At 37.0% G+C, this 57671-nt stretch carries 57 protein-coding genes, 1 tRNA gene, 1 pseudogene, 1 riboswitch and 1 other annotated feature (2 of these 61 cut by a window edge); of the genes and pseudogenes, 48 read left to right on the forward strand and 11 right to left on the reverse strand.

Annotated elements, in window-relative coordinates; translation table 11 throughout:
• The 3 genes in view from BQ2679_RS06650 to BQ2679_RS06660 are tightly spaced (at most 34 nt apart) and all read right to left on the reverse strand, a layout consistent with a single transcriptional unit that may run on beyond the window.
• A protein-coding gene (locus tag BQ2679_RS06650) for an NAD(P)H-dependent oxidoreductase (RefSeq protein ID WP_075567448.1) crosses the window boundary here: on the reverse strand, nucleotides 1-307 show its beginning. It extends 902 nt beyond the left edge of the window; 307 of the gene's 1209 nt are visible here — the first part of the coding sequence; the start codon lies at nucleotides 305-307; the stop codon falls past the left edge of the window.
• A 17-nt stretch (nucleotides 308-324) separates the two neighbouring features.
• Nucleotides 325-930 carry an NADPH-dependent FMN reductase gene (locus BQ2679_RS06655; protein WP_075567449.1) on the reverse strand — a complete coding sequence of 202 codons (606 nt, stop codon included), beginning with the start codon at nucleotides 928-930 and terminating at the stop codon, nucleotides 325-327.
• A 34-nt stretch (nucleotides 931-964) separates the two neighbouring features.
• Nucleotides 965-1885, reverse strand: a complete 921-nt coding sequence (locus BQ2679_RS06660) for an FAD:protein FMN transferase (RefSeq protein ID WP_075567450.1) — start codon at nucleotides 1883-1885, stop codon at nucleotides 965-967.
• A gap of 315 nt (nucleotides 1886-2200) precedes the next feature.
• Between BQ2679_RS06660 and nox the strand changes: the two genes are divergently transcribed.
• The gene (nox, locus tag BQ2679_RS06665) at nucleotides 2201-3580 is read left to right on the forward strand and encodes a H2O-forming NADH oxidase (RefSeq protein ID WP_075567451.1); all 1380 of its coding nucleotides are present in this window, start codon (nucleotides 2201-2203) and stop codon (nucleotides 3578-3580) included.
• A gap of 99 nt (nucleotides 3581-3679) precedes the next feature.
• On the opposite strand, the gene BQ2679_RS06670 is transcribed toward nox, so the two are convergent.
• Together BQ2679_RS06670 and BQ2679_RS06675 are read right to left on the reverse strand one after the other, a co-directional pair.
• Nucleotides 3680-4528 carry a YitT family protein gene (locus BQ2679_RS06670; RefSeq protein ID WP_075567452.1) on the reverse strand — a complete coding sequence of 283 codons (849 nt, stop codon included), beginning with the start codon at nucleotides 4526-4528 and terminating at the stop codon, nucleotides 3680-3682.
• Between the two features lie 49 nt (nucleotides 4529-4577).
• Nucleotides 4578-6233, reverse strand: a complete 1656-nt coding sequence (locus tag BQ2679_RS06675; protein ID WP_075567453.1) for an Rqc2 family fibronectin-binding protein — start codon at nucleotides 6231-6233, stop codon at nucleotides 4578-4580.
• A 104-nt stretch (nucleotides 6234-6337) separates the two neighbouring features.
• On the opposite strand from BQ2679_RS06675, the gene ybeY reads away from it, so the two are divergent.
• The 30 genes from ybeY (at nucleotide 6338) to BQ2679_RS10745 (ending at nucleotide 36201) form a co-directional block, all read left to right on the forward strand.
• The gene (ybeY, locus tag BQ2679_RS06680; protein ID WP_075567454.1) at nucleotides 6338-6835 is read left to right on the forward strand and encodes an rRNA maturation RNase YbeY; all 498 of its coding nucleotides are present in this window, start codon (nucleotides 6338-6340) and stop codon (nucleotides 6833-6835) included.
• Nucleotides 6816-7226, forward strand: a complete 411-nt coding sequence (locus BQ2679_RS06685) for a diacylglycerol kinase family protein (RefSeq protein ID WP_075567455.1) — start codon at nucleotides 6816-6818, stop codon at nucleotides 7224-7226. The genes ybeY and BQ2679_RS06685 overlap by 20 nt, the downstream gene beginning before the upstream one ends.
• Complete coding sequence (gene era, locus BQ2679_RS06690) at nucleotides 7226-8125, forward strand: GTPase Era (RefSeq protein WP_075567456.1); 900 nt, start codon at nucleotides 7226-7228, stop codon at nucleotides 8123-8125. Before BQ2679_RS06685 ends, era begins: the two co-directional genes overlap by 1 nt.
• Nucleotides 8126-8173: 48 nt before the next feature.
• Nucleotides 8174-8998 (forward strand): DNA-formamidopyrimidine glycosylase, encoded by an 825-nt coding sequence (mutM, locus tag BQ2679_RS06695; RefSeq protein ID WP_075567457.1) that lies wholly within the window; start codon nucleotides 8174-8176, stop codon nucleotides 8996-8998.
• Entirely contained in the window at nucleotides 8998-9603 is a 606-nt protein-coding gene (gene coaE, locus BQ2679_RS06700; RefSeq protein WP_075567458.1) for a dephospho-CoA kinase, read from the forward strand. The genes mutM and coaE overlap by 1 nt, the downstream gene beginning before the upstream one ends.
• The gene (locus BQ2679_RS06705; RefSeq protein ID WP_075567459.1) at nucleotides 9590-10789 is read left to right on the forward strand and encodes a multidrug efflux MFS transporter; all 1200 of its coding nucleotides are present in this window, start codon (nucleotides 9590-9592) and stop codon (nucleotides 10787-10789) included. Before coaE ends, BQ2679_RS06705 begins: the two co-directional genes overlap by 14 nt.
• Nucleotides 10789-10938: a 50S ribosomal protein L33 gene (rpmG, locus tag BQ2679_RS06710; protein ID WP_007519517.1), complete on the forward strand. Its 150-nt coding sequence runs from the start codon at nucleotides 10789-10791 to the stop codon at nucleotides 10936-10938. The genes BQ2679_RS06705 and rpmG overlap by 1 nt, the downstream gene beginning before the upstream one ends.
• Before the next feature lie 39 nt (nucleotides 10939-10977).
• The gene (secG, locus tag BQ2679_RS06715) at nucleotides 10978-11211 is read left to right on the forward strand and encodes a preprotein translocase subunit SecG (RefSeq protein WP_000282514.1); all 234 of its coding nucleotides are present in this window, start codon (nucleotides 10978-10980) and stop codon (nucleotides 11209-11211) included.
• Between the two features lie 96 nt (nucleotides 11212-11307).
• Nucleotides 11308-13650: a ribonuclease R gene (gene rnr / locus BQ2679_RS06720; RefSeq protein ID WP_075567460.1), complete on the forward strand. Its 2343-nt coding sequence runs from the start codon at nucleotides 11308-11310 to the stop codon at nucleotides 13648-13650.
• The gene (gene smpB, locus BQ2679_RS06725) at nucleotides 13613-14080 is read left to right on the forward strand and encodes an SsrA-binding protein SmpB (RefSeq protein WP_001051741.1); all 468 of its coding nucleotides are present in this window, start codon (nucleotides 13613-13615) and stop codon (nucleotides 14078-14080) included. The genes rnr and smpB overlap by 38 nt, the downstream gene beginning before the upstream one ends.
• A gap of 14 nt (nucleotides 14081-14094) precedes the next feature.
• Nucleotides 14095-14955: an SAM-dependent methyltransferase TehB gene (tehB, locus tag BQ2679_RS06730; RefSeq protein WP_075567461.1), complete on the forward strand. Its 861-nt coding sequence runs from the start codon at nucleotides 14095-14097 to the stop codon at nucleotides 14953-14955.
• Nucleotides 14956-15155: 200 nt separating this feature from the next.
• Nucleotides 15156-16298 carry a PDDEXK family nuclease gene (locus BQ2679_RS06735; protein WP_075567462.1) on the forward strand — a complete coding sequence of 381 codons (1143 nt, stop codon included), beginning with the start codon at nucleotides 15156-15158 and terminating at the stop codon, nucleotides 16296-16298.
• 102 nt (nucleotides 16299-16400) lie between these two features.
• Complete coding sequence (locus BQ2679_RS06740) at nucleotides 16401-17357, forward strand: competence protein CoiA (protein ID WP_075567463.1); 957 nt, start codon at nucleotides 16401-16403, stop codon at nucleotides 17355-17357.
• An 18-nt stretch (nucleotides 17358-17375) separates the two neighbouring features.
• Nucleotides 17376-19178, forward strand: a complete 1803-nt coding sequence (pepF, locus tag BQ2679_RS06745; protein WP_075567464.1) for an oligoendopeptidase F — start codon at nucleotides 17376-17378, stop codon at nucleotides 19176-19178.
• A 5-nt stretch (nucleotides 19179-19183) separates the two neighbouring features.
• Nucleotides 19184-19897, forward strand: coding sequence for an O-methyltransferase (locus tag BQ2679_RS06750; protein WP_075567465.1), 714 nt, complete (start codon nucleotides 19184-19186; stop codon nucleotides 19895-19897).
• A gap of 73 nt (nucleotides 19898-19970) precedes the next feature.
• Entirely contained in the window at nucleotides 19971-20915 is a 945-nt protein-coding gene (gene prsA / locus BQ2679_RS06755; RefSeq protein WP_075567466.1) for a peptidylprolyl isomerase PrsA, read from the forward strand.
• Nucleotides 20916-21122: 207 nt separating this feature from the next.
• Nucleotides 21123-22334 carry a cell division peptidoglycan polymerase FtsW gene (ftsW, locus tag BQ2679_RS06760; RefSeq protein WP_075567467.1) on the forward strand — a complete coding sequence of 404 codons (1212 nt, stop codon included), beginning with the start codon at nucleotides 21123-21125 and terminating at the stop codon, nucleotides 22332-22334.
• 28 nt (nucleotides 22335-22362) lie between these two features.
• Nucleotides 22363-25188: a phosphoenolpyruvate carboxylase gene (gene ppc / locus BQ2679_RS06765; protein WP_075567468.1), complete on the forward strand. Its 2826-nt coding sequence runs from the start codon at nucleotides 22363-22365 to the stop codon at nucleotides 25186-25188.
• A gap of 91 nt (nucleotides 25189-25279) precedes the next feature.
• Nucleotides 25280-25501, forward strand: a binding site (T-box leader).
• 136 nt (nucleotides 25502-25637) lie between these two features.
• Complete coding sequence (gene trpX / locus BQ2679_RS06770; protein WP_075567469.1) at nucleotides 25638-26636, forward strand: tryptophan ABC transporter substrate-binding protein; 999 nt, start codon at nucleotides 25638-25640, stop codon at nucleotides 26634-26636.
• Nucleotides 26637-26696: 60 nt separating this feature from the next.
• Complete coding sequence (locus BQ2679_RS06775; RefSeq protein WP_075567470.1) at nucleotides 26697-27563, forward strand: ABC transporter permease; 867 nt, start codon at nucleotides 26697-26699, stop codon at nucleotides 27561-27563.
• Entirely contained in the window at nucleotides 27560-28318 is a 759-nt protein-coding gene (locus BQ2679_RS06780) for an ABC transporter ATP-binding protein (RefSeq protein ID WP_075567471.1), read from the forward strand. Before BQ2679_RS06775 ends, BQ2679_RS06780 begins: the two co-directional genes overlap by 4 nt.
• Nucleotides 28319-28563: 245 nt before the next feature.
• The gene (dnaG, locus tag BQ2679_RS06785; RefSeq protein WP_075567472.1) at nucleotides 28564-30324 is read left to right on the forward strand and encodes a DNA primase; all 1761 of its coding nucleotides are present in this window, start codon (nucleotides 28564-28566) and stop codon (nucleotides 30322-30324) included.
• Nucleotides 30325-30326: 2 nt separating this feature from the next.
• Nucleotides 30327-31436, forward strand: coding sequence for an RNA polymerase sigma factor RpoD (rpoD, locus tag BQ2679_RS06790; RefSeq protein ID WP_075567473.1), 1110 nt, complete (start codon nucleotides 30327-30329; stop codon nucleotides 31434-31436).
• Between the two features lie 16 nt (nucleotides 31437-31452).
• Nucleotides 31453-31782: a metal-sulfur cluster assembly factor gene (locus tag BQ2679_RS06795; protein ID WP_075567474.1), complete on the forward strand. Its 330-nt coding sequence runs from the start codon at nucleotides 31453-31455 to the stop codon at nucleotides 31780-31782.
• Between the two features lie 109 nt (nucleotides 31783-31891).
• Entirely contained in the window at nucleotides 31892-32935 is a 1044-nt protein-coding gene (locus BQ2679_RS06800) for a glycosyltransferase family 4 protein (RefSeq protein WP_075567475.1), read from the forward strand.
• A gap of 8 nt (nucleotides 32936-32943) precedes the next feature.
• The gene (locus BQ2679_RS06805) at nucleotides 32944-34260 is read left to right on the forward strand and encodes a glycosyltransferase family 4 protein (RefSeq protein ID WP_075567476.1); all 1317 of its coding nucleotides are present in this window, start codon (nucleotides 32944-32946) and stop codon (nucleotides 34258-34260) included.
• A 21-nt stretch (nucleotides 34261-34281) separates the two neighbouring features.
• On the forward strand, nucleotides 34282-34473 hold the full coding sequence (locus BQ2679_RS06810) for a PspC domain-containing protein (RefSeq protein ID WP_075567477.1): 192 nt from the start codon (nucleotides 34282-34284) through the stop codon (nucleotides 34471-34473).
• A 33-nt stretch (nucleotides 34474-34506) separates the two neighbouring features.
• A complete protein-coding gene (locus BQ2679_RS06815) occupies nucleotides 34507-34641 on the forward strand; it encodes a DUF4044 domain-containing protein (RefSeq protein ID WP_075567478.1) in 135 nt (44 codons plus the stop codon).
• Between the two features lie 72 nt (nucleotides 34642-34713).
• Nucleotides 34714-36024 carry a GTPase ObgE gene (obgE, locus tag BQ2679_RS06820; protein WP_075567479.1) on the forward strand — a complete coding sequence of 437 codons (1311 nt, stop codon included), beginning with the start codon at nucleotides 34714-34716 and terminating at the stop codon, nucleotides 36022-36024.
• 9 nt (nucleotides 36025-36033) lie between these two features.
• Nucleotides 36034-36201, forward strand: coding sequence for a hypothetical protein (locus BQ2679_RS10745; RefSeq protein WP_142324054.1), 168 nt, complete (start codon nucleotides 36034-36036; stop codon nucleotides 36199-36201).
• A 79-nt stretch (nucleotides 36202-36280) separates the two neighbouring features.
• Here BQ2679_RS10745 and BQ2679_RS06825 read toward each other — a convergent pair whose 3' ends face one another.
• Nucleotides 36281-38557: a Xaa-Pro dipeptidyl-peptidase gene (locus BQ2679_RS06825; protein WP_075567480.1), complete on the reverse strand. Its 2277-nt coding sequence runs from the start codon at nucleotides 38555-38557 to the stop codon at nucleotides 36281-36283.
• Between the two features lie 112 nt (nucleotides 38558-38669).
• On the opposite strand from BQ2679_RS06825, the gene mutY reads away from it, so the two are divergent.
• From mutY to BQ2679_RS06845, 4 genes are all read left to right on the forward strand, one after another.
• A complete protein-coding gene (gene mutY / locus BQ2679_RS06830) occupies nucleotides 38670-39833 on the forward strand; it encodes an A/G-specific adenine glycosylase (protein ID WP_075567481.1) in 1164 nt (387 codons plus the stop codon).
• 64 nt (nucleotides 39834-39897) lie between these two features.
• Complete coding sequence (gene yycF / locus BQ2679_RS06835) at nucleotides 39898-40602, forward strand: response regulator YycF (protein ID WP_075567482.1); 705 nt, start codon at nucleotides 39898-39900, stop codon at nucleotides 40600-40602.
• Nucleotides 40595-41944, forward strand: a complete 1350-nt coding sequence (vicK, locus tag BQ2679_RS06840; RefSeq protein ID WP_075567483.1) for a cell wall metabolism sensor histidine kinase VicK — start codon at nucleotides 40595-40597, stop codon at nucleotides 41942-41944. Before yycF ends, vicK begins: the two co-directional genes overlap by 8 nt.
• Nucleotide 41945: 1 nt before the next feature.
• Entirely contained in the window at nucleotides 41946-42755 is an 810-nt protein-coding gene (locus BQ2679_RS06845; RefSeq protein WP_075567484.1) for an MBL fold metallo-hydrolase, read from the forward strand.
• 34 nt (nucleotides 42756-42789) lie between these two features.
• On the opposite strand, the gene BQ2679_RS06850 is transcribed toward BQ2679_RS06845, so the two are convergent.
• Nucleotides 42790-43137 (reverse strand): DUF6568 family protein, encoded by a 348-nt coding sequence (locus BQ2679_RS06850; RefSeq protein ID WP_075567485.1) that lies wholly within the window; start codon nucleotides 43135-43137, stop codon nucleotides 42790-42792.
• Between the two features lie 108 nt (nucleotides 43138-43245).
• The gene (locus BQ2679_RS06855) at nucleotides 43246-44964 is read right to left on the reverse strand and encodes a phospho-sugar mutase (RefSeq protein WP_075567486.1); all 1719 of its coding nucleotides are present in this window, start codon (nucleotides 44962-44964) and stop codon (nucleotides 43246-43248) included.
• 291 nt (nucleotides 44965-45255) lie between these two features.
• Here BQ2679_RS06855 and BQ2679_RS06860 point away from each other — a divergent pair, with 291 nt between their 5' ends.
• Nucleotides 45256-46437 (forward strand): DUF4352 domain-containing protein, encoded by a 1182-nt coding sequence (locus BQ2679_RS06860; protein ID WP_075567487.1) that lies wholly within the window; start codon nucleotides 45256-45258, stop codon nucleotides 46435-46437.
• A gap of 84 nt (nucleotides 46438-46521) precedes the next feature.
• On the forward strand, nucleotides 46522-48423 hold the full coding sequence (locus tag BQ2679_RS06865) for an ABC-F family ATP-binding cassette domain-containing protein (RefSeq protein WP_075567488.1): 1902 nt from the start codon (nucleotides 46522-46524) through the stop codon (nucleotides 48421-48423).
• A gap of 64 nt (nucleotides 48424-48487) precedes the next feature.
• Here BQ2679_RS06865 and BQ2679_RS06870 read toward each other — a convergent pair.
• From BQ2679_RS06870 to BQ2679_RS06880, 3 genes are all read right to left on the reverse strand, one after another.
• A tRNA-Arg gene (locus BQ2679_RS06870) sits at nucleotides 48488-48559 on the reverse strand.
• A 108-nt stretch (nucleotides 48560-48667) separates the two neighbouring features.
• Nucleotides 48668-49045 carry a large conductance mechanosensitive channel protein MscL gene (gene mscL, locus BQ2679_RS06875; RefSeq protein ID WP_075567489.1) on the reverse strand — a complete coding sequence of 126 codons (378 nt, stop codon included), beginning with the start codon at nucleotides 49043-49045 and terminating at the stop codon, nucleotides 48668-48670.
• 70 nt (nucleotides 49046-49115) lie between these two features.
• The gene (locus BQ2679_RS06880; RefSeq protein WP_075568069.1) at nucleotides 49116-49550 is read right to left on the reverse strand and encodes a GtrA family protein; all 435 of its coding nucleotides are present in this window, start codon (nucleotides 49548-49550) and stop codon (nucleotides 49116-49118) included.
• 28 nt (nucleotides 49551-49578) lie between these two features.
• Nucleotides 49579-49678, forward strand: a riboswitch (PreQ1 riboswitch).
• Between BQ2679_RS06880 and BQ2679_RS06885 the strand changes: the two genes are divergently transcribed.
• The 11 genes and pseudogenes from BQ2679_RS06885 to truB all read left to right on the forward strand — a co-directional run.
• Entirely contained in the window at nucleotides 49676-50185 is a 510-nt protein-coding gene (locus BQ2679_RS06885; protein ID WP_075567490.1) for a QueT transporter family protein, read from the forward strand. Its footprint overlaps the riboswitch before it by 3 nt.
• Nucleotides 50186-50360: 175 nt before the next feature.
• Nucleotides 50361-50708, forward strand: a complete 348-nt coding sequence (locus tag BQ2679_RS06890) for a hypothetical protein (protein ID WP_244491722.1) — start codon at nucleotides 50361-50363, stop codon at nucleotides 50706-50708.
• Nucleotides 50709-50748: 40 nt separating this feature from the next.
• Nucleotides 50749-51332, forward strand: a pseudogene (locus BQ2679_RS10515) (hypothetical protein).
• 141 nt (nucleotides 51333-51473) lie between these two features.
• Nucleotides 51474-52271, forward strand: a complete 798-nt coding sequence (locus BQ2679_RS06905; RefSeq protein WP_075567492.1) for a formate/nitrite transporter family protein — start codon at nucleotides 51474-51476, stop codon at nucleotides 52269-52271.
• A gap of 256 nt (nucleotides 52272-52527) precedes the next feature.
• Complete coding sequence (locus tag BQ2679_RS06910; RefSeq protein ID WP_075567493.1) at nucleotides 52528-53325, forward strand: formate/nitrite transporter family protein; 798 nt, start codon at nucleotides 52528-52530, stop codon at nucleotides 53323-53325.
• 79 nt (nucleotides 53326-53404) lie between these two features.
• Nucleotides 53405-54679: a DUF2130 domain-containing protein gene (locus BQ2679_RS06915; protein WP_075567494.1), complete on the forward strand. Its 1275-nt coding sequence runs from the start codon at nucleotides 53405-53407 to the stop codon at nucleotides 54677-54679.
• Nucleotides 54680-54704: 25 nt separating this feature from the next.
• Complete coding sequence (locus tag BQ2679_RS06920) at nucleotides 54705-55523, forward strand: hypothetical protein (protein WP_075567495.1); 819 nt, start codon at nucleotides 54705-54707, stop codon at nucleotides 55521-55523.
• A gap of 11 nt (nucleotides 55524-55534) precedes the next feature.
• On the forward strand, nucleotides 55535-56341 hold the full coding sequence (locus tag BQ2679_RS06925) for a hypothetical protein (RefSeq protein WP_075567496.1): 807 nt from the start codon (nucleotides 55535-55537) through the stop codon (nucleotides 56339-56341).
• Nucleotides 56341-56454: a DUF4176 domain-containing protein gene (locus tag BQ2679_RS11105; RefSeq protein WP_244491723.1), complete on the forward strand. Its 114-nt coding sequence runs from the start codon at nucleotides 56341-56343 to the stop codon at nucleotides 56452-56454. Before BQ2679_RS06925 ends, BQ2679_RS11105 begins: the two co-directional genes overlap by 1 nt.
• Nucleotides 56455-56498: 44 nt before the next feature.
• Complete coding sequence (locus BQ2679_RS06930; RefSeq protein WP_075567497.1) at nucleotides 56499-57260, forward strand: hypothetical protein; 762 nt, start codon at nucleotides 56499-56501, stop codon at nucleotides 57258-57260.
• Nucleotides 57261-57423: 163 nt separating this feature from the next.
• Nucleotides 57424-57671: the start of a tRNA pseudouridine(55) synthase TruB gene (gene truB / locus BQ2679_RS06935; protein WP_075567498.1), read on the forward strand. The gene runs 631 nt beyond the window's last position; only the first 248 of its 879 coding nucleotides appear in the window; it begins with the start codon at nucleotides 57424-57426; the stop codon falls past the right edge of the window.

Here is a 57671-nt window from a genome sequence, read left to right on the forward strand (position 1 = left end):
CAGGTTTGTTTTCAAATGGATGAACTTCGTATGAAAGCCATTCAAGGACTGACTTAAGTGAAGCAGAAATAGTGTGGTTGTGCTCAGGAGTGGCGATGATGACACCATCAGCACGTGTAATCTTGTTATACAAGAAACGCAATTGGAAACTTTCATCCCATTTTTCGTCTTGGTTAAACATTGGAACTTCATCGATTTCCAAAACTTCTAGTTCAAATTTAAATTTAAACTGACGGCGGATGAACTCCAAGAGTTTGCGGTTATATGATTGATCGTAGTTTGATCCAACAAGTCCAACAAATTTCATTCTTTCGATCTCCTATCTTACAAATTTTCCCAATCAAAATCCTCAGCATCTTTGCGAAGAAGCTCTTGTGCGTTACGCAATTTCTCAGTAACTTTAACAAAGATACGGAAGTCATCAAAGATGGCATCCAATTTCTTGATGACATCAAGATCTACCAAGTCACCATTTTGATCAAATGCTTGAAGAGAATGAGAAAGCAAGAATTCATCAGGGAGAACATTTGCTTTAATCTCAGGTGCATTCAAAATTTGACGAAGTTGCAATTGAGCACGTGATGAACCGAGTGTACCATATGAAGCACCTGTAATCATAATTGGTTTGTTCAAAAGTGGGAATACTCCGTAAGAAATCCAAGCTAGGGCGCTCATAAGAACAGCTGGAATTGAGTGGTCGTATTCTGGTGTACCGATGATAACACCATCAGCTGCTTCGATTTTAGCTACGATTTCCATAGCTTCAGCTGGAATTTGTTTGTCGGCTGGTTTGTTAAATACAGGTAGATCCTTAATTTCTACCAATTCGATTTCTGCTTTATCAGCAAAGTGTTTCTGCATATATTGAAGCAGTTGACGGTTTGTGGAACGTTTTGAGTTAGTTCCTACAATAGCAATAAGTTTAAGCATGGGCTTTCCTTTCTCTTTTTTCATTATTAATAATTTATCGTTGGATACCAGATGAACAAGCTAGGTGTCCATCTTTGTCAATGAGGATGGCTTCTATACCTTCAATATTTTCGACTTGCCACATAATAGAAGCGCTACGTTCGCCAAATAATCGTGTGGTCCATATCTCACCGTCAACTGAACGGTCAGATATTATGGTTAAACTCGCTAAATCCGTTTCGATCGGATAGCCAGTTTCACTATCAAAAATGTGATGATAATTCTTTCCATTAATTTCAAGGTGCCGTTCATAAATACCCGAAGTAACAACTGATTTCCCAGTAACTGATAAGGTCATCAGGTGAGTACCACGTGTATGAGTTGGATCTTGAATGCCGATTTGCCAAGGTTGACCGCTTTTTGCCTGGTTATTACCAATTGTGAGGATGTTTCCTCCAAGATTGATAAGAGCAGAAGTAACGCCATTCTCTTTCAAGAATGTGGCAACCTTATCCGCGCTATAGCCCTTTGCTAAACACCCTAAGTCAATTTTCATTCCCTTTTTTTCTAGGAAGACCGTAGAATTGACTGAATCGAGTTTAATAAAATGAGGGTCTATTAATGGTAAGGCTGAAGCAATTTCTTCAGGGCTTGCAACCTTTGCATCGGAAAAACCAATACGCCAGGTTTGAACCAAAGGCCCTATACTAATATTGAGATGACTTTTAGGTGCTAGACTGTGTTTTAGACCTAATGAAATCAGTTCAAACAAATCAGGGTGGACTTTAACAGGGGCAATACCTGCCTGATAGTTAATTTCCATTAATTCTGACTCAGTACTGTTAGCATTGAAGCGAAATTCAAGTTCCTTGAGCAAAACAAAAGCTTGACGGAGAAGATTATCGGCTTGTTCATGTACTAAGGAGATAGTAATCGTAGCTCCCATTAATCGCTCAGATGATGAACTGAGAGACAAAGAATCAACTCCCTTCAAATCACTCGGAAATAGCTACAAATCTTGAATTAATAAGAAATTTAAAATTTATAATTTATTTCCATATAAATAGAATATCATAAAGTCAGCGTTTTCACAAATTATTTTTTACAAAAAGTCAAGAAAAATGCTCAAAATAATAATTATTAAAAATTAGATAGTAAATAAGTTTTAATTATAATAGATTAATTTTTTATTTATAGTCAAAATTAAGCAATTTCAAACAAAAAAACTTGTAAACGCTAACAGAAAGTGTTATAATATCAAGGAAAAAAAAATAAAGGTAGGATTTATCTTATGAGTAAAATCGTAGTTGTGGGTGCTAACCACGCTGGAACTGCATGTATCAACACTATGTTGGACAACTTTGGAAACGAAAACGAAATCGTTGTATTTGACCAAAACTCAAATATCTCATTCCTTGGATGTGGAATGGCACTTTGGATTGGTGAGCAAATCGACGGTGCTGAAGGCTTGTTCTATTCTGATAAAGAAAAGCTTGAAGCTAAAGGTGCGAAAGTTTACATGAACTCACCTGTACTTTCAATCGACTACGATAACAAAGTTGTTACCGCAGAAGTTGAAGGAAAAGAACACAAAGAATCATACGATAAGTTGATCTTCGCTACTGGTTCTACACCAATTTTGCCTCCAATTGAAGGTGTTGAAATTGTTAAAGGAAACCGTGAATTCAAGACTACTCTTGAAAACGTACAATTTGTGAAGTTGTACCAAAATGCTGAAGAAGTTATCAACAAACTTGCTGATAAGAGCAAACACCTTGAGCGTATCGCTGTAGTTGGTGGTGGATACATCGGTGTTGAACTTGCTGAAGCTTTCGAACGTCTTGGAAAAGAAGTTGTGCTTGTTGATATCGTTGACACAGTATTGAACGGCTACTACGACAAAGACTTCACTCAAATGATGGCTAAAAACTTGGAAGACAACAACATCCGTTTGGCTCTTGGTCAAACTGTTAAAGCTATCGAAGGTGACGGTAAAGTTGAACGCTTGGTAACTGACAAAGAAACATTTGACGTTGATATGGTTGTTCTTGCAGTTGGTTTCCGTCCAAACACTGCTCTTGCTGACGGTAAGATCGAACTCTTCCGTAACGGTGCTTTCCTTGTTGACAAGAAACAAGAAACATCTATCCCAGGTGTATACGCTGTTGGTGACTGTGCAACTGTTTATGACAACGCTCGTAAAGACACTAGCTACATCGCACTTGCTTCAAACGCTGTACGTACTGGTATCGTTGGTGCTTACAACGCTTGTGGACATGAACTTGAAGGAATCGGTGTTCAAGGATCAAATGGTATCTCAATCTATGGTCTCAACATGGTTTCAACTGGTTTGACACTTGAAAAAGCTAAAGCTGCTGGTTACAATGCTACTGAAACTGGATTTAACGACCTTCAAAAACCAGAATTTATGAAACATGACAACCATGAAGTAGCTATCAAGATTGTCTTTGATAAAGACAGCCGTGAAATCCTTGGTGCTCAAATGGTATCTCGCGATTCAGCAATCGGTATGGCTATCCACATGTTCTCACTTGCTATCCAAGAACATGTTACAATTGATAAATTGGCATTGACTGACCTATTCTTCTTGCCACACTTCAACAAACCATACAACTACATCACAATGGCAGCATTGTCAGCTGAAAAATAATATCTATTAAAACAGAAGAGCATGCTCTTCTGTTTTTTTGTATATTGAAATAAAAAAGCAATCCTGTAATGGGATTGCTTTTCAGTTCAAATTGCTAGTTTACCTAGGATCAAATGTAAAACCTTCCCCTAGGATTTCATGGGCTTCAGTGATAGTAATAAAGGCCATAGGATCAATGCTGTAAATCATCTCTTTCATCTTAACCATCTCATTTCTAGCTACGATACAATAGACAATCTTTAAATCGTTTTTACTGTAGTAACCTTGACCTGAAATAAAAGTAACACCACGTCCAAGCTCGTCATTAATTTTATCAGCTAGTTCCATTGGCTTTTGAGTGATGATCATGAAGCCTTTACCAGCATAACCTCCTTCTCCAATTAAATCGATAACTCGTGATACGATAAAGTCAAATAGAAGAGTATAAGTTACTAGACGGAGGTCTTGAAAAATAATTAAAATCAACATCAGGATTAGGAAGTCTAATCCAAAGAGTAATTTACCGACTGAAATATTGGTATATTTATTAAGGATTCGAGCAACGATGTCAGTTCCACCTGTAGTTCCACCAGCGTTGAAAATAATTCCTAATCCAACCCCTAGGAGTACTCCTGATACTAAGGCTACGATAACTAAATCACCTTCAAGATTAAACTGAAGGGGAATCTTCTCAAAGATAGCTAGCCAGACGGATACTGAGATGGTTCCTAGAAGACTCGAATATAGAGTCTTTGCTCCAAAAATTTTCCAAGCGAGAATAAAGAGAGGGATGTTAATGATGATGTTCATCAATGAGATAGGGATATTAAAGAGATAGTAGGTAATCAAGGTAATCCCTGTGGCTCCACCTTCAAATAAATGATGTGGGACTACAAAATATGTAAGTCCGAAGGCAAATATAGCAGCACCTAGTATGATAGTCATGATGGACTTAATATGGTTATACATTCAGAGAAAGACCTCCTTTCTATAGTACTAAAAATTGTAGCATGGAAGCTTAGCTAAATTTCATGGATTGGATTTTATCTGGATTTGGCGTTACTCGGAGAGTTTTTTGTCCTGTATAAGTAACGAAACCAGGTTTTCCACCAGTTGGCTTATTTAGTTTTTTTACCTGAATCATATCAACTTGTACTAAATTAGATAAGCGACCTTTTGAGTAGTAAGCTGCAAGTTCAGCAGCGTCTGTCTTGACCTCGTCAGATGGGTCAAGATTTCCTGAGATGACGACATGACTTCCAGGAATGTCTTTAGCGTGGAACCAAAGTTCATCTTTTCGGGCCATTTTAAAGGTTAATTCATCATTCTGGAGGTTATTTCGACCAACATAGATGATAGTCTTGCCATCACTAGCAAGATATTTTTCAGGTTTTTTCCGCTTATGAAGTTTCTCACGTTGGCGTCTTCTGATAAAGCCTGTTTCAATCAACTCCTCACGAATTTCAGCGATTTCATCTAATCCAGCTTGATTGAGGACTGTTTCGACGCTTTCCAGATAGAGAATAGTAGCCTTGGTTTCTTCAATTAGATCAGTCAGATATTTAACAGCCTCTTTTAATTTTTGATAACGTTTGAAGTATTTTTGAGCATTTTGATTTGGTGTTAAAGCCTTATCAAGTGCTATTGTAATTGGCTGATTGGTGTAATAATTGTCTAAGACGACTTGGTTTTGGTCATTTGGAACTTGATGAAGAAAAGTCGTTAGTAACTCGCCTTTTTGTCGGAATTCCTCAGCATTTTCGGTAGCAAGCAGTTCTTTTTCTTGTTTCTTAAGCTTTTGACGATTTTTTTGCAGTTCATTTTCAACTCTGCGAATGAGTTCACTCGCCTGTTGTTTGACACGGTCGCGTTCAGCCTTGTCCTTATAATAGCTATCTAATAGCTCTGAAAGGCTATTGAAAGATTCACCCACACGATTCGAGAAAGGTACAGAGCTAAATGATATTTCCGTAAGATAGGGAGTTGTTTCTTGAGAGAAAAAGTTACGGAAGGTATTTAGTTTATCATCAAGGAGTATTTTCTCCAATTCCATAGCCGTATCACGTCCCAATCCTTGGAAAAGATGTTGAAGATTCTTTGTAGTTAATTCTTGAGTTTGGAGAATTTCAAATAGTTTTTCATTCTTGATAGTAAAAGGATTAAAGGCATCTGAGCTTGGAGGAGCGATGTAAGTAGCTCCCGGTAATAAGGTCCGATAGCTATTTTGAGAAAAACCAATATGTTTGATAACTTCGAGGATTTTTTGCTCAGTTTTGTCTACCAAGAGAATATTACTATGTTTTCCCATGATCTCAATGATAAGAGTCGCCTGGATATGATCTCCAATTTCATTTTTGTTAGAAACTGTGATTTCCACGATACGATCATTATCAATTTGTTGGATAGATTCAATGACAGCACCCTGAAGATACTTCCTTAAAACCATAATAAAGGTTGATGGCTGTGCAGGGTTTTCAAAAGTTGATTCAGTTAATTGAATACGACCAAAAACTGGATGGGCAGAAAGGAGCAAACGATGACTTTTACGATTGCTTCGAATTTGCAAGACTAATTCTTGCTCAAAAGGTTGATTAATTTTCTGGATACGACCATTTACTAATTCTGTTCGTAATTCCTCAACCATGTGGTGTAAAAAAAATCCGTCAAATGACATGGTTCTCTCCTCGTGATTGTATTACATAGTATTATATCAAAAAGGTAGAATAAAATCATAGAAATATGGTATAATAAAGCCAAGTAAAGAGAATCGAGAAACACATGTTTATTGAAATAGTAGATGAAACTGGAAAAGTTTCAAACGAAATTCTACAACAAACTCAAGAAATTTTAGAGTTTGCTGCCAAAAAGTTAGAAAAAGAAGACAAGGAGATGGCAGTTACTTTTGTGACGAATGAGCGGAGTCATGAACTCAATTTAGAGTATCGAGATACAGATCGTCCAACTGATGTCATCAGTCTTGAATACAAGCCCGAGCTAGAGATTTCTTTTGATGAAGAAGATTTAGCCAATGATCCTGACTTGGCAGATATGCTGTCAGAATTTGATGCCTATATCGGTGAACTATTCATCTCTATTGATAAAGCGCATGAGCAAGCTGAAGAATACGGTCATAGTTTTGAACGTGAGATGGGCTTCTTAGCAGTTCACGGCTTTTTACATATTAACGGTTATGATCACTACACTCCGGAAGAAGAAGCGGAGATGTTCGGTTTACAGGAAGAAATTTTGACTGCCTATGGACTCACAAGACAATAAAAGAAAATGGAAAAACCGTGACCTAATCACAAGTTTGGAATTTGCTTTTACAGGAATTTTGACCGCGATTAAGGAAGAACGAAATATGAGAAAACATGCGGCGACAGCTTTAATTGTCATTCTTGCAGGTTTTGTTTTTCGGGTATCACGAATCGAATGGCTCTTTCTTCTTTTAAGCATTTTCTTAGTAATAGCATTTGAGATTCTTAACTCAGCTATCGAAAATGTTGTGGATTTGGCTAGCCATTATCACTTCGACATGCTGGCAAAGAAGGCTAAGGACATGGCTGCAGGTGCAGTCCTTGTTGTTTCTGTTTTAGCAGCTTTGATCGGTTTACTAATTTTTATCCCTAGAATTTGGGATACACTATTTATGATAATGAGGAAATAATGACATTTAAATCAGGCTTTGTAGCTATTTTAGGACGTCCTAACGTTGGGAAGTCAACATTTTTGAATCACGTAATGGGGCAAAAAATTGCCATCATGAGTGATAAGGCGCAAACAACGCGTAATAAAATCATGGGAATTTATACCACTGATAAAGAACAAATTGTCTTTATCGATACTCCAGGGATTCACAAGCCTAAAACTGCCCTCGGAGATTTTATGGTAGAGTCAGCATATAGCACCCTTCGTGAAGTGGATACCGTGCTTTTTATGGTTCCTGCAGATGAGCCACGTGGTAAGGGTGACGATATGATTATCGAACGTCTTAAAGCTGCAAAAGTTCCCGTAATTTTAGTAGTTAATAAAATTGATAAGGTTCATCCGGATCAACTTTTGGCACAAATCGATGATTTCCGTAATCAAATGGACTTCAAAGAGATTGTACCAATCTCAGCTCTTCAGGGGAATAATGTATCACATTTAGTAGATATCTTAAGTGAGAATTTAGAAGAAGGTTTTCAATATTTCCCAGCTGATCAAATTACAGACCACCCAGAGCGCTTCTTGGTTTCAGAAATGATTCGTGAGAAAGTTCTTCACTTAACTCGTGAGGAAATCCCGCATTCTGTCGCAGTTGTGGTGGACTCTATGAAGCGTGATGAGGAGACGGACAAGGTTCATATCCGCGCAACCATCATGGTTGAACGTGACAGCCAAAAGGGTATCGTCATCGGGAAAGGTGGCGCCATGCTCAAGAAGATTGGTACGATGGCTCGTAAAGATATTGAACTCATGCTAGGAGATAAAGTCTTCTTAGAAACTTGGGTCAAGGTCAAGAAAAACTGGCGTGATAAAAAGCTAGATCTTGCTGACTTTGGCTATAATGAGAAAGAATATTAAGTAGAGGTGGGCTCATGCCTGCTTCTTGTTTTTACAGAAGGAGGATGTATGCCAGAATTACCTGAGGTCGAAACGGTTCGCCGTGGTCTAGAAAAATTGATTCTTGGAAAAAAGATATCTAGCATAGAGGTCCATTATCCAAAAATGATCAAGACCGACTTGGAAGAATTTCAAAAGGAGTTACCTGGTCAGGTTATCCAGTCGATGGGACGACGTGGAAAATATCTACTTTTCTATTTATCCGACAAAGTTCTAATCTCTCATTTGAGAATGGAAGGCAAGTATTTTTATTACCCAGACCAAGTTCCAGAACGTAAACACGCCCATGTTTTGATTCATTTTGAGGATGGCGGAACTTTAGTCTATGAGGATGTCCGTAAATTTGGTACCTTGGAACTGTTAGCACCCGAACTCTTGGATTCTTACTTTATTTCAAAAAAACTTGGTCCGGAACCGACAGAGAAGGATTTTGATTTACTAACTTTTGAAAAAGCTCTTAAGAAATCTAAAAAGCCAATTAAAACTCACTTGTTAGATCAAACTTTAGTCGTAGGTTTGGGAAATATTTATGTGGACGAGGTTCTTTGGAGAGCTAAAGTTTACCCGGCTAAATCTTCACAAACTATAACAAAAAAAGAAGCAAGAGCTATTCACGAACAAACCATAAGCGTTTTGGAGCAAGCTGTTGACAAGGGTGGCTCTACCATTAGAAGTTATACCAATGCCTTTGGTGAGAATGGTACTATGCAAGAATTACACCAAGTTTATGATAAAGCCGGCTTAGCTTGTTCACGATGTGGAACTATTATAGAAAAAATTCAACTAGGTGGACGAGGAACTCATTTTTGCCCAAGGTGTCAAAGGAGAAGTTGATGGGAAAAATTATAGGTATCACAGGAGGCATTTCTTCTGGAAAATCAACTGTAACAAATTTTTTACGTCATAGAGGATTTCAAGTGGTTGATGCTGACGCTCTAGTACATCAGCTTCAAGCTCCGGGTGGTAGACTCTATAATATTTTAGTAGAGCATTTTGGCAACCAGGTTGTTTTAAAAAATGGACAACTAAACCGTCCTCTACTAGCTAGTCTGATTTTTTCTAATCCTGAAGAACAAGAATGGTCAAAAGAAACTCAAGGTCAAGTTATTCTTGAAGAGTTGGCCGCTTTAAAAAATCAGTTAGCTCAGACTGAAGCTATCTTTTTTATGGATATTCCCCTCCTATTTGAACAAGGTTATGAATCTTGGTTTGATGAAGTATGGTTAATCTATCTCGATAGAGAAACTCAGATAGAAAGATTGATGAATAGAGACAAACTATCTCTAGAAGCTGCTGAATCTCGACTTTCTTCACAGTGGTCTTTGGACAAAAAGAAAAAACTTGCGACTCACATTATTGATAATAGTGGAAGTCTTGATCAACTATTGAGTCAAATCATTTCTCTACTAGAGAGAGGTGAGTTCCATGAAAGAAATTAATTGGAAAAAAAATCTTCGCATAGCTTGGATTGGATGTTTCTTGACAGGGGCTTGTGTATCCTTGGTTCTACCTTTTATGCCAATTTTTGTTGAAGAATTAGGAGTTGAACCAAGTCAGGTCACTTTCTATTCAGGGATAGCTATTTCAATCTCTTCAGTTTCGGCTGCTTTTATATCGCCTATTTGGGGGATTTTAGCAGATAAATATGGCCGTAAACCTATGATGATTAGAGCAGGGATAGCTATGACTATTACTATGGGAGGCTTAGCCTTTGTACCAAATATCTTTTGGCTTTTAGTCCTACGCTTTTTGAATGGAGTATTTACTGGATATGTACCAAATGCAACTGCCTTAATAGCGAGTCAAGTGCCAAAGGATAAGTCGGGTTATGCTCTGGGTACAATAACATCTGGAGTTTTGGCAGGAACACTTTCAGGCCCTTTTGTTGGAGGTTTGATTGCAGAAGTATTTGGGATTCGAAATGCCTTTTTAATGGTTGGGGCCCTGGTATTTTTGGCTGCTATCTTGACTATATTCTTTATCAAGGAAGATTTTCAGCCTGTAACCAAAGAAACTGCAATTCCAACAAAATATTTATATGCTAGTCTAAAATATCCATACCTTTTATTTAACTTATTTGCAACGAGTTTTGTCATTCAATTTGCAGCTCAATCTATCGGACCTATTCTCGCTCTCTATGTTCGAGAACTAGGGCAGAAGGAGAATCTTCTCTTTGTCTCTGGTGTAATAGTTTCTAGCATGGGTTTATCGAGTATGATGAGTGCAGGTATTATGGGACGATTGGGAGATAAAGTTGGCAATCATCGACTTCTGATCTTAGCTCAAATCTATTCAACTGTAATATACGTACTTTGTGCCAATGCTACAAGTCCAGTTGAACTGGGAGTTTACCGCTTTCTTTTCGGTCTAGGAACAGGTGCCTTAGTTCCCGGTATCAATGCTATTCTTAGTAAAATGGCTCCAAAATCTGCTATTTCGAGAGTATTTGCTTTCAACCAAGTATTTTTTTACCTAGGAGGTGTGATTGGTCCTCTAGCAGGTTCTTTAGTCGCAAATCAATTTGGTTATAACTCTGTTTTTTACGCAACAGCAGCCTGTGTTGCTCTGAGTTGTATTTTTAACCTTATCCAATTTAGAACATTATTAAAAGTGAAGGAAATCTAGTGCGTGTCAAAATTAATCTGAAATGTTCCTCTTGTGGAAGCATGAATTATCTAACTAGTAAGAACTCAAAAACTCATCCAGATAAGATTGAAGTTCTAAAATATTGTCCAAAGGAAAGAAAAGTTACTTTACATCTTGAATCTAAGTAGAAATTATGATAAAATAATAAGGATTTTAAGGAGTTTGATATGTATAACCTATTATTAACCATTTTATTAGTATTATCCGTTGTGATTGTGATTGCAATCTTCATGCAACCAACTAAGAATCAATCTAGCAATGTATTTGATGCCAGTGCAGGTGACTTATTCGAACGTAGCAAGGCTCGTGGTTTTGAAGCCGTGATGCAGCGTTTGACAGGAATCTTGGTCTTTTTCTGGCTAGCCATTGCCTTAGCATTGACGGTATTATCAAGTAGATAAGAAAATAATGGGCGAGACTAGGTCTTAGCCTATTTTTGTTTTTAAAGACATAAGGTTTTACACCAAAGGAAAAATTTATAAATCTAGAAAGAAAATATGAAAGATAAAATAAAAGAATATTTAAAAGAGAAGGGACGAGTCACAGTTAATGACCTAGCCCAAGCTCTAGGAAAGGATGGATCCAAGGATTTTCGTGAGTTGATAAAAAACTTGTCCCTCATGGAAAGAAAACACCAGATCCGTTTTGAAGAAGATGGAAGTTTGATCATCAATCAAAAGAAGAAACAGGAAATTACCCTTAAAGGAATTTTTCACGCTCATAAAAATGGCTTTGGTTTCGTTAGCCTAGACGGGGAAGAAGATGACCTTTTTGTTGGTAAAAATGATGTTAACTACGCAATTGATGGCGATACTGTTGAGATTGTGATAAAAAAGGTTGCAGATCGTCAAAAAGGAACAGCAGCTGAAGCAAAGATTATCGATATTTTAGAACACAGTTTGACAACGGTTGTTGGTCAAATTGTTCTTGATGAGGAAAAGCCTAAGTATGCGGGTTATATCCGTTCTAAAAATCAAAAGATTAGTCAACCAATCTACGTTAAGAAGCCAGCTATTCAATTAGACGGTACAGAAGTTCTCAAGGTCTTTATCGATAAGTACCCAAGTAAGAAACACGATTTCTTTGTTGCTAGTGTCCTAGATGTGGTTGGACATTCAACAGATGCGGGGATTGACGTCCTCGAGGTCTTGGAGTCAATGGACATTGTATCTGAGTTTCCAGAGGCTGTTCTTAAAGAAGCAGAAAACGTCCCTGATGCGCCATCAGAGAAGGATCTGGAAGGTCGCCTGGACTTAAGAGATGAAATTACCTTTACGATTGATGGAGCTGATGCCAAGGACTTGGATGATGCTGTTCATATCAAACCACTGAAGAATGGCAATATCGAACTAGGTGTTCACATCGCAGATGTTTCTTACTACGTAACAGAGGGATCTGCTCTTGACAAGGAAGCTCTCAATCGTGCGACCTCTGTCTACGTGACAGACCGTGTAGTTCCAATGCTACCAGAGCGCCTTTCAAACGGTATCTGTTCCCTCAATCCTCAAGTAGACCGCTTGACTCAATCTGCTATTATGGAGATTGATAAAAATGGTCGTGTTCGTAATTATACGATTACTCAGACTGTTATCAAGACAAGTTTACGTATGACCTATAGTGATGTCAATGACATCCTAGCAGGTGATGAGGATAAGAGACGAGAGTATAAGAAAATCGTCCCTAGTATCGAGTTAATGGCTAAGCTCCATGAAACTTTGGAAAGTATGCGAATTAAGCGTGGTGCTTTAAATTTTGATACCAATGAAGCTAAGATTTTGGTAGATAAAAAAGGCAAGCCAGTTGATATCGTACTTCGTCAGCGTGGTGTTGCTGAACGTATGATTGAGTCCTTTATGCTGATTGCAAACGAAACAGTTGCCGAGCACTTCAGCAAGCTGGACCTACCTTTTATCTATCGTATCCATGAGGAACCTAAAGCTGAGAAAGTTCAGAAATTTATTGATTACGCTTCAAGTTTTGGATTACGAATCTATGGGACTGCCAGTGAGATAAGTCAGGAAGCCCTCCAAGATATCATGAGTGCTGTTGAAGGAGAGCCATATGCGGATGTATTGTCCATGATGCTTCTGCGTTCGATGCAGCAGGCTCGTTATTCTGAGCATAATCACGGTCACTATGGATTAGCTGCAGACTACTACACTCACTTTACCAGCCCAATTCGTCGTTATCCTGACCTTCTTGTTCATCGGATGATTCGTGACTATGGACGTTCTAAGGATGTAGCAGATCATTTTGAACAGGTCATTCCAGAGATTGCGACTCAATCTTCAAGCCGTGAGCGCCGAGCTATCGAGGCAGAGCGTGAAGTCGAAGCCATGAAAAAAGCTGAATACATGGAAGAGTACGTTGGTGAAGAGTATGATGCAGTTGTTTCAAGTATCGTTAAATTTGGTCTTTTTATTGAATTGCCAAATACAGTTGAGGGATTGATTCACATTACCAATCTACCTGAATTTTACCATTTTAATGAACGCGATTTAACCCTCCGTGGGGAGAAATCAGGAATTACTTTCCGAGTGGGACAACAGATACGTATTCGTGTCGAAAGAGCGGATAAGATGACTGGTGAGATCGATTTCTCCTTTATTCCAAGTGAATTTGATGTCATTGAAAAAGGTTTGAAAGACTCTGGTCGTAAGGATAGAGGGCGTCGTTCAGATAAGAAAGAAGACAAGAGAAAATCTGGTCGCTTAGGTGATAAGCGCAAGCATTCTCCAAAAGACAAAAAGAAAAAAAGCAAGAAACCTTTTTACAAAGAAGTAGTAAAGAAAGGAGCCAAGCATGGCAAAGGGCGAGGGAAAGGTCGTCGCGCAAAATAAAAAGGCGCACCACGACTATACAATCGTAGATACGCTAGAAGCAGGAATGGTCCTGACAGGAACTGAGATCAAGAGTGTTCGAGCAGCCCGCATCAATCTGAAAGATGGGTTTGCCCAGGTTAAGAATGGGGAAGTTTGGCTGAGTAATGTCCATATCGCTCCTTATGAAGAGGGCAATATCTGGAACCAGGAGCCAGAACGCCGTCGTAAACTTCTCCTTCATAAAAAACAAATCCAGAAATTGGAGCAAGAAACTAAAGGGACAGGGATGACCTTGGTTCCTCTTAAAGTTTATATCAAAGATGGTTATGCCAAGTTACTTTTAGGACTTGCAAAAGGGAAACACGATTACGATAAACGTGAGTCTATCAAACGACGTGAGCAAGATCGTGATATTGCACGTGTTATGAAAGCTGTTAACCACCGATAGAAAGAGTGAAGAATATGGAAAAACTAGTTGCCTACAAACGTATGCCTGTCTGGAATAAAGACACCATGCCAGAGGCTGTTCAAAGAAAACACAATACTAAGGTCGGAACCTGGGGCAAGATTACCGTATTAAAAGGGACTCTTAAGTTTATTGAGTTGACTGAAGACGGGGAAGTTTTAGCCGAGCACTTTTTTGAAGCAGGAGCTGATAATCCTATGGCTCAACCGCAAGCTTGGCACCGAGTAGAGGTCGCAACAGACGATGTGGAATGGTACTTGGAATTTTATTGTAAAGCAGAGGATTATTTCCCTAAAAAATACAATAGCAATCCAGTTCATTCGGAAGTTTTAGAAGCCATGGATACAGTAAAACCATGTAAGGCACTAGACCTAGGATGTGGTCAAGGAAGAAATGCACTCTTTCTAGCTCAACATGGCTTTGATGTCACAGCTGTAGATCAGAATGAGCTATCTCTTGAAATCTTGCAAAGCATTGTGGAGCAAGAAGATTTAGAAATGTCTGTCGGTATCTACGATATCAATTCAGCTAGCATTGGACAAACTTATGATTTTATCGTATCAACGGTTGTTCTTATGTTTTTACAAGCAGATCGCATTCCAGCTATTATTCAAAACATGCAGGAACAAACCTTAATTGGAGGTTACAATTTGATTGTGTGTGCTATGGATACAGAAGATTATCCTTGTTCAGTTCATTTCCCATTCACTTTTAAAGAAGGAGAATTGGCGAATTACTACAAGGATTGGGAATTCATCAAATACAATGAAAATCCTGGCCATCTCCACCGTCGTGATGAAAATGGTAATCGTATCCAACTACGCTTTGCGACCATGTTGGCTAAAAAAGTAAAATAAACATTAAGCGAGTAGATAATAGATATTATCTACTCATTTTTCTTAAAGTAAAGTTTGAGGTCTTATAATCCTATTTATGTTATACTAGGTATATAGATAACGCTTTCAATTAGATAAGGCATAAATATCTCATTAAATTTCAGTAATTTTATTTTAAAAGTACCTACAATTAGTAGTATGTTCTCGTTCAGGAGGAAAAAATGTCCCGTCTCTTAGTTAAAATTTTTAACCATCACACCATTGAGAAAAATGTCTATCCATCCTTCCTAACTGAAAGTGATGCGATTCTTTTTTTATCCTTAAGTAAAATCAAGGATGAAGAGAAAATATCCTTAAAACATTTTTTGATAGAGCAGGTACCTCACATTAAACAAGTGACTTTTCGTCAAATAAGCCTTGAAAAATTTTCTGAAGAATTGAATCCTGTCTTAACAAATTATAAAGAGGTTGCCTTAGATGTTTTCGGTAACGATTCTTTACTTGCTATCAAGCTATATGAGTACGGAATGGAAAGAAAACTTTATATTCATGCCACAGATATTGAGGGAGAGAAACAATATGCCTGGGATGCTGGGAGATTAGTCGAAAGTAATTTAAACATTCCTTCTTTATCGATCCAGCAATTGATAGAATTGCGTGGTGGTAAACTCATTAAATCGAAACAACATAGGTGTAGTCAGAAACAAATTGCTGCCATCAAAAAACTAGCAAACTATGCGATTTCAAACCCAGAACAATGGTATCAAGTTACTCAATTCTTCGCTTTAGCAAAAACTGGAGATTTTCACGCTGAAACAGGTAAGATTTTGATGAATAACGGGAAACGATATCCCTATCCAGCGGCTTTGATTTCCCTATTGACCGAAGCGGGAATGCTACACATTGATGAGGATAAGACAGATAAAGTCATTTATACTTTTCCAAGTTCAGAAGCTCAATTAACTTGCCGAACAAAGGGGCATATTTTAGAATTATATCTATACCTTTTAGCAAAAGAATCAAATTTTTTTGACGAATGTATGATAGGTGCTGAAATAGACTGGAATGGTATTTTTCCTGAGATAGATAACGTACAAAATGAGATTGATGTCGTACTTCGTAAAGGAAGATCCATTATTTTTATATCTTGTAAAATGACAGACCTATCAGTTGAAGCCATCAATGAACTGGAGGTTTATGCCAACCATTTTGCAGGAGAATCTTGTCTGAAATTAATCGTGTGTTCGGGAAAAATCAATCCTGTCTATGCGAATCGTTGTCATGAGTATGGCGTCTTAGTTATAAAGAATAACCAGATTTCAAATCTCATTCCAATGCTAGAAAAGAGATTAAAAAGAAATTGAAGATAATAAGAAGTAAACCTAAAACTGTTTTATAGTTGCGTAAAGACTGGTCTTTTCAGTCTTTTTTAATTTTTTTCGAATAGAAAAATATAGGAGGACTAAATGTTTTTAGCAAGAGATGAAAGAGGGAATTTAGTGAATTCTTTAGAAGATGATTTAGTTAAACAAGATTACACTTGTCCAGCATGTGGATCCATGTTACAACTAAGAAGAGGACAGAGTAAGAGGGCACATTTTGCCCATCAATCTCTAAAGAACTGTCAGTTGTTTCATGAAAACGAAAGCCCTGAACATTTAGGAAACAAGCAGGCTCTTTTTTATTGGGCCAAAAAGGATGATGAGGTGTCTTTGGAATTTCCTATATCTCAATGTCAACAAATCGCAGACATTTTAGTAAGAGGAAACTTGGCTCTTGAAATTCAATGCAGTCCCATAAGACAAAGTATTTTGGCTGAAAGAAGTAGGGGCTACCGTAGTCATGGTTTTAAAGTACTTTGGCTATTAGGAGAAAAACTGTGGTTAAAAGAACGTTTGACGCAACTACAAAGAGGATTCCTTTACTTTAGTAATAATATGGGATTTTATGTATGGGAATTGGATCTGAAGAACGAATTACTGCGACTTAAATACTTGCTTCATCAAGACTTACGTGGGAAATTACATTATAAGACCAAAGAGTTCCCCTATGGGAAAGGTAATCTTTTAGAAATATTGCGTATCCCTTATCAGAAACAAAGACTACAGTGCTTTACTGTTGAGCAGGATAGATATATCTGTTCTTACATTCGACAGCAACTCTACTATCAAAATTCTTACTGGATGAAAAAGCAATCACAAGCATATCTAGTTGGGAAAAATTTACTTAATCTAAACTTTCAAGATTGGTACCCTCAAGTAAGTCCTATTGAAAATGGGAATTTTTATCAAGTTGACAAGGACATCAGTGATTATTATCTACATTTTAAATCTTACTATGAAAAAAATCCTCAATTGAAACATCAAAAGCTTTTTCCGCCAGCCTTTTATCAACAGTATTTTCTGAAAAATGTGGTAAAATAGAAAGGATGGAGGAAATTTATGGTATTACAAAGAAATGAAATCAATGAAAAATATACTTGGGATCTATCTACTATCTTCTCAACTGACCAAGCTTGGGAAGAAGAGTTAGAACTTCTAAGCAAAGACACGAAAGAATCTTCTAAATTTGAGGGAAGACTTTTGGAAAGTGCTGCTAGCTTATTAGAGATTACAGAACTTTATTTGGATTTAAATCGTCGTCTTGAAAAACTATATGTCTATGCTCATATGAAAAATGACCAAGATACGCGTGAAGCCAAGTACCAAGAATACTACGCCAAGGCTATGACACTATATAGTCAATTAGATCAAGTCTTTTCTTTCTATGAGCCTGAGTTTATGAAGATTACTGAAGAACAGTATCATGCTTTCTTAGAGGCAGAGCCAAAGCTTCAGATATATAAACACTTTTTTGATACATTATTGCAAAATAAGGATCATGTTCTTTCTCAACGTGAAGAAGAACTACTTGCTGGAGCTGGAGAAATTTTTGGTTCGGCTAGTGAGACTTTTGCAATCTTGGACAATGCTGATATTACCTTCCCTTATGTACTAGATGATGAAGGAAATGAAGTGCAACTATCACACGGGACCTACTCACGCTTAATGGAATCAAAAAATCGTGAGGTACGTCGTGGCGCTTATGAAGCTCTCTATTCAACTTATAAGCAGTTCCAACATACATATGCTAAAACACTTCAAACAAACGTAAAAGTACAAAACTATCGTGCTAAAGTGCGCAATTACCAAAGTGCACGTCAGGCAGCTCTTGCAGCTAACTTTGTCCCTGAAAGTGTATATGATAATCTGGTGTCAGCTGTTCGTAAGCATTTGCCACTTTTACAGCGTTATCTTGACCTTCGTTCAAAAATCTTGGGTATACCAGATCTCAAAATGTACGATGTTTACACACCACTTTCATCAGTTGAATATAGTTTTACTTATCCAGAAGCCTTGAAGAAAGCCGAAGAAGCTTTAGCTGTTCTTGGTGATGATTATTTGACCCGTGTTAAACGTGCCTTTAGCGAACGTTGGATTGATGTTTATGAAAACCAAGGCAAGCGTTCAGGTGCATACTCTGGTGGTTCCTACGATACTAATGCCTTTATGCTTCTTAACTGGCAGGATAACTTAGACAATCTCTTTACCCTTGTACATGAGACTGGTCACAGTATGCATTCAAGCTATACTCGTGAAACCCAGCCATACGTCTACGGAGACTATTCAATTTTCTTAGCAGAAATTGCTTCAACAACTAATGAGAATATCCTAACGGAAAAACTGTTAGAGGAAGTTGAAGATGATGCAACTCGATTTGCAATTCTCAATAACTTCTTGGACGGCTTCCGAGGAACGGTCTTCCGTCAAACCCAATTTGCTGAATTTGAGCACGCCATTCACCAAGCTGACCAAAATGGAGAAGTCTTGACTAGTGAGTTCTTAAATGAACTTTATGCTGACTTGAATGAAACATATTATGGTTTGAAAAAAGAAGACAACCCTGAAATTCAATATGAATGGGCTCGTATTCCTCATTTCTACTATAACTATTATGTTTATCAATATTCAACAGGTTTTGCTGCTGCTTCAGCCCTAGCTGAAAAGATTGTTCATGGTAGTCAAGAAGATCGTGACCGCTATATTGATTACCTCAAGGCTGGTAAGTCTGATTATCCACTCAATGTTATGAGAAAAGCTGGCGTTGATATGGAGAAAGAAGACTACCTCAATGATGCTTTTGCAGTCTTTGAACGTCGCTTAAATGAGTTTGAAGCACTTGTAGAAAAATTAGGATTGGCATAAGATCCATGGTAGAATCTTACAGTAAAAATGCCAATCACAACATGCGTAGACCTGTTGTCAAACAAGAAATCGTTGATTTTATGAGAAATCGTCAAATGCAGGTGACGGGGCCACTGAAAGAACTTGAGGACTTTGCTCGCAAAGAAAATATTCCAATTATTCCTCATGAAACGGTTGCTTATTTTCGTTTTTTGATGGAGACTATGCAACCTAAGAATATCTTGGAAATTGGGACTGCTATCGGTTTTTCTGCTCTCTTGATGGCTCAACACTCGCCAGAGTCTAAGATTACCACGATTGATCGTAATCCTGAAATGATTGGCTTTGCCAAGGCCAATTTTGCCAAGTTTGATAATCGCCAGCAAATCACATTGCTTGAAGGTGACGCAGTAGATGTTTTATCCACTCTTACAGAATCTTATGATTTTGTTTTTATGGATTCTGCAAAATCTAAATACATCGTATTTTTGCCAGAAATCCTGAAACATCTTGAGGTTGGTGGAGTAGTTGTCTTGGATGATATTTTCCAAGGTGGAGATATTGCTAAGGATATTATGGAAGTCCGACGCGGGCAACGAACCATTTATCGTGGTTTGCAAAGACTATTTGACGCAACTCTAAACAATCCGGGATTAACAGCTAGTCTAGTTCCTCTTGGAGATGGAATCTTGATGCTAAGTAAGAATCAAGCAGAAATAGAACTGCCTGATGTTGATTAATTTCAGATATTTTTAAGACAATTTAGTAAAATAGATAAGGTAAACATTTATCTAGTGATAAAAAGGAGTAAACATGAAGAAAAAATTATTGGCTGGTGCCATTACATTATTGTCAGTAGCTACTTTAGCTGCATGTTCAACTAGTTCTCAAGGAGCTGACTTAATCAGTATGAAAGGTGATGTAATCACTGAACATCAATTCTTTGAAGAAGTTAAGAATAATCCAACTGCTCAACAAGTCTTGCTTAACATGACGATTCAAAAGGTTTTTGAAAAACAATATGGTTCAGAAGTTAGTGATAAAGACGTTGATGATGCAGTAGCTGAAGAACAAAAAAAATATGGAGACAGTTACCAAACTGTTCTTGCTCGTGCAGGTATGACTGCTGAAAGCCGTAAACAACAAATTCGTACAAGTAAGTTGGTAGAATATGCTGTTAAAAAAGCTGCAGAAGCTGAATTGACGGATGAGAACTACAAAAAAGCATACGAAGAGTACACACCAGAAGTAACTGCGCAAATTATTAAACTTGATAGCGAAGATAAGGCTAAAGAAGTTCTTGCTAAAGCTAAAGAATCTGGAGCTGACTTCGCACAATTGGCTAAGGATAATTCAACTGACGAAAAGACAAAAGCAAATGGTGGAGAAATCACATTTGACTCTGCGTCTACAGAATTGCCAGCAGCTGTTAAGAAAGCTGCTTTTGCACTAGATGTTGATGGAGTATCAGATGTTATTACTGCTCCAGGAACCCAAGCATACACAAGCAATTTCTATATTGTTAAATTAACGAAGAAATCTGAAAAATCAGCTAACTGGGAAGACTACAAAGAAAAACTTCAGTCAATTATCTTAACTCAAAAACAGAATGACGCTACCTTTGTTCAAGGAGTAATCGGAAAAGAACTCCAAGCAGCAAATATTAAAGTTAAAGATCAAACCTTCCAGACTATCTTTACACAATATATTCAAGGTGAATCTTCAAACGAAAATAACACAACTACAACATCTAACTAATATTAGATATAACTACCTTTCGTTTTCGAAAGGTAGTTTTTTGCTGACGATATTGTTGACTACAAACAGAAATAGAATATCTGATTTATTATATTTGGTTAAATAAATGCTTTAATGGGTGAGAGTTTTTTTCTAGTCTAAAAAATGGTATAATAGTTAGCAAAACTATAAATAATAGAAATTGAATTTTCTGATAGATGGTGAAGTATGAAAATTAGTAAACGGCACCTGTTGAATTATTCCATCTTAGTCCCTTATTTACTTTTATCTGTATTGGGATTAATAGTAGTCTATTCAACAACTAGTGCATCTTTAATCCAAGAAGGGAAGAGTGCCTTTCAATTAGTTCGAAATCAAGGTTTATTTTGGATTGTTAGTTTATTCTTAATTGCCTTAATTTATAAACTAAAATTAGGATTCTTAAAGAATGAACGCTTGCTCTTTATTGTTATGTTTGTTGAGCTAGTCTTATTGGCCTTAGCTCGTTTAGTTGGGATTCCCATCAATGGAGCTTATGGTTGGATTAAGGTTGGACCGGTTACGATTCAGCCTGCTGAGTACCTAAAGATTATTATTATTTGGTATCTTGCTCAACGTTTTTCTAAACAACAAGAAGAAATTGGCGTATATGATTTCCAAGTTTTGACACAAAATCAGTGGTTTCCGAGAGCTTTTAACGATTGGCGTTTTGTTCTTTTAGTAATGATTGGTAGTTTGGCTATTTTCCCAGACCTGGGAAATGCAACCATTTTACTATTGGTATCTATACTAATGTATACAATTAGTGGTATTGCCCATCGCTGGTTTGGAACTATCATAGGTTTGCTAATAGGAGCGTCTACCCTATCATTGACGGCTATTAAGTTTATTGGTGTTGAGAAATTTTCTAAAATCCCTGTATTTGGTTATGTAGCAAAACGTTTTAGCGCCTTTTTCAATCCCTTTGATGATGTCGCTGGAGCTGGGCACCAATTAGCCAATTCCTATTATGCCATGGTTAATGGTGGATGGTTTGGTTTAGGTTTAGGAAATTCCATTGAAAAACGAGGGTATCTACCAGAAGCCCATACGGATTTCGTCTTTTCGATTGTTATCGAAGAATTTGGATTTGTTGGAGCTAGTCTCATTTTAGCCCTTGTTTTCTTCTTGATTTTGCGTATTATTTTGGTTGGTATTAGGGCCAAGGATCCCTTTAATTCGATGATGGCAATCGGTATCGGTGGAATGATTTTAGTCCAGGTATTTGTTAATATTGGTGGTATTTCAGGTTTGATACCATCTACTGGAGTTACCTTCCCCTTCCTATCTCAAGGGGGAAATAGTCTCTTAGTTCTTTCTGTGGCAATTGCTTTTGTACTGAATATTGATGCCAGTGAGAAACGTGCGGGGCTTTATAGCGAATTAGAAACACAATTCTAAGATAACATAGGTAAGAAGGAGAAAATAAATGTCTCTTCAAAAATTAGAAAATTTTAGTAATAAAACTGTTGTTCAAGAGGAAGTGCAAATTTTAACGGATTTACTTGAAGAAATCACAAAAAATATGCTTGCACCTGAGACTTTTGATAAAATTATGCAGTTGAAAGAATTATCAACGTCTGAGGATTATCAGGGTCTCGACAAGATTGTAACCACTCTTTCAAATGAGGAGATGGTCTATATTTCTCGTTATTTTTCAATTTTACCTCTACTGATTAATATCTCAGAAGATGTTGACTTGGCTTACGAAATTAACCATTTAAATAATGTTGATCAAGATTATCTAGGTAAACTTTCTACAACCATTAAAATGGTCGCTGAAAAAGAAAATGCTACAGAGATTCTTGAGCAATTAAATGTTGTGCCAGTTCTAACTGCTCATCCAACTCAGGTACAACGTAAGAGTATGTTGGACTTAACAAATCATATCCATACACTATTACGTAAATACCGTGATGTAAGAATGGGCTTAATCAACAAGGACAAATGGCATAACGATCTTCGTCGTTACATTGAAATCATCATGCAAACTGACATGATACGTGAGAAGAAACTAAAGGTAACTAATGAGATTACCAATGTAATGGAGTATTACAATAGCTCCTTCTTACAAGCTGTTCCTAATCTAATGTTAGAGTATAAACGTCTTGCAAAAGAGCAAGGAATTGATTTGAAACAGGCCAAGCCCATTACTATGGGTATGTGGATTGGTGGAGACCGAGATGGGAATCCATTTGTAACAGCTGAGACTCTTAAGCGATCAGCTACAATTCAAAGTGAAGTAATCCTAAACTACTATATTAGTAAAATTTCTACTCTCTATTTGAATTTCTCGCTATCAACTAATTTATCTAAAACGAGCAAAGCTGTTGAAGAGATGGCGGAACAATCAGGTGATACATCAGTCTTTCGTGAAAAAGAACCTTATCGTAGAGCCTTCCATTTGATTCAATCAAAATTAATTCAAACTTTATTGAATTTAAAAGAGTGGGCACTTGTCGGTTCATCAATTGATGAACGCCACTCTATTGAGACTTTTCTTAGAGCGAATAGTCACCAACAGGGTGTGATCTCTGATTATATTGGAAATCGAATTACCGGAGCTATTCAGGAATTGGCTGAAGATCGTCCTCCTTATTACAATACGGTTGAAGAATTTAAAAATGATCTATATATCATTCATGATTCCTTGATTGAGAATAAGGCAGAAGCCTTAATTACGGGTGAATTTGCAGAGCTTTTAGAAGCAGTAGAAGTCTTTGGTTTCTACTTGGCTTCTATCGATATGCGTCAAGATTCCAGTGTTCATGAAGCCTGTGTAGCTGAATTGCTTGCATCCGCTGGTATCAATGACCACTATAGCGACTTATCTGAAGATGAGAAATGTGACTTGCTCTTACATGAGCTGCTAGAGGATCCTCGCATTTTGTCTGCAACTCATGCGCAAAAATCAGAACTGCTTGAAAAAGAATTGGCTATCTTCCAAACTGCTCGTGAATTAAAAGACCGCTTAGGGGAAGATGTCATTCGTCAAACCATTATCTCTCACGCAACTAGTGTGTCTGATATGTTAGAACTTGCTATTATGCTCAAAGAAGTTGGCCTTGTGGATGCAGAAAAAGCGCGTGTTCAAATTGTTCCTCTGTTTGAGACTATTGAAGACTTGGACCATTCTGAAGAAACCATGAGAAAATACTTCTCACTCCCATTAGCTAAAAAATGGATTGCTTCAAAAAATAATTATCAGGAAATCATGCTTGGCTACTCTGACAGTAACAAAGATGGTGGTTACCTATCTTCATGTTGGACCCTTTATAAGGCTCAACAACAACTAACAGCTATCGGTGATGAATTTGGTGTTAAAGTAACCTTCTTCCATGGACGTGGTGGGACTGTTGGCCGTGGTGGTGGACCAACATACGATGCCATTGCTTCTCAACCGCTCAAGTCAATTAAAGACCGTATCCGCCTTACTGAGCAAGGTGAAGTCATTGGCAATAAATACGGTAATAAAGACGCAGCCTACTATAACTTAGAAATGTTAGTATCAGCAGCCATCAACCGGATGATTACACAGAAGAAGAGTGACACCAATACTTCAAATCGTTATGAGGCCATTATGGACCAGGTAGTTAACCGTTCTTATGATATTTACCGTGACTTGGTATTTGGAAACGAACATTTCTATGACTACTTCTTTGAGTCAAGTCCAATCAAGAATATTTCAAGCTTTAATATTGGCTCTCGTCCAGCTGCTCGTAAAACCATCACTGAAATTGGTGGATTGCGTGCTATTCCATGGGTATTTTCTTGGTCACAAAGTCGTGTTATGTTTCCAGGTTGGTATGGCGTAGGTTCTAGTTTTAAGGAATTTATTGACCAAGATCCACAAAATATCGAATACCTTCGAGATATGTATCAAAACTGGCCATTCTTCCAGTCACTACTTTCTAACGTAGACATGGTCTTATCAAAATCAAATATGAATATTGCATTTGAGTATGCTAAACTATGTGAAAGCGAAGAAGTACAAGCAATCTATTATACTATTTTGGACGAATGGCAATTAACCAAGAATGTGATTTTAGCAATTGAAGGGCATGATGAGCTCTTAGCAGAAAACCCATATTTGAAGGCCAGTCTAAACTATCGTATGCCTTACTTCAATATTTTAAACTATATTCAGCTAGAGCTAATCAAACGTCAACGTCATGGACAACTATCTTCACATGAAGAAAAATTAATCCATACGACTATTAACGGAATCGCTACAGGACTACGTAATTCAGGTTAATTTTAAGATATTTTTTTATAAAATCCGTAAGAATTTTACATATTTAAAAAAATAATTCATAAAATCACTTGACAAGCATTTTTAAAATGATATAATCGAATCATTCAGAAAGTAATCATTAAAATTTTTTAGAGAGTCTGTGGTTGGTGGAAACAGATAGATGGAGATGATGAAAATTGGGCTGAATGTTATAAAGAATTTGAAATCATAAGAATTCGGTGCGCACACCTTACAGTGCAACTCGTGAAGCGAGATTGAGAGATAGGGAGGATTCCCTATAATTGAGGTGGCACCGCGCATCGACGTCCTCACACAAGTTTTTTGTGTGAGGACTTTTTCTTTTGTTTAGGAGGTATATGATGGAATTTAAACGATGGCGACGCTTGGTAAATTTATATTGAAAGTGACATTAACATTACGAAGTTTAAGTGAAATAAGGAGAAATAAGTATGAATAAACGTTTAATTGGTATTATCGCAGCACTAGCACTTGTAGTTGGAGGAAGCTTGGTCTACTCTAACTTAACGAAACAAGAAACTAAAACTGAAACTGCTAATAAAACAGCTAAAGTTGGTGTTCTACAGTTCGTCAGTCACCCATCACTTGACTTGATTTACCAAGGTATCCAAGATGGGCTTGCTGAAGAAGGCTATAAAGGAGATCAAGTTAAAATCGACTTTATGAACTCAGAAGGTGACCAAAGTAAGGTTGCGACAATGAGTAAACAATTGGTAGCAAACGGAAACGATGTTGTTGTCGGTATTGCAACTCCAGCAGCTCAAGGGCTTGCAAGTGCAACAAAAGACCTTCCTGTTATCATGGCAGCTATTACAGACCCAGTTGGAGCTAAACTTGTACAAAACTTGGAAAAACCAGGTGGAAACATCACAGGGGTATCTGACCATAACCCTGCTGAACAACAGGTTGAATTGATTAAAACATTGACTCCTGATGTTAAAACGATCGGAGCTCTTTACTCAAGTAGCGAAGATAACTCTAAATCACAAGTTGAAGAGTTCAAGGCTTACGCTGAAAAAGCTGGTTTGAAGGTAGAAACTTTTGCAGTTCCGTCTACTAACGAAATTGCTTCTACAGTAAATGTCATGACTGGAAAAGTGGATGCAATCTGGGTTCCAATTGACAACACAATCGCATCTGCATTCTCAACTGTAGTATCAAGTAATCAAACAGCTAAAAAACCAATCTACCCAAGTGCAACTGCAATGGTAGAGGCAGGTGGTTTGGCATCAGTAGTTGTTGATCAACACGATCTTGGTGTGGCTACTGGTAAGATGATCGCTAAAGTCTTGAAGGGTGAAAAGCCAGCAGACACTCCAGTCAATGTCTTCTCAACTGGTAAATCAGTTATCAACAAAAAACTAGCTCAAGAACTTGGAATTACGATTCCTGAATCAGTCTTAAAAGAAGCTGGTCAAGTAATCGAATAAGAATAAAGGAGGAGTTGGAGACATCTCCTCTAATTTTTAAAAGAAGGAAATGAATGTAACATGATAGTATCGATTATTTCACAAGGATTTGTCTGGGCTATTCTAGGTTTGGGAATCTTTATGACCTTTCGAATCCTCAACTTTCCAGATATGACAACCGAGGGTTCCTTTCCTCTAGGTGGAGCTGTAGCAGTAACTCTTATTACACAAGGGTTTAATCCTTTTCTTGCTACATTAGTAGCTGTTGGAGCAGGTTGTCTTGCAGGTTTAGCGACTGGTCTTCTTTACACGAAAGGAAAGATTCCAACACTCTTGTCTGGTATTTTGGTGATGACTTCTTGCCATTCTATCATGCTCATGATTATGGGTCGGGCAAACCTTGGGCTCTTAGGAACTAAACAAATCCAGGACGTTCTTCCTTTCTCATCTGAGGTTAATCAATTATTTACAGGTTTAATTTTTGTGACTTTGGTTATTTTACTCATGCTTTTCTTCCTAGATACTAAATTGGGACAAGCTTATATCGCAACAGGAGATAATCCAGATATGGCTCGTAGTTTTGGTATCAATACGGCACGTATGGAACTTATGGGATTGGTATTGTCAAATGGTGTTATTGCCCTTGCTGGTGCCTTAATTTCCCAACAAGAAGGTTATGCGGATGTTTCTCGTGGTATCGGGGTTATCGTAGTTGGGCTTGCTAGTTTGATTATCGGAGAAGTACTCTTTAAGAGTTTGACCCTAGCAGAACGTTTGGTTACTATTGTCGTTGGTTCTATTAGCTACCAATTTCTAGTATGGGGAGTCATTGCTCTCGGCTTTAACACAAGCTACCTTCGACTATATAGTGCTCTTATCCTAGCAACTTGTCTAGTCATTCCAACACTTAAGGATAAATACTTGAAAGGAGTCAAGTTTAGCAAATGACAGCAATTGTAGAATTAAAAAATGCCACAAAAATTGTGAAGAATGGATTTGATGAAGAAAAAATTATCCTAAACGATGTTTCTCTTGATATTTACGAACATGACTTCATCACAATCCTGGGTGGAAATGGTGCAGGGAAATCAACTCTCTTTAATGGCATTGCGGGAACTTTACCTTTAACCAGTGGTAGTATTCGCATTATGGGGGAGGATGTCACAAATTTCAGCCCTGAAAAACGTGCCAAGTACCTTTCTCGTGTTTTTCAGGATCCTAAGATGGGAACAGCTCCACGTATGACAGTTGCAGAAAATCTCTTGATTGCTAAGTTTCGTGGTGAAAAACGTGGACTTTTTCCGAGAAGACTCTCAGCTTACAAGGAAGAATTTCAAACAACCATTGAGAAAATCGGAAATGGTCTAGAAAAACACTTGGATACACCGATTGAATTCTTGTCAGGTGGACAAAGACAGGCCTTGAGCCTCTTGATGGCAACCTTGAAACGTCCTGAACTCCTTTTGTTGGATGAACACACAGCAGCTCTTGATCCTAAAACAAGTGTGGCCTTGATGGAATTAACAGATGACTTTGTCAGAAAGGATCATCTAACAGCATTGATGATTACCCACCATATGGAAGATGCTCTCAAGTATGGAAATCGTCTCATTGTTATGAAGGAAGGACGAATCATCCAAGATTTAAACAAGGATGAAAAAGCTAAGATGAAAATTTCGGATTACTATCAACTATTTGAATAAAGGATTGATTGCTAAAAACTTAGAAGTAGGTTATCCGCTTCTAAGTTTTTTAATGGTTGAAAGTGTCAAAGAATCCTCTATTTTTGATAAATTCTAGAGATTTTAATATTTTCATGAATACTTACCTAAGAAAATACCATTTATCAATGAAATAGAAGCATGTAAGTGGTATGAAATGGTTTACTTTTTTTCTGAAATAAGCTATACTATATAAAGTAAACTGTGATAAAATGGAGGTATTGTCTATGGTTGACAAGAGAGTCATCGAAGAGATCAAAAACAATACCAATATTGTCGAAATCATAGGAGAAGTGATTTCTTTACAAAAATCTGGACGGAACTTTTTAGGGCTCTGTCCTTTTCATGGTGAAAAGACCCCTTCCTTTAACGTTGTTGAAGATAAGCAGTTTTACCACTGTTTTGGCTGTGGACGTTCTGGGGATGTTTTTAAGTTTATTGAAGAATATCAGCAAGTCTCCTTTACTGATGCTGTCAGGATTTTAGCGGAAAAACTTGGCGTACAAGTGGCAAGTCCTGTTCAGCATTCTGTCCACCACACTTCACCACACCAGAATCTCTATGACATGCATGAAAAAGCTGCGAGGTTTTACCATGCTATTCTCATGACGACTAAGATGGGTGAAGAAGCAAGAAACTATCTCTACCAGCGTGGTTTGACAGATGATGTTCTCAATCACTTTATGATTGGACTGGCTCCAGCAGAGCGTTCTTACCTTTATCAACGTTTGGAAAAGGATTATAGTGAAAAAGACCTGCTGGATTCAGGTTTATTCTACTTATCTGAGAGTAACCAATTCTTTGATACTTTCCATAATCGTATTATGTTTCCACTGTCAAATGATCAAGGTAAGGTTATTGCTTTTTCTGGTCGTGTTTGGCAAGAAGCAGATTCTCAAACAGGAAAGTATAAAAATAGTCGTGCAACGGCAATTTTTAATAAGAGTTACGAATTATACCATTTGAATAGGGTAAAAAAAGGTTCTGGAAAAGCTCCTGAAATCTACCTGATGGAAGGATTTATGGATGTTATTGCTGCATACCGTGCTGGTATTGAAAATGCAGTAGCTTCCATGGGAACTGCTCTAACAAGTGAGCATGTCAATCATCTAAAACGATTTACCAAAAAGGTTATCATTACTTATGATGGAGATAGGGCAGGTCAAGCTGCAACAGCAAAAGCTCTCGAAGAGCTTGGTGATTTACCTGTTCAGATCGTTCAGATTCCTGATGCTATGGACCCTGATGAATACTTGCAAAAGAATTCTCCAGAGGATTTGGCATATCTCTTAGCTAATACTAGAATAAGTCCGATTGAGTTTTATATTCATCATTATAAACCTAGTAATAATGAAAATCTACAAGCACAAATCGAGTTTATTGAGAAAATTGCTCCTCTTATCGTTAAAGAACCATCTATCACAGCTCAGAATACTTATATTCATTTACTGACGGATCATTTACCTTCTTTCGATTATCAGCAAGTTGAACACATTATTAATGAGAATCGTGTAAGACAAAGACAGGAAAGGGTTAAGCAGGTAACAAATCCTACGCCTATCACAATGTCAGTGACGAAACAGTTAACCGCTGTGATGCGAGCTGAGGCTCATATCCTCTATCGGATGATGGAGCACCCATTAGTTCTCAATGATTATCGACTAAGAGATGATTTTGTTTTTGAGACACCTGAGTTTCAAACCTTGTATGGACTTTTAATTGATAATGGGTCTATTTCCTCAGAAGATTTGTCACGTCAGACAAAAGAGGTTGAAAGTGCATGGTACCAAGTCTTATCTCTAGATTTGCCAGCAGAAATGTCGCCACAAGAGTTGGTGGAGGTTGAAGAATCTAGAAAACGTGCGCTAATAAATCAACAAAATTTACAAATTAAAAAGAAGGTTCAGGAAGCAAGTCATATCGGGGATACTGATACCGCTTTGGAAGAGCTTGAACGCTTAATTGCCCAAAAAAGAAGAATGGAGTAAGAATGGCAAAAAAACAAAAAGAAGTAACCACTTTTGATGTCCAAGTAGCAGAATTTATTCGTAATCATAAAAAAACGGGTACAGCTACAGATGAAGAAATTAATAATGTCCTTGTAATTCCTTTTGCCTTGGACGTAGATGGTATTGAAAATCTTTTGCAACGAATTCAAGATGCTGGGATTTCTATCACGGATAACGAAGGAAATCCAAGTGAACGTGTCTTAAGTACAGAGGAAGAACCAGAACTTAGCGATGAAGATTTAATTGGTTCAACATCTGCCAAAGTGAATGACCCTGTACGCATGTACTTGAAAGAAATTGGGGTAGTTCCACTTTTGACTAACGAAGAGGAAAAGGAATTGGCCTTGGCCGTTGAAGCAGGAGATGTTGAAGCGAAACAACGTCTAGCAGAGGCTAACCTTCGTTTGGTAGTTTCTATCGCGAAACGCTATGTTGGACGTGGTATGCAATTCCTTGACTTGATTCAAGAAGGAAATATGGGATTGATGAAGGCCGTTGATAAGTTCGACTATTCAAAAGGATTCAAATTCTCAACTTATGCAACTTGGTGGATTCGTCAGGCTATTACACGTGCTATTGCTGACCAAGCTCGTACCATCCGCATTCCAGTCCACATGGTAGAAACAATCAACAAGCTTGTTCGTGAGCAGCGTAACCTTCTTCAAGAATTGGGACAAGATCCTACTCCTGAGCAAATTGCTGAACGTATGGATATGACACCTGACAAGGTTCGTGAAATCTTGAAAATTGCTCAAGAGCCAGTTTCTCTTGAAACACCTATTGGTGAAGAGGACGATAGTCATCTTGGTGACTTTATCGAGGACGAAGTGATTGAAAATCCAGTGGACTACACCACTCGTATTGTCTTGCGTGAGCAGTTGGACGAAGTGCTAGACACCTTGACTGATCGTGAAGAAAATGTATTACGTCTTCGTTTTGGTCTTGATGATGGTAAAATGCGTACACTTGAGGATGTTGGGAAAGTCTTTAATGTTACTCGTGAGCGTATTCGTCAGATTGAAGCTAAGGCCTTGAGAAAACTTCGCCAACCTAGTCGTAGTAAACCACTTCGTGACTTTATCGAAGATTAAAATTGGAGGATTACACATGGCTTATACAGAAGAGCAAATTGAAACTATCAAAACGAAAATCTTATCTGCATTAGAAGAAGTTATCGACCCAGAATTAGGAATCGATATCGTCAACCTAGGTCTGATTTATGAGATTCGATTTGATGGTGATACCGGTGATACTGAGATTGATATGACCTTAACGACTATGGGTTGTCCATTAGCAGACCTCTTGACCGATCAAATTTATGATGCTATGACAGATGTACCAGAGGTTACCAATACTGAAGTAAAATTAGTTTGGTATCCAGCTTGGACTGTTGAAAAAATGAGTCGCTATGCTCGTATCGCATTAGGTATTAAATAGAATGATATAAAAAAAGAAATAGTATAAGTGTTAGGAAATTCCCTAGCTTTTATGCTATCTCTTTTTTAATTTGCTGATTTTCTTTCAATAAAATGATATAATGGATAGTATGGAAAAAGAGAAATTACGCATCAACATGCTAAGTTCGAGTGAAAAGGTAGCAGGACAAGGAGTTTCTGGAGCTTACCGTGAACTTGTGCAACTTTTGAAACGTGATGCGAAAGACCAACTAATTGTAACAGAAAATCTGCCTGTCGAGGCTGATGTAACTCATTTTCACACAATAGATCTTCCATACTATTTATCCACTTTCCAAAAGAAACGCTCTGGACGTCGAATTGGTTATGTTCATTTTTTGCCAGATACCTTGGAAGGTAGTTTGAAGATTCCATTTTTCTTAAAGGGAATTGTCAAACGGTATGTATTTTCTTTTTATGACCGTATGGAACATCTGGTTGTAGTCAATCCTACTTTCATCGAAGATTTGGTTGCGGCTGGGATTCCACGTGAAAAAGTGACCTATATTCCTAACTTTGTTAACAAAGAAAAATGGCACCCATTGCCAGTTGATAAAGTATCTCAGCTTCGTCAAGGTATGGGAATAGATAAGGAAGAGTTTGTAGTCGTAGGTGCTGGTCAAGTTCAGAAACGTAAAGGTATTGACGATTTTATTACCTTAGCTGAAGAATTACCACAAGTTACCTTTATTTGGGCCGGTGGTTTCTCATTTGGTGGAATTACTGATGGCTACGAACGCTATAAAAAGATTATGGACAATCCTCCAAAGAACTTGATCTTCCCAGGAATTGTTTCATCTGAGCGTATGAGAGAACTTTATGCTTTAGCAGATTTGTTCTTACTTCCTAGTTATAATGAACTATTTCCGATGACAATTTTGGAAGCAGCTAGTTGTGAAGCTCCGATTATGCTTCGTGATCTTGATCTCTACAAGGTCATTTTAGAAGGAAATTATAGACCAACAAGTGATGTTGAAGATATGAAGAAGGCTATTTTGGAGTATCGAGATCATCCAGAGACTTTAAAAGAATTAAAAGAAAAGGCCAAAGAGATTTCCAAAGAGTATTCGGAGGAGCATTTACTTGAGATCTGGTTGGAATTCTATAGAGAGCAGGCGGCTTTAGGAAAAAAATGAGGTAGTATATGCGAATTGGTTTATTTACAGATACTTATTTCCCACAGGTATCAGGTGTTGCGACTAGTATTCGAACCTTAAAAACAGAACTTGAAAAGCAAGGACATGCAGTTTTTATCTTTACTACTACAGATAAGGATGTTAATCGTTACGAGGATTGGCAGATTATCCGTATACCTAGTCTTCCTTTCTTTGCTTTTAAGGATCGTCGCCTTGCTTTTCGTGGATTTACAAAAGCTTTAGAGATTGCTAAGCAATATCAACTAGATATCATTCATACACAAACAGAATTTTCTTTAGGTTTACTTGGTATTTGGATAGCTCGTGAGCTCAAAATTCCAGTTATTCATACCTATCATACGCAGTATGAAGATTATGTCCACTATATTGCAAAGGGCTTGTTGATACGCCCTAGTATGGTCAAGTATCTTGTCAGAGGATTTCTTCATGACGTTGACGGAGTTATTTGTCCAAGTGAAATTGTCCGTGATCTTTTATCAGACTATAAGGTAAAAGTTGAAAAAAGAGTTATTCCGACTGGTATAGAACTGGCTAAATTTGATAGACCAGAGATAGGTCCTGAGCATTTACGAGACTTACGCCTTAAGCTGGGGATTAAAGAAGATGAAAAAATGCTTTTAAGTCTATCTCGCGTTTCTTATGAAAAAAATATTCAGGCTGTTCTATCTGCTTTTGCCGAAGTTTTAAAAGAGGAACAGAAAGTAAAATTAGTTGTTGCAGGTGATGGGCCATATCTGAAAAATTTAAAAGAACAAGCCCAGGAATTGCAAATTGAAGAATATGTCGTCTTCACTGGGATGATTGCTCCAAGTGAAACAGCTTTGTATTATAAAGCTGCAAACTTCTTTATCTCAGCATCTACAAGTGAAACTCAAGGTTTGACTTATTTAGAAAGCTTAGCAAGCAAGACACCTATAATCGCTCATGGAAATCCATATTTAGATAATCTAATCAATGACAAAATGTTTGGAACTCTCTATTACGAAGAGAATGATCTCTCTGGAGTTATTTTAGAAGCCTTGATTGCTACTCCTAAAATGGATGACGGACATCTTACTAACAAGCTCTATGAAATTTCAGCTGAAAACTTTGGTAAGAGAGTTCATGAGTTCTACCTAGATGCTATTATTTCGAATAACTTCGAAAAAGAATTGAACCGTGATGAACCAATCACTAAACGTTTTTTAAAGACAGTGTTTTACTTGCCACAACAAGCAGTTATTATGCCTGTAAAGGGCTCTAAACGTATGTTAAAAGCTTCTAAAAAACAATTGAACAATTTTAGGAACTTTTTGAAAGAATAAATAATTAAAGGATGATACAAAATGAAGAAGCAGTTTATGAGAAGTGGTAGAGACCAAAAAATTGGTGGAGTTTGTGCTGGTGCAGCCCAATATTTTAATATTGATCCAACACTTGTACGTGTTATTTGGGGAGTATTAGCTTTCTGTTATGGAGCAGGGGTTTTAGCCTACTTAATTTTATGGGCAGTAGCTCCAGTTTCAGAAGATTTTTAAAAAATTGAAATTTATTTAAAGAAGGAGAATAATATGGCATTTGGAGATAACGGTCAACGTAAAAAAACTTTTTTTGAAAAATTGACACTTTTCATTGTTATGATCATGTTGTTTGTTACCTTAGCAGGAATCTTTGCCACAGCACTAGGTGTATTGAGCAGATTCTAAAAGCTATATAAGGATTTATAGACTATAGTGGTGCCTGGGTTATCCCAGCCCTTTTTAAAGCGAGAAAAGAATATGAGTATGTTTTTAGATACAGCTAAGATCAAGGTCAAGGCTGGTAATGGTGGCGATGGCATGGTTGCCTTTCGTCGTGAAAAATATGTCCCTAATGGAGGACCATGGGGTGGAGACGGTGGCCGTGGTGGTAACGTTGTTTTTGTCGTAGATGAAGGCTTACGCACTCTAATGGATTTCCGTTATAATCGTCACTTTAAAGCCCAGTCTGGAGAAAAAGGGATGACTAAAGGAATGCATGGTAGAGGAGCTGAAGACTTGATTGTCCGTGTGCCTCAAGGAACAACTGTTCGTGATGCGGAAACTGGAAAAGTTATCACAGATTTGATTGAGAATGGTCAAGAGTTTATCGTTGCCCACGGTGGTCGTGGCGGTCGAGGAAATATTCGTTTTGCAACACCTAAAAATCCTGCTCCTGAAATATCTGAAAACGGGGAACCAGGTCAGGAACGTGAATTACAGTTAGAACTAAAAATACTAGCTGACGTTGGTTTAGTTGGCTTTCCTTCTGTTGGAAAATCAACTTTACTAAGTGTCATCACATCTGCAAAACCTAAAATCGGTGCTTACCACTTTACGACAATTGTACCAAATCTTGGTATGGTTCGTACCCAGTCCGGTGAATCTTTTGCCGTTGCAGACCTTCCTGGATTGATTGAAGGTGCCAGTCAAGGCGTCGGCTTGGGAACACAGTTCTTACGTCATATTGAGCGTACACGCGTGATCCTTCATATCATTGATATGTCTGCTAGTGAAGGACGTGATCCTTATGAAGATTATTTAGCTATCAATAAAGAGTTAGAATCTTATAATCTTCGTTTGATGGAGCGTCCACAGATTATTGTTGCCAATAAAATGGATATGCCTGAGAGTCAGGAAAACCTTGAAGAATTCAAGAAAAAATTGGCTGCTAATTATGATGAATTTGAAGAATTACCACCAATCTTCCCAATTTCAGGTTTGACTAAGCAAGGTCTTGCACCTTTATTAGATGCAACGGCTGAGCTTCTTGATAAAACGTCAGAATTCCTTCTTTATGATGAGTCAGAGATGGAAGAAGAAGTATACTATGGCTTTGATGAGGAAGAAAAAGCCTTTGAAATCAGTCGTGATGACGATGCTACTTGGGTACTTTCTGGTGACAAACTTATGAAACTCTTTAATATGACCAATTTTGACCGCGATGAATCAGTTATGAAGTTTGCACGTCAGTTACGTGGAATGGGGGTCGATGAGGCTCTTCGTGCTCGTGGTGCTAAAGATGGTGATCTAGTTAGAATCGGTAAGTTTGAATTTGAATTTGTGGACTAGGAGCAAATTATGGGAGATAAACCTATATCTTTCCGTGATGCTGATGGAAATTTCGTTTCTGCAGCAGACGTCTGGAATGAAAAAAAATTAGAAGAACTCTTTAATCGCCTTAATCCTAATAGAGCATTGAGACTTGCGAGAATGAAGAAAGAAACTAAAAGTAATAAATCAGAATAAATTAGAAACCCGTGATATATAAAATCACGGGTTTTCATTTATTCATAAGTTGGTCAGCTTATTGACTAATACTACAGTTTTATTGAACTGGTACTTCCATTGAAGATTGAGATAAATCGACAGTGAGTTGATAGTCAGAATTATCACGAACTGTAATTTCAAAGTCTGTTGTATATAGAACTAGTCGTAGAGTATCACCTTGTTGAAGTTTATAAATTGTTGGTTGAAGTTCAAGTTGGAATTCCATCCATTCATTTGGTGTAACTTCCTTAATATCCAATAAACCATCACGATTTTGAAGATTGAGATATCCTTTAGTGATTACTCGTTGGGCACTTTGACTATATGGTAACTCAAAGAGATTATCTAACATATGATATCGACCATTATCAAGAGTACGCACTGATAAGATTCCTGGATACGGATGAAGATATTTCTTTTCCCCAAGTTCAAGGAGTTGAGCAGAGAGGAGACCTTTATTGATACTGGACTTGAGTCGTAGGTTAAGTTTGACACGTCCATTAAGATGGATATTTTCAGTCACAGGAAGGTCGATAGTAATTTGATTGACCTTACCTTGATATAGTTCATTATTAAAGGTTGGATAGCTTTTAATAAAACGTTCAAAATCAGAATCTTGATATCGGTTTTGAATGATAGCTTCTTCAGTACCCAAAGTGAAAGTTTTATGTTCAATTTGATTTCCAAAATCTTTAAGAGCCAACCAGGTTTGCTCGGCAGTATTGTCTTGCCAGATTACTGTAGGTAGTTGATATTCTGTTTTTTGTCCTAATAATCTTTGTGTCAAAAGGGCATTCATGGATTCACGGAAGTCTATAGACTGCCAGTTGTTTATGTATACATGGGCACCATTATGATAGAAGAGGTGTTTCTTAATGCTACTTGGAAGTGCATTAAACATTTGATAGACATGGAGTGGTTTCACATTCCAATCTTGTGAACCGTGTGTAAAAACTACCTCGGCTTTGACCTTGTGGGCATTGAGCAGATAGTTGCGTTCATGCCAGAATTGATTGTAATCACCAGTTTTGCGGTCTAGATTTTTCTTAAGTTTTTCTATGGCAGTTTTATGAGCATCATTCCCACGAATATAATCACCAGCTAAGAGATTACGTGAGTAAGTCAATTCATCGAGTGAGTCCAGATCCTCACCTGGATAACCTCCAGGACTTGTGACAAGTCCATTCTCACGATAGTAGTTGTACCAAGAAGAAATTCCTGCTTCAGCAATAATGACTTCTAAACCATCAACTGCAGTAGTCGCAAGACCGTTGGACATTGTACCGAGGTATGATAGACCTGTAGTAGCAACTTTACCATTTGACCAATCAGCGTTTACTTGGCGCTCACGACTATGGTCAGTAAAAGCACGACAGCGCCCATTGAGCCAATCAATGACATTTTTATAGGCTTCGATTTGTCGGTAATCACCATTAGGCATGATTCCCTGAGAATCCTTGGTGCCAAGTCCTGATACATAAATATTAGCAAATCCTCTAGGAAGGAAGTAGTCATTTAGAGTGTAACTGCTATTGATATGAGTAAGTTTTTCTTCCGCTTCAGTGACAAGTTGAGCTTGGCCGACAGGATCAACCAAATCCAATGTAGGCTCCTCCAAGCTAATCTTGTGAGGTTCTTTAACTGTTAATTCCTTCTCCATTTTGTAGAGGGCCTTATCACTTGCCTTGTCATTAGTTCCTTGATGATAAGGACTAGCTGTCATGACTGCAGGGATTCTTCCTGAGAAAGCTGGACGGATAATATTAACCTTTACTAGGTCAGGTAAGCCATCCTTATCTGAATCAATACGGCTTTCTACATAAACAACCTCACGAATAAGATTACAAGTTGAGAAAGTAGCTAAACTCTTTCCATTGAAATAGTGGTAATGATTGTCTTCAGGAATAAATCCATCACTAACCAATTGATCGATGAGAGTATTCCCTTTTTTGGTACGTGTATTAAGAAGCTGATAGATATTATCAATCAGGTCTCCATAGACGATAGGAAAAGCTGTTTCTTCATGGAAAGCAAGAGCGTCTTCGAAGTCTGTTAGATAGCTAAATCCAAGTAATTGAAAAACTACAGTGTAGAAGATTTCAGCAGTCAACTCTAGCTCAGAGTTGAAGAAAGTGAGTAGGTCTGTTTTCTTATCCACTGCCAAAGTTGAAAGTGGATAATCCGTATTTTTGTAATTAAAAAAACAAGTTCTAACAAATGACTCAAACTGGTCTTTTTCAGAACTAGCAGCGTCAAGACTAAAACCAAGTTCAGTTAATTCTTTTAAAGCATCTTCCTTTGAGACAGGAAAGTAGCTAAATTGATTATAGCGCATAATAATCTCCTTTGAGAATGAGGTTAAAAATATTATATCAAAAAACCAAATGAATAGATAGCTTGGTTAACTAGCTTTTGAGTATCCCTTAAGGTTATGCTATACTAGATATATGTTAGATTTGGAGAAATACGGCGTGACCATGTGGGAAGAGGAGAAAATTCTCTCTTTCCGTCAAAAACTTTTAGCTTGGTATGATGAAAATAAGCGAGACCTACCTTGGAGAAGGATTAGAAATCCATACCTTATCTGGGTATCTGAAATTATGTTACAACAGACAAGAGTTGATACTGTTATTCCATATTATGAACGTTTTTTAGAATGGTTTCCGACTGTAGGAAGTTTGGCAAATGCACCTGAAGAACGCTTATTAAAGGCATGGGAAGGTCTTGGATATTATTCGCGTGTTCGTAATATGCAAGCAGCCGCTCAACAGATTATGAATGATTTTAATGGAGATTTTCCTTCAACATACGAAGGTATTTCAAGCTTGAAAGGGATAGGTCCCTATACAGCAGGGGCAATTTCTAGTATTGCTTTTAATCTTCCCCAACCTGCGGTTGATGGGAATGTCATGCGTGTTTTGGCTCGCTTATTTGAAGTGAATCACGATATAGGAAATCCCAGCAATCGTAAAATTTTTCAAGCTATGATGGAAATCTTAATTGATCCAGATCGTCCAGGTGATTTTAACCAGGCTTTGATGGATTTAGGTTCTGATATTGAATCGCCGGTCAATCCTAGACCTCAAGATAGTCCAGTGAAGGAATTTAGCGCAGCCTATAAGAACGGGACTATGGATCGCTATCCCATTAAAGCACCAAAGAAAAAACCAATTCCAATATATCTAAATGCATTAGTGGTATCAAATGAAAAAGGACAATTCTTATTGGAAAAGAACGAGAGCGAAAAGCTATTAGCTGGTTTTTGGCATTTTCCATTGATAGAAGTTGATGAATTTTCAAAAGAGGAAGATGAACTTAACCTTTTTAGTCAGGTATCGGAACCAACCACACAGTTTGGACCATCTCCTAAAGCAAGTTTTGAACAAGATTATAATCTTCTTGTTGATTGGGATGACTACAAATTTGAAGAGGTTAAGCATGTTTTCAGTCATCGTAAATGGCATATTCAAATTCTAACAGGAAAGGTAGAAAAGTCTGAAGATTATTCCGATAGAGAAGTTCTTTGGCTAAGTCCAGGAGAGTTTGTACATTATCCCATTGCTAAACCTCAACAAAAGATTTGGCAAGAGTATTTAAAAAGAGACCATTAACATTAGTGTATCGTGTCTTCTTTTTGATTTTTTGGTATAATGAGATAAGGAAAAGGTGAACAAAATGAAAAAAATATTGATTGTAGATGATGAAAAACCAATCTCGGACATTATTAAGTTTAATATGACTAAAGAAGGCTACGAAGTAGTAACTGCCTTTAATGGTCGTGAAGCTATTGAATTATTTGAAGCTGAAAAGCCAGATATTATTATTTTAGACTTAATGTTACCTGAGATTGATGGACTTGAAGTTGCTAAAACGATTCGGAAAACAAGTAGTGTGCCAATAATCATGCTTTCAGCAAAAGACAGTGAGTTTGATAAGGTTATTGGACTAGAGCTTGGTGCTGATGACTATGTGACCAAGCCTTTTTCAAACCGTGAACTACAAGCCCGTGTTAAAGCTTTACTTCGTCGTTCTGAGATCTTATCAGTTGACAACCAAGAAGTAGAAGCAAAATTACAAAGTATTCAAATTGGTGATTTAGAGATTCTTCCAGACGCTTATGTTGCGAAAAAATATGGAGAAGAATTAGAATTGACACACCGTGAATTTGAACTTTTATATCACTTAGCGACGCATATTGGACAGGTCATTACTCGTGAACATCTGCTTGAAACTGTTTGGGGTTATGATTATTTTGGTGATGTTCGTACTGTTGATGTAACCATTAGACGTTTGCGTGAAAAAATCGAAGACACACCAAGCAGACCAGATTACATTTTAACTCGTCGTGGTGTTGGGTATTACATGAGAAATAATGATTGAAATAATTAGACAAACAATTTTAACCAGAGATTCCGTCTTTGGACTCATTTTAATCGGATTTATCATGCTTGTTACCTTTCTTTTACTAGAAAGTCGAAGAGATAATATCCGTCTTAAACAACTGAACCAAAAAGTCAAGGATTTGATTGCAGGAGATTATTCTCAAGTTTTGGATATGCAAGGAAGTTCAGAGATAACTAATATTACAAATAATCTTAATGACCTATCTGAAGTTATCCGCCTAACTCAAGAAAATCTTGAGCAAGAGAGTAAAAGATTGAATAGTATTCTCTCCTATATGACGGATGGAGTCCTTGCAACCAATCGTCGTGGTCATATCATTATGATTAATGATATGGCTAAAAAACAACTTGGTGTTGAGAGAGATGAGGCTCTGAATCAGAATATTTTAGAATTGCTTAAAATTGATGATGAGTATGAGCTGAGGGACTTAATTACTCAAAGTCCGGAATTGATGATAGATTCTCAGGATGTGAATGGAGAATACATAAGTATTCGTGTGCGTTTTGCTCTTGTTCGTAGAGAATCTGGCTTTATTTCAGGTCTTGTTGCTGTATTACACGATACAACTGAACAAGAGAAGGAAGAACGGGAGAGAAGGCTCTTCGTATCGAATGTTAGTCATGAACTGCGAACTCCTTTGACCAGTGTAAAATCTTATCTAGAGGCCTTGGATGAAGGTGCTTTGTCAGAACCAGTTGCGCCTGATTTTATTAAAGTATCATTAGATGAGACCAATCGAATGATGCGAATGGTAACAGATCTCTTACATCTATCGCGTATTGATAATGCTACTAGCAACTTAGACGTAGAATTAATTAATTTTACTGCCTTCATTACCTTTATACTCAATCGTTTTGATAAAATCAAAAGTCAAGATGAGAATCTGAAGTATGAATTAATTAGAGATTATCCAATTACCTCCGTATGGATTGAGATCGATACAGATAAGATGACTCAGGTGATTGATAATATTTTAAACAATGCTATCAAATATTCACCAGACGGTGGGAAAATCACTGTTTCTATGAAAACAACTGACGATCAAATGATTCTATCTATATCCGATCAAGGATTGGGAATTCCAAAACAAGATTTACCTAAAATTTTTGACCGTTTCTATCGTGTGGATCGTGCTAGAAGCCGTGCTCAAGGTGGAACTGGTTTAGGATTAGCCATTGCTAAGGAAATCATCAAGCAACATAATGGATTTATCTGGGCCAAAAGTGAATATGGTAAAGGCTCAACCTTTACTATTGTACTTCCTTATGATAAGGATGCTGTAAAAGATGAAATTTGGGAGGATGAACTAGAAGACTAGAATGAATGAAAAAGGATTTAAATATAGTATTTTAGCATCGGGTTCTAGTGGAAATTCGTTTTACTTAGAAACACCCAAAAAGAAGATTTTGGTTGATGCAGGTTTATCTGGGAAAAAGATTACGAGTCTTTTAGGTGAAATTAATCGGAAGCCTGAAGATTTGGATGCCATTCTGATAACTCATGAACACGCAGATCATATCCATGGAATCGGTGTTCTAGCTCGAAAGTATGGAATGGATCTTTATGCTAATGAAAAAACTTGGCAAGCTATGGAAAATAGTAAGTACCTAGGAAAAGTGGATTCATCACAAAAACATATTTTTGAGATGGGAAAAACTAAGACTTTTGGTGATATTGACATTGAAAGTTTTGGTGTTAGCCATGATGCTGTTGCTCCACAGTTTTACCGCTTTATGAAGGATGATAAGAGTTTTGTCATGCTAACGGATACAGGATATGTCAGTGACCGTATGGCAGGTATAGTCGAAAACGCCGATGGCTATCTAATTGAGTCAAACCATGATGTAGAAATACTTCGAGCAGGTTCTTACGCATGGCGACTCAAACAACGAATCCTATCCGATCTTGGCCACCTCTCAAATGAAGATGGAGCAGATGCCATGATTCGCACACTAGGTAATCGTACCAAGAAGATTTACCTAGGACATCTATCTAAAGAGAATAATATCAAGGAGCTAGCCCACATGACTATGGTCAATCAGTTAGCTCAAGCAGATCTAGGAGTAGGAGTGGATTTTCAAGTTTACGATACGTCTCCAGACACTGCAACACCACTAACAGACATATAAAAAAGAAGGCAGACGCCTTCTTTTTTATATATTTTTACAATCCAGCAAATTCTTTGATTTCTTGAGCTGACATAGAAGAATTACAACGGACCTTAATCTCACCATTTTCAACATGAACAAAACCTGGTACAGTTGGGATTTCGTAACGTGATCGGAAGTCTTGCAATGCATCTAGTTGACTTGGTTCTTCACTATTGATGAAATAGATGTGTGCTTTTGTTTCAGCTACCACACCAGCCAAAGTGCCAGCAAATTTACGGCAGTAAGGGCAAGTCTTGCGTCCAACAAAGAAATTCGCTGTTTCTTTTTTGTCGATGGCTTCTTGTGCACGCGCAACAGTTGTAACTTCAAGATCTTTAATATTTTCTAAGAATTGTTCCATAAGAATACCTCGTTTAATTTGATAAAACTAGTATGCCATAAAGTCTTTAAAAATGCTTAGATTTGATACGAAAAAAGATGAGATTAGTTGATCTCATCTTTTAATTATTTATTTTACAAAGGTATTGATTTCAGCTTCGATATTAGCAATCTTAGCTTGTGAATCTTCGTTGCTTTCTCCAACAACGGCAATGTAGAACTTGATTTTTGGTTCAGTACCGGAAGGACGAACTGCAATCCAAGAACCATCAGCAAGTGTGTATTTCAAGACATCACTTGGAGGAGTCGTCAAGGCTGTTACAGTACCATCAGCTGCAGTAGAAGTCTGTGCTTTGAAGTCTTCAGTGATTGAAACAGCTGTTGCGTTCCATTCTTTTGGACCATTTTCACGGAATTTCGCCATAATGGCTTTGATTTGCTCAGCACCGTCAACACCAGAAAGAGTAACAGAGATTGTTTTTTCAGCATAGTAGCCGTACTCTTTGTAGATTTCTTCGATACCGTCAGCAAGAGTCAAACCACGATAGCGGTAGTAAGCTGCAAGTTCAGCAACTACAAGGACAGCTTGGATGGCATCTTTATCACGTACGAATGGTTTGATCAAGTAACCGAAGCTTTCTTCAAATCCCATCATGTAAGTGTGATTGTGTTTTTCTTCGAATTCTTGAATTTTTTCAGCGATAAATTTGAAACCAGTCAAGACGTTGAACATGGTTGCGCCGTAGCTTTCAGCAATCTTGGTTACCAAGTCAGTTGAAACAATCGATTTGCAGAGGGCTGCATTTTCTGGAAGAGTTCCAGCATTTTTGTGAGCTTCCAAGATGTACTTAGCCATGATAGCACCGATTTGGTTACCTGAAAGGTTAAGGTAGCTACCGTCTTTTTGAAGGACTTCAACACCAACACGGTCAGCATCTGGGTCAGTTGCCACTAGAACATCAGCGCCTACTTGGCGTCCGAGTTCTTCAGCAAGTGCAAAGGCTGCTTGACTCTCTGGGTTTGGAGATTTAACAGTTGAGAAGTCTGGATCTGGTGTTGCTTGAGCTTCAACGACTTGAACAGAATCAAATCCTGCTTGAGCAAGAGCACGACGAGCTAACATTTCACCAGTACCGTGAAGTGGAGTATAGACAATCTTCATGTCTTTACCAAATTCTTCAATCAAGGCAGGGTTGATGTTAACGTCTTTTACTTCTTTAAGGTATTCAACATCGACAGCTTCGCCAATAACTTCAATCAAGCCAGAAGCTTTTTCAGCTTCAATATCAGCAACTTCAACAGCAAATGGATTTTCGATCGAACGGATGTAAGTTGTCAAAGCGTCTGCATCGTGTGGAGGCATTTGACCACCATCTTCGCCATAAACCTTGTAACCGTTAAATGGAGCTGGGTTGTGGCTAGCAGTAATCATGATACCCGCAAAGCAGTTGAGGTGACGAACGGCAAATGAAAGTTCTGGAGTTGGACGGAGACTTTCGAAAACATACGACTTAATGCCGTGTTTAGCAAGGACTGCAGCAGACTCAAAGGCAAACTCTGGAGAGAAGTGACGGCTATCATAAGCGATGGCTACACCACGTTCTTTTTCATTTCCACCTTTTGATTCGATCAAACGAGCCAAACCTTCAGTTGCTTGACGGACTACATAGATGTTAATACGGTTGGTACCGGCACCAATCAATCCGCGCATACCAGCAGTACCGAATTCTAGATTTGTGTAGAAGGCATCTTCTTTAGTTTTTTCATCCATGCTTTCCAAATCACGACGAAGGTAATCTGGTAGATCAGCAAAATCAGCCCACTTTTGGAAGTTTTCTTGATAAGTCATAGTACAACTCCTTATTTCTAATGTGTTATCGTTCTCATTATATCACTATTTTTTTCACAAGTAAAATTCTAATTGGAAAAACATGTATTTTTCTAGTGTCCTGATTTATGCTATTAAACAAGTTCATTTTTTATATAAGAATGAGGTTCTAGACTTAATAAAGATTTTTTAAAAAATTCTTTATATGTCAAATCAATTTGGTATATTTTAGGGTGTCAGAAACCTGATACATTTTTGAAATGCATGAGTATTATGGTATAATAGAGTAGATAGAATAAGGAGAATAATATCATGAAAAAAATCTATCAGTATTCTGTTTTATTTGTAACAGTTATGTCCTTAGTTGCTTGTGGAACTAAGCAAGAGGCTAGTGATAATGGTAGTGTTTCGAATTCAAAATTTGAAATATCAGTCAAGGACGGAATGTATATTCATCCTTCGGATGAAGACTCGTCATCTCATTATCTAGCTCTTCAAGTTGAAATAAAAAACAATCAAGAAAAGAAATTTAATTTTATAACTAGTGATATTACTCTATATAATGATAAGGATGAAAAGATAGAACCGATTCAAATTTATGAGTCAGATAGTAAAACTAAATTCTTGGAATATGGAGAAAGTATCGCGAAAGGAAAAAGTGTAGCCGGTTACGTCGTATATGAAGTAGATAAAGACGCTCAATATGAACTACATTTTTCACCAAGTGACTATGAAGATGAGAAAGAATCTGACAAAGATAAAGATAATGATGTTTCTATAAAACTAGATCCTTCTATATATGAAGATAATATTGATCAAGTAAAAGATTTAGTGAAAAACTATGTGGATGCTGTATATTTAGATGGTGAAAATACAAGTGGTGCTTCAAATATCAGTGTAACTGACAAAAATGCTCAAATTGTACCTTTAGTTGATAATAAGAAGACTACTGAGTCAGATAAGAAGAGTGATTCTGAATCTGACGCTGTTACAAACGATGTAAAAGCTGATAGAGAAGAGTTCATTAAGAAATTTGAAGATACACTTGAAAAGGGATTTTTCAGTTATAAACCATCTAGTGCTGAACTTCGTACGTTTGTGGAATCTTACATTAAAGTAAATGCTAAAAGAGCAAAAGTTGAATACAATGTAAAGACATATCTACCAGATTACGCAGTGGTTTATGTTCGTCCAGAAACAATAGACTTGAAAAACTTAAATGTTTATGAGTTAAGCCGCAAATACTATGAAGAAAATAAAGAAACATACAATAACAATTTTTCTGAAGCATTGAAAGCAGGTGAAAAATTTGTTTTAGAAAATATGCCAAGTCAATTTGAATCTATACCTTTAGATACTCCTGATCATATGGATAGAGAAGGATTTGAAATCAAAATGACTAAGAAAGATGGTAAGTGGACTATCGATACATCTTCAAGAAACTATGAGTTAAATTCATTGTCACGTGCTTTCCGTGGAGGTTTTGGTTATTAAATAAAGGTTCGAGTAGTTTCTCGAACCTTTTTCTGTTTGTTTGTCAGAATTGTTAAAATCAAAAAAAGATAGTAAAATGGTTACATGATTATTTTACAAGCTAATAAAATTGAACGCTCATTTGCAGGAGAAGTTTTATTTGATAATATCAATCTCCAAGTAGATGAAAGAGATCGTATCGCTCTCGTTGGAAAAAATGGAGCAGGAAAGTCTACATTATTGAAAATATTGGTTGGAGAAGAAGAACCAACCAGTGGAGAGATAAATAAGAAAAAAGATATTTCTCTCTCTTATCTAGCACAGGATAGTCGATTTGAGTCAGAAAATACCATCTATGACGAAATGTTGCATGTCTTTGATGATTTACGTAGCACAGAAAAACAGCTTCGCCAAATGGAACTTGAGATGGGTGAAAAGACAGGTGCTGATTTAGAAAATTTGATGTCTAATTATGACCTCTTATCTGAGAATTTCCGTCAGGCTGGAGGTTTTTCCTACGAAGCTGATATTCGCTCTATTTTAAATGGTTTTAAGTTTGATGAGTCTATGTGGCAGATGAGAATCGCTGAGCTTTCTGGTGGGCAAAATACACGTTTAGCTCTGGCAAAAATGTTACTTGAGAAACCAAACCTTTTAGTTTTAGATGAACCAACTAACCATCTGGATATTGAAACCATTGCCTGGTTAGAAAACTACCTGGTAAACTATAGCGGTGCCCTCATTATCGTCAGTCATGACCGTTATTTCCTTGATAAAGTGGCTACCATCACTTTGGACTTAACTAAGCATTCTCTAGATAGGTATGTGGGAAATTACTCCTCTTTTGTGGAGCAGAAAGAGCAGAAGCTGCTGACTGAAGCTAAGAACTATGAAAAGCAGCAAAAAGAAATAGCTGCCCTAGAAGACTTTGTTAATCGTAATTTAGTACGAGCTTCGACCACCAAACGTGCCCAGTCCCGTCGCAAGCAACTGGAAAAGATGGAGCGTTTGGACAAGCCTGAAGCTGGTAAGAAATCGGCTAATATGACCTTCCATTCTGATAAAGTATCAGGAAATGTCGTTTTGGAGGTTGAAAATGCTGCTATAGGTTATGATGGGGAAATACTATCAGAGCCTATCAATCTCGACCTTCGTAAGATGAATGCGGTAGCAGTTGTAGGTCCTAATGGTATTGGGAAGACAACCTTTATCAAGTCTATAGTGGACCAGATTCCCTTTATCAAGGGAGAGAAGCGTTTTGGTGCCAATGTTGAGGTTGGCTACTATGACCAAACTCAAAGTAAGCTAACACCAAGTAATAGTGTTCTAGACGAACTCTGGAATGATTTTAAATTAAGACCAGAAGTTGAAATCCGTAATCGTCTAGGTGCCTTCCTTTTCTCAGGTGACGATGTTAAGAAATCTGTAGGGATGTTGTCGGGTGGAGAGAAAGCTCGCTTGCTGCTGGCGAAGTTGTCTATGGAAAATAATAACTTCCTAATACTTGATGAGCCAACCAACCACTTGGACATTGATAGCAAGGAAGTTCTAGAAAATGCCCTGATTGACTTTGACGGAACTCTTCTCTTTGTCAGTCATGACCGTTACTTTATCAATCGAGTAGCCACTCATGTACTGGAATTATCTGAAAATGGTTCTACCCTCTATTTGGGTGATTATGACTATTATGTTGATAAAAAAGCAGAGTTAGCAACTTCTAAAGAAGTGGAATTAGAGACTATCAATCAAGAGAAGGAAAGTTCTTCTCTTAATGATTACCAAGTTCAGAAGGAGACACAAAAAGAGCTTCGTAAGCTAATGAAACAAATTGAAAAACTTGAGACAGAAATCGAAGAACTTGAAACTCAAGCCCAAGATATCTCAGAGCAAATGCTAACTAGCAATGATGCCGATGAACTCATGCAATTACAAGCAGAACTTGATAAGATTAGTCAACGTCAGGAAGAAGCTATGCTGGAGTGGGAAGAACTATCGGAGCAGGTATAGATATAAATAAAAAAGTAGTGATAATACACTGCTTTTTCAATTATTAATAATATTCTATCTATAATCCACCCTGAGGGAATCGAACCCCCATCTCAAGAACCGGAATCTTACGTGATATCCATTACACTAAGGGTGGAAACTTCCCTCATTATATCAAAAAATATGGTGTAACTCAAGAGTCATCTAAAAGATGAAATATAACAATAAAAAAGGATTTAGACAATATCTAAATCCTTTTAAATATTTATTTTTTTTCAAGAAGTGCTTTGATTTCTTGAAGAACTTCCAATTCAGTTGGACCTGCTGGAGCTTCTTCAGCTTCTTCTTTCTTACCAAGGCTTTGAGCTTTTTCAATTCCTTTAACAACAAAGAAAAGAACAGTACCTACAACAACAAAGTTGATAATAGCGCTCAAGAAACTTCCGTAAGCAACACCATTCCATGAAAGTTCAGCGATACGATCAACGTTCGCAGCTTTCAAAGCTGGGTTCAATAGAAGTGGAGTGATGATATCGTTAACGAATGAAGTTACGATAGCACCAAATGCAGTGGCGATGATCACACCGACAGCAAGGTCTACGACATTACCACGGAGCAAAAATGCTTTAAGATCTTTTAACATTTTCTTTTTCCTTTCGAAATTCTTCAGTTTACATTGTATCGTAAATTTATATTAATTGCAAGAAAAGTGATTATTTCTTTTTAAATACAAAAAGCTTACTAAAAACGTAGTTGAGAATAACCATCGTAACCTGTGCAATAAAGATTTCAACTGTATTAATTGTATTAATATCATTTCCAACAAAGTAACCAATGATCTGAGGGAAGCTTGTTACAAAAATAAAAGTTAGTAGAAGATCCAATAAAAATGTTATTAGTCTTGCAGAGGTAAATTTAATTAATCGGTTAAACCAGTTTTTTCTTTGTTGCTTAAATACAAATGTGTCATTTGTAAAAAAGGCAAATAGAATTCCAGCAATATTCCCTAAAGCAGTCGCAACTAGCTCTTGCTGTGTTAGATAAAAGATGACGATACGAACAAATATTGATACTACGGTAGTTGCAACTCCAAAAAATAAATAGGATAAAATTTCGTTATCAAAAAATTTTTTTATATATGTTTTCATAAGATTAGTATAGCATAAAGCTGATAAATGTGCTATACTTGTAAAGTTGACTTTTCATCAACCCTTGGTGCTTAGCTTCTTTCACCAAGCATATTACACGCGGCATAGCCGCTAAAGGAGAAAACATGAAAAAACTTACCGTTCGTGATATGGCAGATATTGCCATTGTCGCCGCTATCTATGTGGTCTTAACGATTACGCCACCGCTTAATGCTATCAGTTATGGTGCTTACCAGTTCCGTATCTCTGAAATGATGAATTTCCTAGCTTTTTATAATCCTAAGTATATCATCGGTGTTACGATTGGATGTATGATTGCCAATTTCTTCAGCTTTGGTATTATCGACGTTGCCGTTGGAGGTGGATCGACTTTAGTATTCCTAAGTCTTGGAGTCATCTTGTTTAGCAAATACAGCAAAGACTATCTATTTAATGGATTGATTCGAAAAGATCATTTCTTCTTTTCAATTCTATTCTCAATATCTATGGTAACAATTGCGGCTGAATTGTATCTTGTTGCTGAAGCTCCATTTTTCTTGACATGGTTCACTACAGGTATCGGAGAATTTGCTTCCTTAATCATCGGTGCTATTATCATTGGAAAAATTGGTCAACGAATTGATTTGACTAGATAATTTTTAAACAATTAAGCAGTTGAACCTGGTTCAACTGCTTTTCTTTATATTTGAGGTTCTTTAGTAGATAAAGTGGTATAATAAAGAAAAATATAAGGAATTTTCTAGTATGTATAGTTATATTTTTTCAGTTTTTGAAATCATTTGGGAACACCAGGTCATTAGATATCTGATAATGTTCTTAGCACTATTTTATTTCTATCTTTTTTTCCAAAGAGTTTCAACAGCCTTAAAAAGTGGTGGGAGTATGTTTGATCCTTTTCATATCGCAAAGGGAAGATTATACATTCATGCTATTATTCTTTTTAGAAAAAGGATTGTTCCTTTAGCTGAAATTAGACAGATAGATATTGATTACATTCGAGGAAGAAGAATGAATGGGGACAGGTATCATCTGTATTTTACAAGGAAAGATGGAAAATCTTTTACTTTTCATTTTGGGAAAAGCAAAAGAAACGAGGAGTTAGTGAAAAATCTTGCCAATGTGGCCAAGAAGTACCATATTAAAATCCATCATTATTAAGAGTCAATTGCTAAAATTGAATTGTTGTCACTTGTGAAGGTTGTCAAAGCAATGTGATATTTTATTTTATGAGGAGTTTCGAGAGGTCGAATTTTCTCAGATCAATGAAGTTTATTCTCTTTCGCCCATAGCCTTTGCTAAAGATGGAAGTGGGGGAGAATATGTTATTCATTGAGGATGAGAGTATCGGCTTTATAGAGAGTGAAGGCCAAGTTGGGAGGGGGGGCAGAAAGCCTTAGGGACCTGCTTGCCTTCTTACTTCATGCTGAATTTATCTCAGATATTTCCTGTTGTTTGCTCTATCATAACAAGCATTTGCTGTCACAATTCTGTAAAGGATATATCGACAAAGTACGAGAAAACTATCAGTCAGAAGGTGAAGATTGAGATAAAGTGAGAACTGGACTTGCACAAGAGTTGGGACTTGAATTTGATCCAGAAAAACTGCAAGAGTTAGCCTTAAAATTTTATCAATCAGCCATAAGAACCCCTATTTTCACTTGTAAATATGGTCATGCTGAGGATGAATATGCTTTTGATTCTATTTTGTCCGATATTATCGGCTTGTGGGTTTCAGAGCTTGTTGGAATGAGTAGGGAAGAAATTATGAACTTTGGCAACTAATGGCTAGATGGTAATGATTTTTCGCTGTAGCTTGTGTAAGGACTTCTAAAAAAGATGATAGAAAAATAAGGTCTGAAAGATTCTTTATTCTCTTAAAGTTTTTTATGTTATAATAGTAACAGAAAATTTTTAGGAGTTTATATGAGTTCTTCAGAATTTATTTCAAAGATTGATTATTATTGTCATAAGAAAGAAAATCTATTTGACAAAAGTAAGTTCAAATATGCTATTCGTTCCATGTTTGCAGGTGCTTTCTTAACCTTTAGTACAGCCGCTGGTGCTATCGGTGCTGATCTACTAAATAGCATCATTCCTAGTGCTGGCTATTTTCTTTTTCCCTTTGTGTTTGCTTGGGGACTGGTTTACATTGTATTTTTAAATGCTGAATTGGTCACATCAAACATGATGTACCTAACAGCTGGAACATTCTTGAAGAAGATTGATTGGAAGAAAGCCTTTATTATCTTACTCTATTGTGCTTTTTTCAACTTAGTTGGAGCTATCTTAGCAGGTTGGTGCTTTGCTAATTCATCTGCTTTTTCACATCTAACACACGACAGTTACCTACCCAAAATTGTAGCTAAGAAGTTAGCAAGACCTAATGATTTGGTCTTGTTGGAGGGGATTCTGGCAAATATGTTTGTAAACATTGCCATTCTATCATCTATTTTGGTTAAGGATAGCGGTGCTAAGCTGTGGATTATCTTATCAGCCATTTCTATGTTTGTTTTCTTGTCAAACGAGCACATTGCAGCTAACTTTTCATCCTTTAGCATTATTAAATTTAGTATTGTAGCTGACCAGATTGCCAATTTTGATATTCCTAATATCATACGTCATTGGGGAGTTACCTTTGTTGCTAACTTAATAGGTGGCGGTTTCTTGATTGGATTACCATATGCCTTTTTAAATAAAAATGAAGAGACTTATGTAGACTAAAATTTATCAATTGAAGTGGGGAGAAATGCTAGGTTTCTCTCTTTTTATTTTAGTTAAAAATTATATTAATTATAATAAATAGCTTTAGAAGTTCAGGAATAGTTTTCAGAGATATTTGAAGTGTAAAAACTTAATACTACAAGGGTGTAAATGATTCCGATATTTTTAAAAAATATTAGTGATTGATTTATGAAAACCTTCCCATTATATCGATTTTATGTTATAATATTCACAAATAAAAGTTTTAGGAGTTTATATGGTCTCATCAGAATTTATTTCAAAAATCGAATTTGCTTGTAAGAAAAAGGAAAGTCTTTACAGTCAAAGTAAATTCAAATATGCAATTCGCTCAATGTTTGCAGGCGCTTTCTTAACTTTCAGTACGGCAGCAGGAGCCGTTGGTGCAGATTTGATTAATAAGATTGTACCAGGTAGTGGACGCTTCCTTTTCCCGTTTGTTTTCGCTTGGGGACTAGCTTATATTGTCTTCTTAAATGCTGAATTGGTAACGTCAAACATGATGTTCTTAACAGCGGGTAGTTTTTTGAAAAAAATTAGCTGGAGAAAAACAGCTGAAATTCTTCTATATTGTACTTTCTTTAACTTAATTGGTGCGCTTATCGCTGGTTGGGGATTTGCTCATTCAGCAGCTTACGCTAATCTAACACATGATAGCTTTATTTCTGGAGTTGTAGAAATGAAGTTGGGACGCTCTAATGAACTTGTTTTACTTGAAGGTATTCTAGCTAATATCTTTGTAAACATCGCCATTCTTTCATTTGTTTTAGTTAAGGATGGTGGAGCAAAACTTTGGTTGGTTCTATCAGCCATTTACATGTTTGTATTCTTAACAAATGAGCACATCGCCGCAAACTTTGCTTCATTTGCGATTGTGAAGTTCAGTGTTGCTGCTGATTCTATCGCAAACTTCGGTATTGGAAATATTCTTCGTCACTGGGGTGTAACCTTTATTGGTAACTTTATCGGCGGTGGTCTACTGATGGGATTGCCTTATGCCTTCTTAAACAAGAACGAAGATACATACGTAGATTAAAAGTTGGATTATTCCAACTTTTTCTTTTTGTTTTTCCATGCTATAATGAATGTAGTAATGTTAAATAAAGAGGAAAATCATGAACGAAATTAAATGTCCAAATTGTGGGGAAGTTTTTACAGTTAATGAAAGCCAATATGCAGAGCTGATTTCTCAAGTCCGAACTGTAGAGTTTGATAAGGAATTGCATGAACGTATGAAGCAAGAGCTGGCCTTGGCTGAGCAAAAAGCCATGAATGAACAGCAGACAAAACTTGCGCAAAAAGACCAAGAAATTGCCCAGCTTCAAAGTCAAATTCAGAACTTTGATACCGAAAAAGAATTAGCCAAAAAGGAAGTAGAGCAAAGTGCTAGTCAAAGTCTCCTAGAGAAGGAAAAAGAAGTTCAAGCACTGGAGAATCAGCTAGCTACCTTACGCTTGGAGCATGAGAATCAACTGCAAAAGACACTGTCTGATTTAGAGAAAGAACGGAAAGAACTGAAGCATCAATTGCTCCTTCAAGAGAAGGAAAACGAACTAAACTTGGCTTCAATTGAGCGAGAACATAAGACGGAGTTAAGATTGGCTAATGAGCAGGTTGAGTTCTATAAGAATTTCAAGGCTCAACAGTCAACCAAGGAAATTGGTGAAAGCTTAGAGAGGTATGCGGAAAGTGAGTTCGACAGAATTCGTAGTTTTGCCTTCCCTAATGCCTATTTCGAAAAGGATAACAAAGTTTCAGCTCGTGGTTCTAAAGGTGATTTTATCTTCCGTGACTTTGATGATAATGGGCTAGAATTCATTTCCATCATGTTTGAGATGAAAAATGAAGCTGACGGAACTGAAAAGAAGCATAAGAATGCAGATTTCTACAAGGAGTTGGATAAGGATCGTCGTGAGAAGAACTGTGAGTATGCCGTATTAGTGACTATGCTTGAGGCTGATAATGATTACTTCAATACTGGAATTGTTGACGTCAGCCACGAGTATGAAAAGATGTATGTCGTGCGCCCTCAGTTCTTTATCCAACTGATCGGGCTCTTGCGCAATGCTGCTCTTAACTCCCTAAAATACAAGCAGGAGTTAGCACTTATACGTGAGCAAAATATTGACATCACCCACTTTGAAGAAGACCTAGATGCTTTTAAGCTTGCCTTTGCCAAAAACTACAACTCAGCTTCTGTTAACTTCGGCAAGGCTATTGACGAAATCGACAAGGCCATCAAAAGGATGGAAGAAGTCAAGAAATTCTTGACCACATCAGAAAACCAACTCCGCCTCGCAAACAATAAGTTGGACGATGTTTCCGTTAAAAAATTGACTCGTAAAAATCCAACTATGAAAGCAAAGTTTGATGCCTTGAAGGGGGAGTAAATTTTCCATAGAACCAGGAATTTATATGAAAAGAGCTATAAAAATTATTAGAATATGGTCAGCTGATAAAATAGAATTAATTTTTCTTAAAATTATATTTAAATACTTGCTGTATTTTTTAGTGTTTTCAACAGTAATTGTTTATGTCTATATTTTTAACCATTCATCGACCACTTACACAAAGATATTAACAATATTTCTTGTCTTTGTTATACTGTTTATTCTTCTATCTAAACTATTACTTGATAAGGCTTTAATTGATATTTTGTCTCAAGATATCAATTTAGCAAAGTATCAAGAAATAGTTGCTAGAGCTGAGGAAAATTCTTTAAATAGAAATGTTCAAGTTCTTCCAAAATATTTGGCAAATGCAAGAGTATCCTTTTATAGAGGACACTTTCAAGATAGTTTAGAATTGCTGAATAACATAAAAAATTGTAATCTAAAAAAATCCAAAAATCTGTACTATGTATTTAATATCAAGTATTATAGCATCCTAAACTTGGTTCATTTGAATGATTGTTTAGAATTGAGAGAATTGATGATAGAAATTGAAGGACTAACAAGTAATGTTCAATCGCAAATTTTAAAATATCAGGAAAAAATTTTGAGTTTAAAGGCTATTGTTGATATCTATTGTAATAAAATATCAAACGATTACTTCGACACTGCGAAACCAGAAAATAAATTAGCTCGAATCATGTTCTCTTATTACGGAGCTCTCAATGCTCAGCTAAAAGGAGATGAAGCTCGTGCTCGTAGTTTGTTTGAAAGTATCGCCCATGAAAATCCAGTACTTTTTTATGTTCAGGAAGCGAAGAAATATATAGGAGCAGAGAAATAAGAGAGTAACATATGAAATTAGTTGAAAAAATAGTTAGTAGGGCGACAGAAAACACTCTGTTGCAAATAGAGACTGTTATTCTAATTAGTTCAGTTGTAGCAATAGGTATTGGAGCAATAGGAGTTTTTTTAGTATACCAACCTGATACCAAAATTTTGGGGCTGATATTTGCTTCACTGATGTGGGTTCTAATCATCTGGATCTTATATCTACGTTTTGTCCTAAACAAAGTTATTTATCTAGTGTTAAACGATTCTATTAATCTTAAGCTCTATGTAGATATGTTCAGGGTCCAATCTGAGAAATCGATTAAGATTTATAGGGCAACATATCAAGAGTATTATCAATTTATCCAAGGTCAAGTAGCTTATCTAAAAGGAGATTTTCAAGCTGCCAAGGAAAATATGTCCAAGTATAATTTGAAAAAAATTTGGGGTAGATTAAGAGACTATACATTTTTAATATCAAGCTTTGAACTATTAAAAGTGTCTATCCATCTTCAAGATATGCAAGATATTGCTTTCTTTGAGGAACAATTGTCCAAGGCACCAGATTCGAAAGGCGGTAAGGCCAAACTCGTTGCTCAAGCCCAAGCCATAAAAGATATTGTGTTCAATAAAGAAATGAATGACTACTTCGACACTGCCGAACCAGAAAATAAGTTAGCTCGAATCATGTTTTCTTATTACGGCGCTCTCAATGCCCAATTAAAAGGAGATGAAGAACGTGCCCGTAGTTTGTTTGAAAGCATCGTCCATGAAAATCCAGATCTATTTTATGTGCAGGAAGCGCAGAAGTATTTAGGAGGAGAAAACTGATGTCAGAACGTACTACTTTACCGATTGGGAGTGTTGTTCGAGCGAGAGAAGGTGTAGAGCCTGTCATGATTGTTAATCATTGTCCAGATACTAAAAAGCAGAGGCAAAAATGAAACTAGGACCATTTGGATTGGGCTTATCAATAGGGGGGTGAAACATGGAAATACAATTAAAATTACGTGGAAACTCAGAAGGATTTATCCTTCAGTCAAAATTACCTGATGATGAATATTGGACTGAAAGAATTGAAATCGTTCAAGAAGAGGAAGGTTATCGTCTATATGCAAAAGATGTAGAAATTCTTGTCTTTAAAAAATCAGAATTCATTTCTAAGAGGAAAAGAATAGTCGCAAGAGGGTTAAATAAGGATTTGATTTATTATGAAGAAAAAAGATTTGAACATTTATGGGAACAAGCGTACTGGCATGGAGTTTTTCAATTCAATTTAAATAACTATGAAATGAGGAGTGTAGGTTCAGGTAGTAAAGGAGATATTTTACCTGTTACAAAAGATGGCATTCCGATTGCCGTTTATGCTGAAAGTAATATTGCAATTGCTGGAAAGAGAAACTTTTCTCTCTATACTGAAAATATTGACGAAATTGACAATTTACTGATGTTTTACATAATTGATTATATTAGGGGGTATGACTTTTTAGATATTGATTCTTTATCTGCAAGATATCGTTTCTTTTATCAATTCAATGATCGCTCAGCTATAACAAAGGAACATTTAGATATGCTTCCAGAGGGGAGAAGACCTTCTAAGTTAGAGGCGTTTATCATTTATTTTTTATCAGCTTTCCTTGTTGTAGGTGTAAGCTTGGTATCATTACGCCCTTTGTTCGCATTTTTAGTAGGATTACTAATACATTATATTTATACTATCTTAAAAAATTGGAGAGACAGAGGTGAATAGTAGGGTATTTACCTATAGATTTGTTATTGATGCTACATAAAAAACCTTAAAAAACATGCCAATAGCCTTATAAAATGCATGAGAGGATGGTTTAAATGATACTGGAACGAATGAAAATAACTTTATTAACCACATGATGAGAAAGGAAATCAGAAAGCAACACATGAACGGTATTATCAACTTAAAAAAAGAAGCAGGAATGACCTCGCATGATGCGGTTTTTAAATTGCGTAAGATTTTAGGAACCAAGAAAATCGGTCACGGTGGTACCTTAGATCCGGATGTGGTGGGTGTTTTGCCTATTGCGGTTGGTAAGGCAACACGCATGGTTGAGTTCATGCAGGATGAGGGTAAAGTCTATGAGGGAGAAATCACTCTAGGTTATTCAACGACTACTGAAGATGCTAGTGG

The sequence above is a fragment of the Streptococcus timonensis genome (assembly GCF_900095845.1).
GTDB lineage: Bacteria > Bacillota > Bacilli > Lactobacillales > Streptococcaceae > Streptococcus > Streptococcus timonensis.

What these genes read in the sequence shown, in the direction of transcription:
- BQ2679_RS06655 (WP_075567449.1), bottom strand. Translation starts at nt 930, where the DNA reads ATGCTTAAACTTATTGCTATTGTAGGAACTAACTCAAAACGTTCCACA.
- nox (WP_075567451.1), top strand. Translation starts at nt 2,201, where the DNA reads ATGAGTAAAATCGTAGTTGTGGGTGCTAACCACGCTGGAACTGCATGT.
- BQ2679_RS06670 (WP_075567452.1), bottom strand. Translation starts at nt 4,528, where the DNA reads ATGTATAACCATATTAAGTCCATCATGACTATCATACTAGGTGCTGCT.
- BQ2679_RS06675 (WP_075567453.1), bottom strand. Translation starts at nt 6,233, where the DNA reads ATGTCATTTGACGGATTTTTTTTACACCACATGGTTGAGGAATTACGA.
- ybeY (WP_075567454.1), top strand. Translation starts at nt 6,338, where the DNA reads ATGTTTATTGAAATAGTAGATGAAACTGGAAAAGTTTCAAACGAAATT.
- BQ2679_RS06685 (WP_075567455.1), top strand. Translation starts at nt 6,816, where the DNA reads ATGGACTCACAAGACAATAAAAGAAAATGGAAAAACCGTGACCTAATC.
- era (WP_075567456.1), top strand. Translation starts at nt 7,226, where the DNA reads ATGACATTTAAATCAGGCTTTGTAGCTATTTTAGGACGTCCTAACGTT.
- mutM (WP_075567457.1), top strand. Translation starts at nt 8,174, where the DNA reads ATGCCAGAATTACCTGAGGTCGAAACGGTTCGCCGTGGTCTAGAAAAA.
- coaE (WP_075567458.1), top strand. Translation starts at nt 8,998, where the DNA reads ATGGGAAAAATTATAGGTATCACAGGAGGCATTTCTTCTGGAAAATCA.
- BQ2679_RS06705 (WP_075567459.1), top strand. Translation starts at nt 9,590, where the DNA reads ATGAAAGAAATTAATTGGAAAAAAAATCTTCGCATAGCTTGGATTGGA.
- secG (WP_000282514.1), top strand. Translation starts at nt 10,978, where the DNA reads ATGTATAACCTATTATTAACCATTTTATTAGTATTATCCGTTGTGATT.
- rnr (WP_075567460.1), top strand. Translation starts at nt 11,308, where the DNA reads ATGAAAGATAAAATAAAAGAATATTTAAAAGAGAAGGGACGAGTCACA.
- smpB (WP_001051741.1), top strand. Translation starts at nt 13,613, where the DNA reads ATGGCAAAGGGCGAGGGAAAGGTCGTCGCGCAAAATAAAAAGGCGCAC.
- tehB (WP_075567461.1), top strand. Translation starts at nt 14,095, where the DNA reads ATGGAAAAACTAGTTGCCTACAAACGTATGCCTGTCTGGAATAAAGAC.
- BQ2679_RS06735 (WP_075567462.1), top strand. Translation starts at nt 15,156, where the DNA reads ATGTCCCGTCTCTTAGTTAAAATTTTTAACCATCACACCATTGAGAAA.
- BQ2679_RS06740 (WP_075567463.1), top strand. Translation starts at nt 16,401, where the DNA reads ATGTTTTTAGCAAGAGATGAAAGAGGGAATTTAGTGAATTCTTTAGAA.
- pepF (WP_075567464.1), top strand. Translation starts at nt 17,376, where the DNA reads ATGGTATTACAAAGAAATGAAATCAATGAAAAATATACTTGGGATCTA.
- BQ2679_RS06750 (WP_075567465.1), top strand. Translation starts at nt 19,184, where the DNA reads ATGGTAGAATCTTACAGTAAAAATGCCAATCACAACATGCGTAGACCT.
- prsA (WP_075567466.1), top strand. Translation starts at nt 19,971, where the DNA reads ATGAAGAAAAAATTATTGGCTGGTGCCATTACATTATTGTCAGTAGCT.
- ftsW (WP_075567467.1), top strand. Translation starts at nt 21,123, where the DNA reads ATGAAAATTAGTAAACGGCACCTGTTGAATTATTCCATCTTAGTCCCT.
- ppc (WP_075567468.1), top strand. Translation starts at nt 22,363, where the DNA reads ATGTCTCTTCAAAAATTAGAAAATTTTAGTAATAAAACTGTTGTTCAA.
- trpX (WP_075567469.1), top strand. Translation starts at nt 25,638, where the DNA reads ATGAATAAACGTTTAATTGGTATTATCGCAGCACTAGCACTTGTAGTT.
- BQ2679_RS06775 (WP_075567470.1), top strand. Translation starts at nt 26,697, where the DNA reads ATGATAGTATCGATTATTTCACAAGGATTTGTCTGGGCTATTCTAGGT.
- BQ2679_RS06780 (WP_075567471.1), top strand. Translation starts at nt 27,560, where the DNA reads ATGACAGCAATTGTAGAATTAAAAAATGCCACAAAAATTGTGAAGAAT.
- dnaG (WP_075567472.1), top strand. Translation starts at nt 28,564, where the DNA reads ATGGTTGACAAGAGAGTCATCGAAGAGATCAAAAACAATACCAATATT.
- rpoD (WP_075567473.1), top strand. Translation starts at nt 30,327, where the DNA reads ATGGCAAAAAAACAAAAAGAAGTAACCACTTTTGATGTCCAAGTAGCA.
- BQ2679_RS06795 (WP_075567474.1), top strand. Translation starts at nt 31,453, where the DNA reads ATGGCTTATACAGAAGAGCAAATTGAAACTATCAAAACGAAAATCTTA.
- BQ2679_RS06800 (WP_075567475.1), top strand. Translation starts at nt 31,892, where the DNA reads ATGGAAAAAGAGAAATTACGCATCAACATGCTAAGTTCGAGTGAAAAG.
- BQ2679_RS06805 (WP_075567476.1), top strand. Translation starts at nt 32,944, where the DNA reads ATGCGAATTGGTTTATTTACAGATACTTATTTCCCACAGGTATCAGGT.
- BQ2679_RS06810 (WP_075567477.1), top strand. Translation starts at nt 34,282, where the DNA reads ATGAAGAAGCAGTTTATGAGAAGTGGTAGAGACCAAAAAATTGGTGGA.
- BQ2679_RS06815 (WP_075567478.1), top strand. Translation starts at nt 34,507, where the DNA reads ATGGCATTTGGAGATAACGGTCAACGTAAAAAAACTTTTTTTGAAAAA.
- obgE (WP_075567479.1), top strand. Translation starts at nt 34,714, where the DNA reads ATGAGTATGTTTTTAGATACAGCTAAGATCAAGGTCAAGGCTGGTAAT.
- BQ2679_RS10745 (WP_142324054.1), top strand. Translation starts at nt 36,034, where the DNA reads ATGGGAGATAAACCTATATCTTTCCGTGATGCTGATGGAAATTTCGTT.
- BQ2679_RS06825 (WP_075567480.1), bottom strand. Translation starts at nt 38,557, where the DNA reads ATGCGCTATAATCAATTTAGCTACTTTCCTGTCTCAAAGGAAGATGCT.
- mutY (WP_075567481.1), top strand. Translation starts at nt 38,670, where the DNA reads ATGTTAGATTTGGAGAAATACGGCGTGACCATGTGGGAAGAGGAGAAA.
- yycF (WP_075567482.1), top strand. Translation starts at nt 39,898, where the DNA reads ATGAAAAAAATATTGATTGTAGATGATGAAAAACCAATCTCGGACATT.
- vicK (WP_075567483.1), top strand. Translation starts at nt 40,595, where the DNA reads ATGATTGAAATAATTAGACAAACAATTTTAACCAGAGATTCCGTCTTT.
- BQ2679_RS06845 (WP_075567484.1), top strand. Translation starts at nt 41,946, where the DNA reads ATGAATGAAAAAGGATTTAAATATAGTATTTTAGCATCGGGTTCTAGT.
- BQ2679_RS06850 (WP_075567485.1), bottom strand. Translation starts at nt 43,137, where the DNA reads ATGGAACAATTCTTAGAAAATATTAAAGATCTTGAAGTTACAACTGTT.
- BQ2679_RS06855 (WP_075567486.1), bottom strand. Translation starts at nt 44,964, where the DNA reads ATGACTTATCAAGAAAACTTCCAAAAGTGGGCTGATTTTGCTGATCTA.
- BQ2679_RS06860 (WP_075567487.1), top strand. Translation starts at nt 45,256, where the DNA reads ATGAAAAAAATCTATCAGTATTCTGTTTTATTTGTAACAGTTATGTCC.
- BQ2679_RS06865 (WP_075567488.1), top strand. Translation starts at nt 46,522, where the DNA reads ATGATTATTTTACAAGCTAATAAAATTGAACGCTCATTTGCAGGAGAA.
- mscL (WP_075567489.1), bottom strand. Translation starts at nt 49,045, where the DNA reads ATGTTAAAAGATCTTAAAGCATTTTTGCTCCGTGGTAATGTCGTAGAC.
- BQ2679_RS06880 (WP_075568069.1), bottom strand. Translation starts at nt 49,550, where the DNA reads ATGAAAACATATATAAAAAAATTTTTTGATAACGAAATTTTATCCTAT.
- BQ2679_RS06885 (WP_075567490.1), top strand. Translation starts at nt 49,676, where the DNA reads ATGAAAAAACTTACCGTTCGTGATATGGCAGATATTGCCATTGTCGCC.
- BQ2679_RS06890 (WP_244491722.1), top strand. Translation starts at nt 50,361, where the DNA reads ATGTTCTTAGCACTATTTTATTTCTATCTTTTTTTCCAAAGAGTTTCA.
- BQ2679_RS06905 (WP_075567492.1), top strand. Translation starts at nt 51,474, where the DNA reads ATGAGTTCTTCAGAATTTATTTCAAAGATTGATTATTATTGTCATAAG.
- BQ2679_RS06910 (WP_075567493.1), top strand. Translation starts at nt 52,528, where the DNA reads ATGGTCTCATCAGAATTTATTTCAAAAATCGAATTTGCTTGTAAGAAA.
- BQ2679_RS06915 (WP_075567494.1), top strand. Translation starts at nt 53,405, where the DNA reads ATGAACGAAATTAAATGTCCAAATTGTGGGGAAGTTTTTACAGTTAAT.
- BQ2679_RS06920 (WP_075567495.1), top strand. Translation starts at nt 54,705, where the DNA reads ATGAAAAGAGCTATAAAAATTATTAGAATATGGTCAGCTGATAAAATA.
- BQ2679_RS06925 (WP_075567496.1), top strand. Translation starts at nt 55,535, where the DNA reads ATGAAATTAGTTGAAAAAATAGTTAGTAGGGCGACAGAAAACACTCTG.
- BQ2679_RS11105 (WP_244491723.1), top strand. Translation starts at nt 56,341, where the DNA reads ATGTCAGAACGTACTACTTTACCGATTGGGAGTGTTGTTCGAGCGAGA.
- BQ2679_RS06930 (WP_075567497.1), top strand. Translation starts at nt 56,499, where the DNA reads ATGGAAATACAATTAAAATTACGTGGAAACTCAGAAGGATTTATCCTT.